Origin of the sequence: Proteus columbae, assembly GCF_002777965.1 — a bacterium.
In the GTDB taxonomy this organism is placed as follows: domain Bacteria; phylum Pseudomonadota; class Gammaproteobacteria; order Enterobacterales; family Enterobacteriaceae; genus Proteus; species Proteus columbae.
Genome location: NZ_NGVR01000007.1, coordinates 57,672 through 115,342, shown reverse-complemented (window position 1 = coordinate 115,342; position 57,671 = coordinate 57,672). Strand labels below are relative to the sequence as shown.

At 38.4% G+C, this 57,671-nt stretch carries 52 protein-coding genes (1 of these 52 only partly in view); 14 read left to right on the top strand and 38 right to left on the bottom strand.

What is annotated here, in order from left to right; genetic code table 11:
* Together CBE70_RS02235 and pepQ are read right to left on the bottom strand one after the other, a co-directional pair.
* On the bottom strand, positions 1-253 hold the 5' portion of the coding sequence (locus CBE70_RS02235) for an IMPACT family protein (protein WP_100158033.1). The gene continues 368 nt to the left of window position 1, outside the view; the window shows 253 of its 621 coding nt (coding positions 1-253); the start codon lies at positions 251-253; the stop codon falls past the left edge of the window.
* Positions 253-1,587, bottom strand: a complete 1,335-nt coding sequence (gene pepQ / locus CBE70_RS02230) for a Xaa-Pro dipeptidase (RefSeq protein ID WP_100158032.1) — start codon at positions 1,585-1,587, stop codon at positions 253-255. The genes CBE70_RS02235 and pepQ overlap by 1 nt, the downstream gene beginning before the upstream one ends.
* Positions 1,588-1,854: 267 nt before the next feature.
* Between pepQ and fadB the strand changes: the two genes are divergently transcribed.
* Together fadB and fadA are read left to right on the top strand one after the other, a co-directional pair.
* Positions 1,855-4,035 (top strand): fatty acid oxidation complex subunit alpha FadB, encoded by a 2,181-nt coding sequence (gene fadB / locus CBE70_RS02225; protein ID WP_100158031.1) that lies wholly within the window; start codon positions 1,855-1,857, stop codon positions 4,033-4,035.
* An 11-nt stretch (positions 4,036-4,046) separates the two neighbouring features.
* The gene (fadA, locus tag CBE70_RS02220; RefSeq protein WP_100158030.1) at positions 4,047-5,210 is read left to right on the top strand and encodes an acetyl-CoA C-acyltransferase FadA; all 1,164 of its coding nucleotides are present in this window, start codon (positions 4,047-4,049) and stop codon (positions 5,208-5,210) included.
* A gap of 149 nt (positions 5,211-5,359) precedes the next feature.
* On the opposite strand, the gene fre is transcribed toward fadA, so the two are convergent.
* The 3 genes from fre to pepE all read right to left on the bottom strand — a co-directional run bounded on the left by fre (position 5,360) and on the right by pepE (position 8,392).
* Positions 5,360-6,061, bottom strand: a complete 702-nt coding sequence (gene fre, locus CBE70_RS02215) for an NAD(P)H-flavin reductase (protein WP_100158029.1) — start codon at positions 6,059-6,061, stop codon at positions 5,360-5,362.
* A 15-nt stretch (positions 6,062-6,076) separates the two neighbouring features.
* On the bottom strand, positions 6,077-7,546 hold the full coding sequence (gene ubiD / locus CBE70_RS02210) for a 4-hydroxy-3-polyprenylbenzoate decarboxylase (RefSeq protein ID WP_036914642.1): 1,470 nt from the start codon (positions 7,544-7,546) through the stop codon (positions 6,077-6,079).
* Positions 7,547-7,666: 120 nt separating this feature from the next.
* Positions 7,667-8,392: a dipeptidase PepE gene (pepE, locus tag CBE70_RS02205; RefSeq protein WP_100158028.1), complete on the bottom strand. Its 726-nt coding sequence runs from the start codon at positions 8,390-8,392 to the stop codon at positions 7,667-7,669.
* Positions 8,393-8,681: 289 nt separating this feature from the next.
* Between pepE and rfaH the strand changes: the two genes are divergently transcribed.
* Positions 8,682-9,182: a transcription/translation regulatory transformer protein RfaH gene (gene rfaH / locus CBE70_RS02200; RefSeq protein ID WP_100158027.1), complete on the top strand. Its 501-nt coding sequence runs from the start codon at positions 8,682-8,684 to the stop codon at positions 9,180-9,182.
* Between the two features lie 62 nt (positions 9,183-9,244).
* Here the strand turns inward: rfaH and tatC are convergent, their stop codons facing one another.
* The 9 genes from tatC to CBE70_RS02155 form a co-directional block, all read right to left on the bottom strand.
* On the bottom strand, positions 9,245-10,033 hold the full coding sequence (tatC, locus tag CBE70_RS02195) for a Sec-independent protein translocase subunit TatC (RefSeq protein ID WP_100158026.1): 789 nt from the start codon (positions 10,031-10,033) through the stop codon (positions 9,245-9,247).
* 3 nt (positions 10,034-10,036) lie between these two features.
* On the bottom strand, positions 10,037-10,552 hold the full coding sequence (gene tatB / locus CBE70_RS02190; protein WP_100158025.1) for a Sec-independent protein translocase protein TatB: 516 nt from the start codon (positions 10,550-10,552) through the stop codon (positions 10,037-10,039).
* A gap of 3 nt (positions 10,553-10,555) precedes the next feature.
* Positions 10,556-10,825 carry a twin-arginine translocase TatA/TatE family subunit gene (gene tatA / locus CBE70_RS02185; protein ID WP_006535549.1) on the bottom strand — a complete coding sequence of 90 codons (270 nt, stop codon included), beginning with the start codon at positions 10,823-10,825 and terminating at the stop codon, positions 10,556-10,558.
* A 125-nt stretch (positions 10,826-10,950) separates the two neighbouring features.
* Complete coding sequence (ubiB, locus tag CBE70_RS02180) at positions 10,951-12,588, bottom strand: ubiquinone biosynthesis regulatory protein kinase UbiB (RefSeq protein WP_100158024.1); 1,638 nt, start codon at positions 12,586-12,588, stop codon at positions 10,951-10,953.
* A complete protein-coding gene (locus CBE70_RS02175) occupies positions 12,588-13,229 on the bottom strand; it encodes a ubiquinone biosynthesis accessory factor UbiJ (RefSeq protein ID WP_100158023.1) in 642 nt (213 codons plus the stop codon). Before CBE70_RS02175 ends, ubiB begins: the two co-directional genes overlap by 1 nt.
* A 1-nt stretch (position 13,230) precedes the next feature.
* Positions 13,231-13,986, bottom strand: coding sequence for a bifunctional demethylmenaquinone methyltransferase/2-methoxy-6-polyprenyl-1,4-benzoquinol methylase UbiE (ubiE, locus tag CBE70_RS02170; protein ID WP_075672293.1), 756 nt, complete (start codon positions 13,984-13,986; stop codon positions 13,231-13,233).
* Positions 13,987-14,069: 83 nt separating this feature from the next.
* Positions 14,070-15,410, bottom strand: a complete 1,341-nt coding sequence (rmuC, locus tag CBE70_RS02165; RefSeq protein ID WP_100158022.1) for a DNA recombination protein RmuC — start codon at positions 15,408-15,410, stop codon at positions 14,070-14,072.
* A 102-nt stretch (positions 15,411-15,512) separates the two neighbouring features.
* Complete coding sequence (locus CBE70_RS02160; protein ID WP_100158021.1) at positions 15,513-16,043, bottom strand: DedA family protein; 531 nt, start codon at positions 16,041-16,043, stop codon at positions 15,513-15,515.
* 71 nt (positions 16,044-16,114) lie between these two features.
* Complete coding sequence (locus CBE70_RS02155) at positions 16,115-16,897, bottom strand: tyrosine-protein phosphatase (protein WP_100158020.1); 783 nt, start codon at positions 16,895-16,897, stop codon at positions 16,115-16,117.
* 337 nt (positions 16,898-17,234) lie between these two features.
* On the opposite strand from CBE70_RS02155, the gene CBE70_RS02150 reads away from it, so the two are divergent.
* Positions 17,235-17,486, top strand: coding sequence for a helix-turn-helix domain-containing protein (locus CBE70_RS02150; RefSeq protein ID WP_100158019.1), 252 nt, complete (start codon positions 17,235-17,237; stop codon positions 17,484-17,486).
* Between the two features lie 3 nt (positions 17,487-17,489).
* The gene (locus CBE70_RS02145) at positions 17,490-18,809 is read left to right on the top strand and encodes a type II toxin-antitoxin system HipA family toxin (protein ID WP_100158038.1); all 1,320 of its coding nucleotides are present in this window, start codon (positions 17,490-17,492) and stop codon (positions 18,807-18,809) included.
* A gap of 182 nt (positions 18,810-18,991) precedes the next feature.
* Here CBE70_RS02145 and udp read toward each other — a convergent pair whose 3' ends face one another.
* Entirely contained in the window at positions 18,992-19,750 is a 759-nt protein-coding gene (gene udp, locus CBE70_RS02140) for a uridine phosphorylase (protein ID WP_023583501.1), read from the bottom strand.
* A gap of 632 nt (positions 19,751-20,382) precedes the next feature.
* Here udp and CBE70_RS02135 point away from each other — a divergent pair.
* The gene (locus tag CBE70_RS02135; RefSeq protein ID WP_100158018.1) at positions 20,383-20,775 is read left to right on the top strand and encodes a YidB family protein; all 393 of its coding nucleotides are present in this window, start codon (positions 20,383-20,385) and stop codon (positions 20,773-20,775) included.
* Positions 20,776-20,854: 79 nt separating this feature from the next.
* Here the strand turns inward: CBE70_RS02135 and CBE70_RS02130 are convergent, their stop codons facing one another.
* Together CBE70_RS02130 and metE are read right to left on the bottom strand one after the other, a co-directional pair.
* Positions 20,855-21,682, bottom strand: a complete 828-nt coding sequence (locus CBE70_RS02130) for a hypothetical protein (RefSeq protein WP_100158017.1) — start codon at positions 21,680-21,682, stop codon at positions 20,855-20,857.
* Positions 21,683-21,862: 180 nt separating this feature from the next.
* Positions 21,863-24,136 (bottom strand): 5-methyltetrahydropteroyltriglutamate--homocysteine S-methyltransferase, encoded by a 2,274-nt coding sequence (gene metE, locus CBE70_RS02125; RefSeq protein ID WP_100158016.1) that lies wholly within the window; start codon positions 24,134-24,136, stop codon positions 21,863-21,865.
* Between the two features lie 106 nt (positions 24,137-24,242).
* Between metE and metR the strand changes: the two genes are divergently transcribed.
* A complete protein-coding gene (gene metR / locus CBE70_RS02120) occupies positions 24,243-25,196 on the top strand; it encodes an HTH-type transcriptional regulator MetR (RefSeq protein ID WP_100158015.1) in 954 nt (317 codons plus the stop codon).
* Here metR and CBE70_RS02115 read toward each other — a convergent pair.
* The 6 genes from CBE70_RS02115 to CBE70_RS02090 all read right to left on the bottom strand — a co-directional run bounded on the left by CBE70_RS02115 (position 25,111) and on the right by CBE70_RS02090 (position 32,893).
* Positions 25,111-25,983 carry a carboxylate/amino acid/amine transporter gene (locus CBE70_RS02115; RefSeq protein ID WP_100158014.1) on the bottom strand — a complete coding sequence of 291 codons (873 nt, stop codon included), beginning with the start codon at positions 25,981-25,983 and terminating at the stop codon, positions 25,111-25,113. The genes metR and CBE70_RS02115 overlap by 86 nt on opposite strands.
* A gap of 2 nt (positions 25,984-25,985) precedes the next feature.
* Positions 25,986-27,635: a Na+/H+ antiporter gene (locus CBE70_RS02110; RefSeq protein ID WP_100158013.1), complete on the bottom strand. Its 1,650-nt coding sequence runs from the start codon at positions 27,633-27,635 to the stop codon at positions 25,986-25,988.
* A gap of 400 nt (positions 27,636-28,035) precedes the next feature.
* A complete protein-coding gene (locus tag CBE70_RS02105; RefSeq protein ID WP_100158012.1) occupies positions 28,036-28,539 on the bottom strand; it encodes a GNAT family N-acetyltransferase in 504 nt (167 codons plus the stop codon).
* Positions 28,540-28,666: 127 nt separating this feature from the next.
* On the bottom strand, positions 28,667-30,013 hold the full coding sequence (locus tag CBE70_RS02100) for an NCS2 family permease (protein WP_100158011.1): 1,347 nt from the start codon (positions 30,011-30,013) through the stop codon (positions 28,667-28,669).
* 745 nt (positions 30,014-30,758) lie between these two features.
* Positions 30,759-31,946: an MFS transporter gene (locus tag CBE70_RS02095; RefSeq protein ID WP_100158010.1), complete on the bottom strand. Its 1,188-nt coding sequence runs from the start codon at positions 31,944-31,946 to the stop codon at positions 30,759-30,761.
* Between the two features lie 200 nt (positions 31,947-32,146).
* Positions 32,147-32,893, bottom strand: a complete 747-nt coding sequence (locus tag CBE70_RS02090; RefSeq protein WP_100158009.1) for a sulfite exporter TauE/SafE family protein — start codon at positions 32,891-32,893, stop codon at positions 32,147-32,149.
* 184 nt (positions 32,894-33,077) lie between these two features.
* Here CBE70_RS02090 and CBE70_RS02085 point away from each other — a divergent pair, with 184 nt between their 5' ends.
* Positions 33,078-33,656 (top strand): helix-turn-helix domain-containing protein, encoded by a 579-nt coding sequence (locus CBE70_RS02085; protein ID WP_069368071.1) that lies wholly within the window; start codon positions 33,078-33,080, stop codon positions 33,654-33,656.
* Between the two features lie 93 nt (positions 33,657-33,749).
* On the opposite strand, the gene ilvN is transcribed toward CBE70_RS02085, so the two are convergent.
* Positions 33,750-34,034: an acetolactate synthase small subunit gene (ilvN, locus tag CBE70_RS02080; protein ID WP_069368073.1), complete on the bottom strand. Its 285-nt coding sequence runs from the start codon at positions 34,032-34,034 to the stop codon at positions 33,750-33,752.
* 3 nt (positions 34,035-34,037) lie between these two features.
* Positions 34,038-35,735 carry an acetolactate synthase large subunit gene (gene ilvB / locus CBE70_RS02075; protein ID WP_100158008.1) on the bottom strand — a complete coding sequence of 566 codons (1,698 nt, stop codon included), beginning with the start codon at positions 35,733-35,735 and terminating at the stop codon, positions 34,038-34,040.
* Between the two features lie 91 nt (positions 35,736-35,826).
* Here ilvB and CBE70_RS18725 point away from each other — a divergent pair, with 91 nt between their 5' ends.
* A complete protein-coding gene (locus CBE70_RS18725; protein ID WP_432652518.1) occupies positions 35,827-35,994 on the top strand; it encodes a hypothetical protein in 168 nt (55 codons plus the stop codon).
* A 190-nt stretch (positions 35,995-36,184) separates the two neighbouring features.
* Here CBE70_RS18725 and CBE70_RS02065 read toward each other — a convergent pair whose 3' ends face one another.
* The 9 genes from CBE70_RS02065 to rbsK form a co-directional block, all read right to left on the bottom strand.
* Positions 36,185-37,696, bottom strand: a complete 1,512-nt coding sequence (locus CBE70_RS02065) for a YfcC family protein (protein ID WP_100158007.1) — start codon at positions 37,694-37,696, stop codon at positions 36,185-36,187.
* A 104-nt stretch (positions 37,697-37,800) separates the two neighbouring features.
* Complete coding sequence (gene arcC / locus CBE70_RS02060; RefSeq protein ID WP_100158006.1) at positions 37,801-38,748, bottom strand: carbamate kinase; 948 nt, start codon at positions 38,746-38,748, stop codon at positions 37,801-37,803.
* Between the two features lie 15 nt (positions 38,749-38,763).
* Complete coding sequence (gene argF / locus CBE70_RS02055) at positions 38,764-39,756, bottom strand: ornithine carbamoyltransferase (RefSeq protein ID WP_100158005.1); 993 nt, start codon at positions 39,754-39,756, stop codon at positions 38,764-38,766.
* Between the two features lie 136 nt (positions 39,757-39,892).
* The gene (gene speFL, locus CBE70_RS18600) at positions 39,893-39,994 is read right to left on the bottom strand and encodes a leader peptide SpeFL (RefSeq protein ID WP_106426928.1); all 102 of its coding nucleotides are present in this window, start codon (positions 39,992-39,994) and stop codon (positions 39,893-39,895) included.
* A 303-nt stretch (positions 39,995-40,297) separates the two neighbouring features.
* Positions 40,298-41,086: a sulfite exporter TauE/SafE family protein gene (locus CBE70_RS02050; RefSeq protein ID WP_100158004.1), complete on the bottom strand. Its 789-nt coding sequence runs from the start codon at positions 41,084-41,086 to the stop codon at positions 40,298-40,300.
* Positions 41,086-41,937, bottom strand: coding sequence for a MurR/RpiR family transcriptional regulator (locus CBE70_RS02045; protein WP_100158003.1), 852 nt, complete (start codon positions 41,935-41,937; stop codon positions 41,086-41,088). Before CBE70_RS02045 ends, CBE70_RS02050 begins: the two co-directional genes overlap by 1 nt.
* A 24-nt stretch (positions 41,938-41,961) precedes the next feature.
* Positions 41,962-43,326, bottom strand: a complete 1,365-nt coding sequence (locus tag CBE70_RS02040; protein WP_100158002.1) for a PTS transporter subunit EIIC — start codon at positions 43,324-43,326, stop codon at positions 41,962-41,964.
* Between the two features lie 42 nt (positions 43,327-43,368).
* A complete protein-coding gene (murQ, locus tag CBE70_RS02035; protein WP_100158001.1) occupies positions 43,369-44,280 on the bottom strand; it encodes an N-acetylmuramic acid 6-phosphate etherase in 912 nt (303 codons plus the stop codon).
* Positions 44,281-44,516: 236 nt separating this feature from the next.
* Positions 44,517-45,437: a ribokinase gene (rbsK, locus tag CBE70_RS02030; protein WP_100158000.1), complete on the bottom strand. Its 921-nt coding sequence runs from the start codon at positions 45,435-45,437 to the stop codon at positions 44,517-44,519.
* A gap of 179 nt (positions 45,438-45,616) precedes the next feature.
* Here rbsK and deoC point away from each other — a divergent pair, with 179 nt between their 5' ends.
* The 4 genes from deoC to prfH all read left to right on the top strand — a co-directional run bounded on the left by deoC (position 45,617) and on the right by prfH (position 49,179).
* A complete protein-coding gene (deoC, locus tag CBE70_RS02025) occupies positions 45,617-46,285 on the top strand; it encodes a deoxyribose-phosphate aldolase (RefSeq protein ID WP_072069516.1) in 669 nt (222 codons plus the stop codon).
* 55 nt (positions 46,286-46,340) lie between these two features.
* Positions 46,341-47,117 (top strand): DeoR family transcriptional regulator, encoded by a 777-nt coding sequence (locus tag CBE70_RS02020; protein WP_100157999.1) that lies wholly within the window; start codon positions 46,341-46,343, stop codon positions 47,115-47,117.
* Positions 47,118-47,431: 314 nt separating this feature from the next.
* Positions 47,432-48,568, top strand: coding sequence for an RNA ligase RtcB family protein (locus CBE70_RS02015; protein WP_100157998.1), 1,137 nt, complete (start codon positions 47,432-47,434; stop codon positions 48,566-48,568).
* On the top strand, positions 48,568-49,179 hold the full coding sequence (gene prfH, locus CBE70_RS02010; RefSeq protein ID WP_100157997.1) for a peptide chain release factor H: 612 nt from the start codon (positions 48,568-48,570) through the stop codon (positions 49,177-49,179). Before CBE70_RS02015 ends, prfH begins: the two co-directional genes overlap by 1 nt.
* A gap of 208 nt (positions 49,180-49,387) precedes the next feature.
* Here prfH and CBE70_RS02005 read toward each other — a convergent pair whose 3' ends face one another.
* From CBE70_RS02005 to dpaL, 4 genes are all read right to left on the bottom strand, one after another.
* Positions 49,388-50,662: an MFS transporter gene (locus tag CBE70_RS02005; protein ID WP_100157996.1), complete on the bottom strand. Its 1,275-nt coding sequence runs from the start codon at positions 50,660-50,662 to the stop codon at positions 49,388-49,390.
* Between the two features lie 95 nt (positions 50,663-50,757).
* Positions 50,758-52,344, bottom strand: a complete 1,587-nt coding sequence (locus CBE70_RS02000) for an N-acyl-D-amino-acid deacylase family protein (protein ID WP_100157995.1) — start codon at positions 52,342-52,344, stop codon at positions 50,758-50,760.
* 72 nt (positions 52,345-52,416) lie between these two features.
* Positions 52,417-53,601: a YgeY family selenium metabolism-linked hydrolase gene (locus tag CBE70_RS01995; protein ID WP_100157994.1), complete on the bottom strand. Its 1,185-nt coding sequence runs from the start codon at positions 53,599-53,601 to the stop codon at positions 52,417-52,419.
* Positions 53,602-53,631: 30 nt separating this feature from the next.
* Positions 53,632-54,849 carry a diaminopropionate ammonia-lyase gene (dpaL, locus tag CBE70_RS01990; protein ID WP_100157993.1) on the bottom strand — a complete coding sequence of 406 codons (1,218 nt, stop codon included), beginning with the start codon at positions 54,847-54,849 and terminating at the stop codon, positions 53,632-53,634.
* Positions 54,850-55,213: 364 nt separating this feature from the next.
* On the opposite strand from dpaL, the gene CBE70_RS01985 reads away from it, so the two are divergent.
* On the top strand, positions 55,214-57,013 hold the full coding sequence (locus CBE70_RS01985) for a sigma-54 interaction domain-containing protein (RefSeq protein WP_100157992.1): 1,800 nt from the start codon (positions 55,214-55,216) through the stop codon (positions 57,011-57,013).
* Positions 57,014-57,671: the final 658 nt, after the last annotated feature.

Genomic DNA, 57,671 nt, shown 5'->3' with positions numbered 1-57,671 from the left:
CAAGAATAGGTTTTCCCGCAGTACCTGTTGGCTCACCATCATCAGAAAAACCTAGCTGTTGTGAGTCATCGGGTCTTCCTGCAACAAAAGCCCAACAGTGGTGCCGGGCATCAGGAAATTGCTCTTTGATAGACTGGATATACGCTTTTGCTGCATCAATACCTTCAGTGTGAGCAATAAATGTAATAAAACGACTCTTCTTTATTTCTTCACTGAATTCTACGGTTTCAGCGGGGATCAAATACGCTTTCATCAGGCTAAATGTAAGTCTCTGGTCATATTTTCAATTTTGTTATCGTGGATAATAATATTATCTTCAATACGAATACCACCAAATGGTTTGAAATGCTCAATAAGCTTCCAATTGAAATGAGTACTGTATTTTCCTTCTTTCCAAGGCTCTAACAGAGAGTCGATAAAGTAAAATCCAGGTTCAATTGTTAATACCATGCCCGGCTCAACAATACGTGTGCAACGTAAGAATGGATACATTGCAGGAGCCGCTAAATGGGTTCCTTTATCATCTTGCATAAATCCTGCTGCATCATGAACTTGCAGACCTAAAGCATGCCCTAAGCCATGAGGTAAAAATGGTGTAGTTAATCCAGCACTCACCATCTCTTCTTCACTCATACCTTTAACAATACCGTATTTATTAAGTAGCCCAGCAATACGTCGATGCATTTGAACATGGTATTCAGTATAACGCACGCCAGCTTTCATCGTTGCAATCAGCGCTTGTTGTGCATCATTCATATCTTTAACTAACGAAGTAAATTCATGATTTTCTTTTGCGCTATAAGTACGAGTGATATCTGCTGCGTAACCATTATACTCTGCACCCGCATCAATAAGGAAACTACGATATTCATCCGGTGATTCATGATCTAATTTTGTGTAATGCAAAACAGCGGCGTGTTCATTTAAAGCGATAATATTACCGTAAGGAACATCGGTATCACGATGACCTGTAGCCATTAAATACGCCATATTAATATCAAATTCACTTAATCCAGCTTGGAAAGCTTCACGAGCGGCAATATGTCCGTTGACGGCCATTTTTTGCGCTTCACGCATACAAGCTAATTCATAACCTGTTTTATAAGCTCGATAGTAATGGTAATAATTAAGAAGAGATTGATTGTTGATATTATCAATACTCACACCTAATGATTCTGCTCGCTGTGTATTTGGACCAATATAAGCGGTATTTTTATTAATATAAGGTGCTAACTCTTTTTGAATATCATCAACATTTTTGAGATGAATTAACTCAATTTCATGAGTCCAATAGCTATTTGGTAAAGCTTCAACACTGTGCCAATAGTCAACTGGGGAATAGAACCATAATTTAGGTTTATTAACGCCATCAGCTAATAACCAACAATGTGGCACATCTGTTACAGGCACCCATGCTTTAAAATGAGCATTCACTTTAAAAGGGTAATCACTGTCATCAAGGAAAACACGGATAGGTTCACCAGAATGAATTAATACAGAATCAAGATGGTGTCTGGATAAAGCATCACGAGTACGATTTTGTAGAGTTTTGATATGTTCTTGGTACAGAGAGAGCAATTTTTCCATTATTAATTACCTTATCTTATTCATTGTTAATGATTCAGCTTAACACGCCAACTCTTTGAGTGGCTAACCCCATAACAAAAATAGATTATTACCGATTTATCTCCCCTCTTTTTATCAAACTGAGCAACAACATAGAATTCAATAAGTTGAATAATTTCACTGTGATCACCCTTGCAGTTTTTTAATCAAATATTTGCATTTATTTAACATAGTATTCACACTCTCATTATCTGGTCATACCAGTCTATACATTTAGGGAGAATACAAATGCTCTATCAAAGCGAAAATATTCAAGCCGATTGGGTGAAACAAGGTATTGTTGAACTCATTTTTAACGCCAAAGGTTCTATTAATAAATTAGATACCAAAACGGTTGCAATGCTAAGTGAAGCTTTAACAGTATTAGAAGCAACGCCAAGCCTGAAGGGTGTTATCTTGCGTTCCGAAAAACCGGCCTTTATTGTCGGTGCTGATATTACCGAGTTTTTATCCCTTTTTGATGCCCCTGAAGAAGAATTGACTCAGTGGCTACATTTCTCTAATCAGATTTTTAGCCGACTTGAAGACTTACCTGTTCCTACCGTTTCCGCTATCAATGGCTATGCACTTGGCGGTGGCTGCGAGTGCGTACTTGCTACTGATTTTCGTATTGCTTCTCCTGATTTACGTATCGGTTTACCAGAAACAAAACTTGGGATTATGCCGGGTTTTGGCGGTTCAGTACGTCTTCCTCGTTTGATAGGTGTCGATAACGCATTAGAAATTATTACTGCCGGTAAAGATGTTGATGCTAACACAGCACTTCAAAATGGATTAATCCAAGCAATTGTTCCTCTAGAGAATTTAAAAGAAAGTGCTATTTCGCTAATCGAGCAAGCAATTGAAGGCAAAATTAATTGGAAAGCGGCACGTCATCCAAAAACAGCGCCATTAAGACTGACAGAGCTTGAACATAAAATGTCTTTCAGTGTGGCTAAAGGTATGGTGATGAAAGTAGCAGGCCCTCACTACCCAGCACCTATCACCGCAGTAAAAACTATTGAAAAGGCAGCCTTTCTAAATAGAGATGAAGCGCTGGCTCTCGAAACTGAAAACTTTGTTAAGCTCACACGCACTGATGTTGCAAAAGCCTTAGTCGGTATTTTCCTTAATGATCAGTATGTCAAAAATATCACGAAAAAACGCCATGCCGAATTACCTAAACAGGCTGCTGTATTAGGTGCAGGGATCATGGGAGGTGGGATCTCCTACCAATCTGCCTTAAAAGGTATTCCTGTTGTAATGAAGGATATTAACCAAAAATCCCTTGAACTGGGTATGAATGAAGCGTTAAACCTGCTACAAAAACGCCAAGAAAAAGGTCGAATGAGTGCCGTAGATATGGCGAAAACTCTCGCCGCTATTCAACCGACATTGAATTACGCTTCTGTCAGTGATGCGGATGTTATTGTTGAAGCGGTTGTTGAAAATCCAAAAGTAAAAGCAACTGTACTTGCAGAAACAGAAGCACTATTAGCAGATAACGCAATCCTGGCTTCTAACACTTCAACCATCCCTATTTCATTACTTGCAAAGTCTTTAAAGCGCCCTGAGAATTTCTGTGGGATGCACTTCTTTAACCCAGTTCATCGAATGCCACTGGTTGAAATCATTAAAGGCGAAAAAACCAGTGAAGAGACAATTAATCGTATAGTCAGTTACGCCAGTAAAATGGGAAAAACACCGATTATCGTTAATGATTGTCCCGGCTTCTTTGTAAACCGAGTCCTCTTTCCTTATTTTGCGGGATTCTCTCTATTACTAAGAGATGGTGCTGATTTTATTGCTGTTGATAAAGTGATGGAAAAGGTATTTGGCTGGCCTATGGGACCGGCATACCTACTTGATGTTGTGGGTATTGATACGGCAAATCATGCTCAAGCCGTAATGGCTCAGGGTTTCCCTGACAGAATGGGGACGATTGAGCGAGATGCTATTGCTCTTTTATATGAGCAACAGCGATATGGTCAGAAAAATAATCATGGTTTCTATAATTACTCAGTTGATAAACGGGGTAAAAAACAGAAATCTGTTGATGGTCAAATTCAAACGCTTATTCAGCAAAATGCTGGCAAAACACAAGAGTTTAGCCAAGATGCAATTATTGCTCGCATGATGATCCCTATGATCAATGAAGTTATCCGTTGTTTAGATGAAGGTATTATTGCTTCACCAGCAGAAGCGGATATTGCGTTAGTTTATGGTTTAGGCTTCCCTCCTTTCCGAGGTGGTGTATTCCGTTACCTTGATACCATCGGATTAGCACAATTTGTTGCCGATGCACAGCAATACGCATCATTAGGGCCTCTTTATCAAATCCCTGAAAGTTTAAAACAGAAAGCGCAACGCAACGAAACCTATTATCCAAAGCCCGCAAAAGTAGATGTTAACATCAGAGAACTCGCTTAAGGAGATATGAAATGGAAAAGGTTGTCATAATTGATGGTATTCGTACTCCAATGGGACGCTCGAAAGGTGGCGCATTTCGCCATGTCAGAGCAGAAAATCTCTCTGCACAATTGATGCAAGCACTACTAACACGTAATCCGAATATTAATCCCAATGATATTGGTGATGTGATTTGGGGCTGTGTACAACAAACTTTAGAGCAAGGTTTTAATATTGCTCGTAATGCGGCGTTATTGGCTGAACTTCCACACAAGGTTCCGGCAGTTACAGTTAACCGGTTATGTGGTTCATCAATGCAAGCATTACATGATGGTGCACGCCAAATTATGCTGGGTGATAGCCAAGTAGCATTAATCGGCGGTGTTGAACATATGGGTCACGTACCGATGACTTATAATGCAGATTTTAATCCATCACTTAACCTTTCTGTTGCTAAAGCCTCATTTTCAATGGGGTTAACAGCAGAAATGCTCGCAAAATCATTCCAAATTTCACGAGAAGAGCAAGATAAATTTGCTTATCGCTCGCATCATTTAGCGGCGATTGCGACACAGCAAGGCTATTTTGATAATGAGATAGTGGCTATCAACGGTCATGATGCAATGGGTAATTTTATCAATGTAAAAAATGATGAAGTTATTCGTTATAACCCTAACCTTGAAGAGTTAGCACAGCTTAAACCAGTGTTTGATCCTGCGACAGGCTCTGTAACAGCAGGCAATTCATCCGCAGTTTCTGATGGTGCATCTGCCATGTTTATCACCAGTGAACGTTATGCCAAAGAGCACAATTTAAAGCCTCGTGCCATTATTCGTGCCATGGCAGTGACCGGATGTGATCCCGCAATTATGGGTTATGGCCCTGTTCCTGCAACAGAAATCGCGTTGAAAAAAGCAGGATTAACACTAGGTGATATTGATATTTTTGAGCTAAATGAAGCATTTGCCGCACAGTCATTAGCCTGCATGAAGAAAATGAATTTACTCGACAGTATCGATGACAAGATTAATTTAAATGGTGGAGCAATTGCCTTAGGGCATCCTTTAGGTTGTTCAGGCTCTCGAATAACAACTTCATTATTAAATATTATGGAGCGTAAAGATGCGCAATTTGGTTTGGCCACAATGTGTATTGGATTAGGACAAGGTATTGCAACGATTATAGAACGTGTTTAATACATCATTTTGTATATCCACGTTCTGATCGTAAGGAACGTATTCTTTTCGATTGCATGGTTAGAAACCATTTTCCCGCCGTCAGGGGCGGGTTTTTTTATGGTTTTAAAAACGAAAATAATAACAAATAACGAGGTAATAGCGTTTTATCAGATAAATTCAAAAGCATCGCTAAATAAGCGTGTTTTATCTGCATTGCGTTCACTACAAAAACGATCTCTGGCAATTTTAGCCATCTCAAAACGCCCTGCGATGTAAATATCATATTCTGATAAATCACCGAAATCTTCGCTTATCGCTGTTAATACTGTACCTTTGCGTCCACGCCAAGTCTCATCAGGTTGCTCGACCACAGGAACAACCGTTAAAGATGGATGCAATTCTGTTAATTCTTGTAATTCATTAAGATCATAGAGGTGAACGCTCTCTCTTCCACCCCAATAAATCGTAATAGATCGCTGTGGGTTTTCAGCTAATGCAGCCAATAAAATTGAGTGGGTATAAGAAAATCCTGTACCGCCAGCAATTAATAATAAAGGACGTTGACTCTCTTTTTTAAACCATGCATTTCCATGAGGAATATCAATGGTAAGTTGCTGTTTTTCTAATATCACATCAAGCACTGCCATCGCATAAAGATTGAGTTCAGACGCACCAATATGAAGTTCAATAAAGTCTTTGTTTTCAGGTATAGACGCAATAGAAAAAGGACGTTTATCACGTTCATCCATAACAGCTAAAAGATATTGCCCAGCCTGAAAATCAAATTCGCCATCAGGTAGTAACCTTACCCGATAAACCGTATTTGTCATCGGCTCAACAAGTGAGACTTTACAATTCAATATTGCCATGTTGTTCCTCTGTTATTATTTAAGAATATCGAGCTGTTCCCAAATAGTATCGACTCGTTGCTTAACTTCATCAGACATCACAATAGGTCTACCCCATTCTCTATCTGTCTCACCCGGCCATTTATTAGTCGCATCAAGACCCATTTTTGATCCTAATCCTGAAACAGGTGAAGCGAAGTCGAGATAATCAATAGGCGTATTCTCCATCATAATGGTATCTCTTGCAGGATCCATTCTGGTCGTAATTGCCCAAATCACATCTTTCCAATCTCTTGCATTGACATCATCATCGCAAACAATCACAAATTTGGTGTACATAAATTGCCGTAAGTAAGACCAAACTCCCATCATTACGCGTTTAGCATGACCCGCATACTGTTTCTTCATTGTTACAACGGCTAAACGATAAGAACATCCTTCAGGAGGCAGATAAAAATCTACAATTTCAGGAAACTGTTTTTGTAATATAGGAACAAGCACTTCATTCAATGCAACACCTAATACTGCGGGTTCATCAGGTGGACGGCCTGTATATGTAGAATGATAAATTGCATCTTTACGGCGCGTTAAATGCGTAATGGTAAACACAGGAAAAGAGTCAATCTCATTATAATATCCTGTGTGATCACCATATGGCCCTTCTGGGGCTAACTCGCCCGGTTCAATGTAACCTTCAAGGATAATTTCAGCACTTGCAGGTACTTCAAGATCATTTGAAAGGCATTTTACAACTTCTGATTTATTACCCCGTAATAAACCAGCGAATGCATATTCAGATAATGTATCTGGTACAGGTGTTACAGCACCTAAAATAGTGGCAGGATCTGCCCCTAATGCTACAGAAACAGGGAATCGTTCACCGGGATGTTTTTGACACCATTCTTGAAAATCTAATGCACCACCACGATGCGATAACCAGCGCATAATCACTTTATTTTTACCCAGCACTTGCTGGCGATAAATACCCAGATTTTGGCGCTCTTTCAATGGGCCACGAGTCACCGTTAATCCCCAAGTAATCAAAGGTGCCGCATCTTCAGGCCAACAATGCATAACAGGGATCTTAGTTAAATCAACATCATCACCTGTTAAAACCACCTCCTGACAAGGGGCTTTACTCAAGCGTTTGGTTGGCATATTTAAAACTTGCTTAAACTTAGGTAGCTTATCGAAGAGATCACGAAAACCTTTCGGAGGATCAGGCTCTTTTAGAAAAGCTAATAACTTTCCAACTTCGTGCAGGGCTTTAACATCATCTTGCCCCATTCCCATTGCCACACGCTCTGGTGTACCAAATAAGTTACAAAGCACGGGCATATCATACCCTTTAGGATTTTCAAACAACAGCGCTGGCCCACCGGCACGTAAAGTTCTGTCCGCTATTTCGGTCATTTCAAGGTAGGGATCTATTTCATAGGTGATACGTTTTAATTCACCTTTTTCTTCTAATAATGAAAGGAAATCTCTTAAATCGCGGTATTTCATCATAATCTTACGAGCCAGTGAGTGAAAGAAAAGAGGGCCAATGCCCTCTTTGAGACGCTATAAGCTAAACGCATAACTCACTAAAATGCAATGCTTTTTATTTAGTAGCGTTCACTATACTTATAAACAGCGGAATGGAACCCACTCTGAAAGTAATTTAGTATCAAACTGTTCAGGGAATGTTTTTCCATGTTGGAAGATTTTAAAACCTTCATTTTTAGCGCTGTAATAACGTAATTCTTCACCTTGAATATATAAGTAACTCCCTTCACGGATAGCCACAACAATCTCTTCAGGGTTAATTGCACAAAACTCTGCAATACGCTCATCGCGAGTTTCACCCATATGACCACTGATAGAAGCATCAATGTAATGTGGGTTAATTTGAACAGGGAATAAGCCTAATGAAGGCATAATAACAGAGGAGCGTACAGGCATATCATTAGTAGTACGAATTGTTGGTGTTGCAACATTACAACCTGCACTCCAACCAATATACGGAATATTGCGTTCACGTACTGCGCGTTGAATTGGAACAACCAATCCTTTTTCATGCAGCATTTGGTTTAATAACCAAGTATTACCACCACTGACTAAAATACATTCTGCATTATTGATTGCATCAACTTCTGAATCAAAATGTTCAATACAAGTAACTTCAATACCTAACACTTCTGATAAATCACGAGCACGTTGATCATGATCGGAACGAATAACGGCATAAGCAATTAATACAGCAGAACGAATACCGCGTTTTTTAATCATGCTATCGATATTATCTTTTGCATAACTTAACCAACGTGGATCCCCGGCAATTTTTCCGTTACTTAATAAAAAAACTTCCATTACAGAACCTCTTTATAATTATGAACAAAATTCTAAGATAATTATCTTGAGAGCTTTTTCTTATTTTTGCCATCACTTTTTTATTAACTTGTTACCTCTATCCGAGATCTAAGTGAAAGTAACAAAAACAAGCCCTTTTATTGCGTATAAACACAGCTTTTCTGTTCTTTTTTCAGTATAAAACCACGTTAATCTGTTTTTTATTTAATCCCTGATAGATAACTGTTACCTTAATTATAAATTTGCTATCATCGCTTAAATTAAATTTAACTAACCCATTGTCTCTATTATGAAAAACTGGCACTTACTGTATTGTAAACGCGGGCAAATCCCTCGTGCTATCGAACACTTAGAACGTCAGCAAGTGGGCTGTTTTACACCTATGGTAACCATAGAAAAAGTATTAAGAGGAAAGCGCACTACCGTAACAGAACCACTTTTCCCTAATTACCTTTTTATAGAGTTTGATCCTGAAGTGATCCATACCACAACCATTAGCTCAACGCGTGGAGTAAACTCATTCGTTCGCTTTGGGCAATATCCTGTCACTGTTCCTCAAGATGTGATTGATACACTGCAAATACCTCAGCTTTCATCTCTCACTTATAGCGAAGAAAATGTACCTCATAGTGGCGATAGCGTGTTAATAACAGAGGGTATTTTTCAAGGGATCAAAGCGATATATCAAGAGCCTGATGGTGAAGCTCGTTCAATTTTGCTTTTAAATATATTAAATAGCGAAGTGAAAAAATCAGTCGGAAATAAAGAGTTTAAAAAAGAGTTGCTCTAAAAAAAGTTAACCCAGCTATTGCTGGGCTAATATCATATGATTTTAGAAAATCGTTTCTAAAATTATTTTTGCTGTTCTGCTTCAGCTTCCGCCTCTGCTTCCTCAGCTTCTTCTTCTGGTGTTTTTCTTCGACCATTACCGACATAAAAACGCGATACCATGACACCGATTTCAAACAGTAAGTACATAGGTATTGCGAGTAAGGTTTGAGAGAAAACATCTGGTGGTGTCAATACCATACCAACGACAAAGGCACCCACAAGAATATAAGGACGTTTTTTCTTTAACGCTTCTGGTGTTGTTACACCACTCCAGCACAGTAAAATAATCGCAATCGGTACTTCAAAAGCGGCACCAAACGCCATAAAGAGCGTCATCACGAAACTTAGGTATTTACTGATATCCGGAATAAAGTTAACCCCTTCAGGGGTCGTATTAACAAAGAAGCCAAATGCGAGAGGGAACACAACAAAATAAGCAAACGCCATACCGAGGTAGAATAATACCGTACTTGAAACAAGTAACGGTAGCATCAAGCGGCGTTCGTGTTTATACAATGCTGGTGCGATAAAAGCCCATACCTGATAAAGAATAACAGGCACAGAAGCAAAAACGGATACCATGACTGTCAATTTAATCGGAGTCAAAAAAGTAGAGGCAACATCCGTCGCACTCATATTTGACCCTTTTGGCAACTTATCGAGTAATGGAGCCGAGACTAATTGATAGATATCGTTAGAAAAATAAACCAGCGCTAAAAAAACCACTAGAACTGAAACTAAGCTATACATCAAACGCTTACGAAGTTCTATTAAATGGCTGATCAGCGGTTGGGTATCATTTACTGCCATGTTTTAATGCTCACCATTGACCTGATCAGTTGTTTTTTTCTCTATTGTTACTGGCTGAGTAACAGGAACTTCTGTCTTTGTAATACTTTCTGCCACAGGTTTATGGCGATTAGCATCATCATTAACTTCATCAGCTTCAGCAAGTGCGGCTAAATCAGAAGGTGAAGGTTCCGTAGAGTCGGTTTTTACAGACTGCTCTTTCGTGGAGTCTGGCGTTGTAGGTGCTTGATAAGTTTGTTTTAAAGACTGTGCAGCCTCTTTTAACTCATCCATAGACGCTTTCAGCTCTGGCGATAACGTTTGCAAATTCGCTTTCTCTTCAACTTTTTTCAAGCTCTCTTGGAGTTCTTGAAGTTTTAGTTCTTGAGTCAGTTCATTTTGCACATTCGCAGCCAAAGAGCGTAATGCCCTTACCCAGCCAGCAATTGTTTTTACTGCTACGGGCAAACGTTCTGGCCCCAGAAAAACAAGACCAATCACCATGACCAATAGCAGCTGACTAAAACCAATGTCAAACACGGTTTACACCTGCTCTTTGTTTTTGCTCTCAGTTGTAGACTTCTCTTCTGTTGAAGTCTTCTGCGCTAAATTTTTAGTATCAAAATCTGCGTCGTTGTTTGTTTTTTCAGCGTTGTTGGTGTCTTTATCTGCTGCTTCGTCACCAATCGCTTTTTTAAAGCCTTTTACTGATGCACCTAAATCTGAGCCTAATGTACGCAGTTTATTTGTACCAAATAATAAGACAACGATGACAGCGATGATAAGTAATTGCCAAATGCTAATACCGCCCATTTTATGTTCCTCAACTATTTTCGGGGTTATACTTAATAACAGTGCCCATTATATACAACGAATTCAATTTTCGGGAATCTCGAATTCATCGTTTAACTTGCTCAAAGACAAACTTTGATGTGTTTTTATTGTGCATTTCCAGATCTAAACCAACCCAAAATCCATGCAAGAAGACCTAAACTGATAAAAACACTGAATAATGTTTTAAAACCAGAAACAAAAAACAGGCTTCCGCATAAAAACAGTGTTGTACCTATACCCAATAAAAATAGAGACTGTCTCTGTTTGACTCTTTGCGAACTTATTTGTTCCGTCAATTTGTCTAGCGTTAACTTCATATTTTTATGTTGCTTCAGACTATCATAAACCAGCTCTGGTATCTCTGGCATTTTTTCAATCCAGTAAGGCGCTTTGCTCTTTATACCATTCACTAATGCCGTGATACCAATTTGGCTATGTAACCAATCTTCTAAGAAAGGTTTTGCCGTTTTCCATAAATCCAATTGTGGATATAATTGGCGTCCAAGCCCTTCAACATAAAGCAATGTTTTTTGAAGTAAAACTAACTGCGGTTGTACTTCCATATTGAAACGACGTGCTGTATTGAAAAGATTAAGTAACACATGCCCAAATGAGATCTCAGAAAGTGGTTTTTCAAAAATCGGTTCACACACAGTGCGGATCGCAAATTCAAAATCTTCCACATTGGTATCTGCTGGCACCCAGCCTGAATCAACATGTAATTCTGCCACTTTTCGATAATCGCGGTTAAAGAAAGCTAAGAAGTTTTCAGCTAGATAGCGTTTATCTTCTTTATTTAATGAGCCAACGATACCGCAATCAATCCCAATATAATATGGATTCTCAGGGTGATCATAGCTAATAAACACATTACCAGGATGCATATCAGCATGGAAAAAACTGTCTCTAAATACCTGAGTGAAAAAGACTTTTACACCACGCTCTGCAAGAAGCTTCATATTCGTCTTTTGTGCATTCAACGCTTCAATATCAGAAACGGGAATACCATAAATACGCTCCATAACCATCACGTTTTCATGGCAATAATCTGAATACACTTCAGGAATATACAACATAGAGCTATTTTCAAAATTACGACGTAGCTGAATAGCATTCGCAGCTTCACGCAGTAAATTTAGCTCATCAAGTAATGTTTTTTCGTATTCGCGGATCACTTCTTTTGGTCGTAAACGACGACCATCAGGTAAAAACGGTAATAGATTTGCCAAGCGATACATCAAACGGATATCCGCTTTGATCACTGGTTGAATATCGGGACGAATAACCTTTAGTACCACTTCTTTGCCGTTTTCTTTTAATCTTGCAGTGTGAACCTGCGCAATAGAAGCGGAAGCCAGTGGAGTTTCATCAAAATCATCAAACCATTGGTCGATAGGGCAACCAAATGAGTTTTCAATATATTGTCGTGCTTTCTTACCATCAAAAGGAGCAACTTTGTCTTGCAATAAAGCAAGCTGATCAGCGATTTGAGGAGGGAAAAGATCACGTCGAGTTGATAACATTTGACCTAATTTAATCCAAACAGGGCCTAATGTTTGCAATGCGAGTCGTAAGCGTTCACCTAATGGTTTTTCTGGATGTTTATTTTTGATCCAAAATAGTGCTCGGCATCCTAATCTTGCAGGCAAAGTAATTCGGTGTTTAGGAATTAACTCATCAAGCCCATAAGATAAAAATACCTGAATAATATGATAGAGGCGCTTTAACTCACTAAGGAGCATTATTTTTTCTCCAATGTGCCTAACCGTTTTTCCAGCTCGGCGGTTTGCTGTGCAAGTTCTTCTATTTCATCATAAAAATGGACTGTTTCTAATGCACTAGGTGCGGTTTTCCACTCTTCAATTAATGCGTCACGTAAATAATCTTTTTGGTGACTTAAGAGTGAAGAAAATAACTGAACACCCTTTCCTGCAACAACAGTTAAACTTTGCGCCGCAATATCACCAATATAAGGTGCTAAATATTGCGCAGGATCCCACTGTGCCATATCTAATAATGCAGACCAATTTTGAACAACCTGCATATCACCATCAATAGTGATATCACCACGGTTGATGAGTTCTGACATTTTTTGACGATCACGAAGCTTAATCAGAGTTAATAGTTTTGTTTTTATCAAACAATCAGTTTCATCATCCCAATGGCTTAATACATCAACTTGTTGTTCGCTAAAGACTAAGTAGATGGAACGAGGAAACTCATTGATAGAAAGCGCCAACACTTTGCCCGCAAGGCGATTGCGGGCAGGTTTAAGCACATTTTCCTGATATAAAACGTGATTAAGTGCTGTCTCCATGGATGCTGTTAGCAACGGATACAGTACTTGAGAAGCAATATCATGAGAAAAAGTGGCTTTTTCCATCTCAGAATTTAAATCCTTTGTGTAATGCAACTATACCTCCGGTCATATTGGTATAGGTAACTTGATCAAATCCCGCTTCTTCCATCATACCTTTTAGTGTTTCTTGGTCTGGATGCATGCGAATTGACTCCGTTAAATAACGGTAACTTTCAGCATCATTCACAATCACTTGGCCAATTTTCGGTAGGATATGGAAAGAGTAAGCATCATAAATCTTGCTTAAAGGATCAAGAACAGGTTTAGAGAATTCCAGTACCAGCAGACGTCCACCTGGCTTTAATACACGGAACATTGAACGTAGCGCTTTTGCTTTATCGGTCACATTACGTAAGCCAAAAGAGATTGTAATGCAATCAAAATGGTTATCAGGGAAAGGTAACTCTTCAGCATTTGCTTGCACATAGTTAACATTACCCACAATACCGTGATCGCGTAGCTTTTCACGTCCCATTTTCAACATTGAGTCATTGATATCAGCTAAAACAACTTCCCCATTTTCGCCCACAAGACGAGAGAATTTAGCTGTTAAATCACCCGTACCACCAGCAAGATCAAGAACACGTTGGTTACGTCTTACGCCACTTGCTTCAATGGTATAACGTTTCCAAATACGGTGAACACCGAAAGACATCAAGTCATTCATTAAATCATACTTAGACGCGACAGAGTGAAAAACCCTTGCAACCATGGTTTGTTTATCATCTTTGTCAACGGTTTGGAAACCAAAATCTGTTGTTTCCTTAGTTTGTTGAGTCATATTATTTGCCCGCTAATTAATCAAAATTTAGTAAATTCAGTACTGGTCGTTTTTAGAAGTCTTTATCTCTTTATTTTATCAAATCAATCAGATGCTGATTTTTCAATGAGATCATTATCAATCGTTTTTTTTATCTCAACCCCTAAGGATTTAAAGCCTTCCGCTTGACTGATAAGATTTCCACGACCTTCAGAGAGTTTTTTCATCGCTAATAGATAGCCAGATTGCGCTTTTTGAATACTATTTCCTAGCCCTTGCATATCATCAACGAAAAGTCTTAATTTGTCATACATTTTAGCCGCTCTGTCTGCAATTTCTTGCGCATTTTGGCTTTGATATTCATAACGCCACAATGCGGCTATTGTACGCAAAGCAACAAGTAAAGTAGATGGCCCAACTAACATAATATTGTTTTTCAATGCTTCTTCTAGCAAGTCAGGAGAGTGACCAATTGCAACAAGATAAGCGGGCTCAATAGGTATAAACATTAAAACATAGTCTAAAGACGTTACACCCGGTAGTTTATGATAATCTTTTACACTCAATCCTTTAATATGCGCTTTAATTGAGTTCACATGCGCATAAAGCGCCTGTTTACGCTCATTATCATTATCACTACTAAAATACTTTTCATATGCCACCAGCGACATTTTAGCGTCGATAATAACATCTCTACCATGAGGTAGATGCACAATCACATCAGGTTGATAGCGACTACCATTTTCATGTCGAATACTTACCTGTGTTTCAAACTCATGACCTTCACGTAATCCTGAAGTCTCTAATATACGTGCTAATACCGTTTCGCCCCAATTACCTTGAACTTTATTATCCCCTTTTAGGGCATTCGTTAAGTTAACGGCTTCTTGTGCCATTTTTACATTCAATTGTTGGAGTTGGCGAATTTCATGAACTAAAGTATGTCGCTCTCTGGCTTCTTGCCCAAAACCATCTTGAACTTGTCGCCGAAAGCTTTCGAGCTGTTCACGAAATGGTGACAGTAAATGTGTTAATCCTTGGCGATTTAACTCTTCGGCTTTACGTCCACTCTGTTCAAAAATACGATTAGCTAAGTTCTCAAACTGTGTTGCAAGCCGTTGCTCGCTATTAATTAATAATCGCTGTTTTTCTTCTGCAGATATTCGGCTTTCTTCCCAACGAGTTGTCACTTCTCTTAATTCCGCTTCTTGAGAAGTAATAATTTCTCTCTGAGCACGTAACTCTTGCTCTAGTTGTTCTATATGTTGTTGTAAAGAGGGGATAATCACCGCTTTTTCTTGGGCGATAGCAAGCTGTGTATGATTTTCACGTAGCATAGCTTCTTTATCAGATAAACGTTGTTGGATAGACCACCAAACCAGCGCGCCACCAACAAGCACTCCACCTAATAAACCAATGATCCCGTATAACAACTGAATATCCACTAAAGTGACCTTTTTACTTTCCAGCGGGCTACGTTAAAACGCATAGGTAATATTGTCTAGCAACAATTTACATCATGACTTGATTTGCGATAAAGGACGCAGTTATCCCATCCATTTCGCAAGCCATTGCAAACCAAAAGCACCGGGCGCCAAAATACCAAATGCCCAAATCATGGCTGATGTTAAATTAGCAATTTGAAAATAACGTTGTGGCATCGCACAAATACCCGCAACTAATGGGACAATTGCACGAAAAGGCCCAAAAAATCGCCCAATAAACACCCCCCAAATTCCCCAACGATTAAAGAATTGATGACCTCTAACTAATGTTTGTGGTGAACGTGAAATGGGCCACAAGTTTCTCACACCTTCTTTATAGTGAAATCCGACCCAGTACGATACCCAATCACCAAAGAAAGCACCTAATGCAGCAGCAAGCCAAATCGGCCAGAAAAACAGACCACTCTCACCAATTAAGGCACCTAATCCCAATAAAATAACCGTGGCAGGAATAAGCAAAGAGATAAATGCGAGTGACTCACCAAAAGCAAGAAAAAACACGATCGGAATAGCCCAAATTTCGTGCTCTTTTACAAAAAGAGTGATGGTATGAATAATGTCTTGTACTGTCAAAATAGAGACCTTAAATTCGGTTAACCTAAGTAAAATAAAAAGTTTTGATTAACCGAATATAAATCACTTTATTATTCGAGAAAATAATTTTGTAAAGTATCTCGGCTAGAAGCATCCAAACCGATATCCTTCTCTAGCCAAGTATCCACATTACCGTAATGCTGATTAATACTGGCCAATGCCGTTTGCAAAAACTCTTCTCGTACTGAATAAACATAGGCAAATTTATCAACAATGTTATCACTCATTGTTTTGGCATGTTCTTCTAAAAGATAAGCGCGATACGGCGCTAATGTTTCATTGGTAAGCAGGTAATCTTCCATCACCACATCTAAAGATGCACCAAGCGCAAATAACACTAAAGCAGAGCCAACACCTGTTCTGTCTTTACCAACAGCACAATGTTGTACAACTCCCCCTTTCTCGGGTTGCTTTAATAATGTTGCCAGTTGTTTATATGCAGGATTATTAATAGGAAGTAATTCATACAACTGGAACATAAATGCCTTTGCATCAAACTGTTCGAGGATCTCAGGCGTTAGCTTTTCCAAATTAGCAGAAACTTCTTTCGATAATGGGTTTGCAGGTGCATGGTAATATTGCGCACCATCCCAAACTCTATCAGGTTTATCAACAATTTCACCGGTGTCACGATAGTCGATAATTTGAAAAAGATTTTTATCAATAAGAAGGGATTGATCAGTATCCGTCAGCCTATCCAGTGATCCAGAGCGAAATAACATGCCCGGCTTGATAATACCGCCGTTACTCAATTTTTTGCCCCCTAAATCACGGAAGTTAATTCCACCGGTTAAAGGCAACACTGAAGGGTGTGTCTGCAAAATATCAGTCATAACGCCTCTTTTCATTTTTGTATTGTTCAGCCTCTAACGACCTTAACAGAAATAAGGTTCTATTGTCATTCCATATTAACTTAATGAATTAGTGCATAAAAAAACTTCTTAATACCTTATTATTTTGGGGCTTGTTTGTATTTAAAATCTCATATTTATCCCCTGTAGGGGTTATATTGATTTTATCCCCTGTAGAGGTTATATTGATTTTATCCCCTGTAGGGGTTATATTGATTTTATCCCTTGTAGGGGTTATATTGATTTTATCCCCTACAGGGGTTAAATTATTTACATTTCCCTATTAGGGAGAGTGAAGATGATTATCATTGGGGGATAAATGAAGATAACCACACCCACTATGTTGTCCGCTGCCATGCGAGATCAACGTAAGCAAAGTAAACTTACTCAGGCACAAACGGCAGAACAAGTCGGTATCAAACAGACGACAGTCTCTGATTTTGAGAACAAGCCCGAATCAACGAAGCTCGAAACGTTATTCAAAATACTCGCTTCTTTGGATCTCGAACTTCATGTGGTGAAACGTGGTTCAACACTAAATGAAGGTAAAACTTGGAGCAAGGAGTGGTAAGTGATGAAAACTCAGATGCTATCTGTTGCAATGAATGGCGACTTGGTGGGAACACTGTACAAAAATCCTGATGGTGGGATGTCATTCCAATATGCAGAAGAATGGTTAGCAGAATCTGGCTCACGTGCAATCTCATTATCACTACCGTTGCAACATGGACACATAACTGGAAGTGCTGTTTACAACTTTTTTAGTAATCTCCTGCCTGATTCTGAAGTAATTATTAATCGGATGCAGGCTCGCTTTCAAGTAAAGACTGACCATCCTTTTGATTTGCTCGCCGCAGTGGGTCGTGATTGCGTAGGAGCCATTCAGCTATATTCTCCTGATGTTGAAATCCCTTCAGTGATGGCGATACATGCAGAACCTCTGGATGAAAAACAAATTGAAGAACTGCTAGACGGTTACCAAACCTCGCCCCTTGGAATGAAAGAAGATGTGGATTTTCGGATCTCCCTTGCTGGAGCTCAAGAAAAAACAGCGCTGCTTTGGTATAAGGGTTTGTGGCAACGCCCACAAGGCAGTACACCAACAAGCCATATCTTCAAATTGCCAATAGGGCTGATTGAGCACCATAATATTGATCTGCGTGAAAGCTGTGAAAACGAGTGGCTATGCTTGTGTATTGCTAGGGAATTTGGATTTCCAGTCGCCAACGCTGAGTTGGCAATGTTCGGTCAGAAAAAAATACTGATTGTTGAGCGCTTCGATCGGAAGTGGTCTTCGATTGGTAACTGGCTACTACGCCTTCCCCAAGAAGATTGCTGTCAAGCACTGGGGGTTGCACCTGCATTAAAATATGAAGCGCACGGTGGACCGGGTATTGAAGCTATCATGCAGTTGCTTTTAGGCTCACGTATAGCACTTGAAGATAGAGAAATATTCTTTAAATCACAAATTTTGTTCTGGATGCTTGCTGCAATAGATGGGCATGGAAAGAACTTTTCCCTCTTCATTGAATCTGGGACATCTTTTCGTTTAACACCATTATATGATGTCATGTCTGCTTTCCCTATTTTTGCAACACGAGGAATTGACGTCCAAAAAGCCAAAATGGCGATGGCACTACAAGGGAAAAACAAGCAATATAATTTTTCGAAGATACAACCCCGCCATTTTATCAGTACCGCGACACAGGTCGGATTTTCAGAAAAAGTAGCAACTCAACTCATTCTTGATATGGCAGAGAAGACAGATGCTGTTATTGCTACTGTATTAACTCAGCTACCCACAGATTTTCCTGAACATATAAGTAATGCCATTTTTGGTGGTTTATCCAAGCAAGCCAATAAGATAAAAAGATGGATTAGCACTCAAGAATAGCACAAACTACCAAGAGCAAGAGCTTAGTTTAAACATTTTCGAGATGCTTTTTCTGCTACATATTGATTCACAATAATGATTTCAAATCTCGATTGTATTTGGATATAAAAAACCCCAATAATTAGTTACTTAATTATTGGGGTCATATCAATTAAGAGCGTTTAGCATTCAAGTTAAAAAACTTATTTCATTAAAATACGAGCGGCTTCGATAACGATACCTAGTGCATTATTTTCAGTTTTCTTCAGTAATTCCGCGTCTGGAATTTCTTGTTGAGTACGGTTTACGATAACACCGGCAACCATACCTGCACGTAAACCTTGGCTTGCACACATTGTCAATAATGTTGCAGATTCCATTTCATAGTTCATTACGCCCATTTCTTGCCACTCTTTCATAGAGCCTTTGAAACGGCGAACAACACGACCTGTATAGGTGTCGTAACGTTCTTGTCCTGGATAGAATGTATCTGAAGATGCAGTAACACCTACGTGTACAGTTGAGCCATTGTCTTTAGCGGCTTTGTACAGTGCGTTCATACATTCAAAATCAGAAACAGCTGGGAATTCCATTGGTGCGAAATGTAAGCTTGCGCCATCTAAACGAACCGCAGCCGTAGTCACAAGAATATCACCAACATTGATATGTTCTTGAATTGCACCAGTTGTACCAATACGTAAGAAAGTACGGATACCTAACTGTGCTAATTCTTCAACTGCGATAGAGGTAGATGGACCACCGATACCTGTTGAACAAACAATGACAGCTTTGCCATCAATTTCGCCACGCCATGACGTGTATTCACGTAAAGAAGCCAGATGAACTGGGTTATCCATTAATTTTGCAATTTTTTCAACACGCTTAGGATCACCTGGAACAATTGCTAAAGTGGCACCCTGTAGGTCATTTTTGGTTAAACCTAAGTGAAATACATCAGACATATCGGACTCCTCAATGGGACAAAACCAATGATCATTAAATTAAAAGTTACTGTATCAGTTTTTCAGACCTTTTTAGTGACCAATATCACTTACAAGAAACCATACGAAGTAACAATTTCATAAAATTGTGATTATCATCACGAAAAATGGCATTTGAAATACATTATCCACGAATACATTATCAATATTCGCCTACATCAATCATTAACTAAAATAAACATTCCTCTCATCAGTATAGACGAGGTAAATACCTTAATGCACATATACTCAATACAAATAAATATCCTAGCGAATATCTACTCTAAATAATTAGAGGTGTAGCTAGGCGACAAGTAAATGAGTTGCTAGGAACATACATAAGTATGTGACTAATGCGAATAAACGCAGTCAACAACGCTACAGCTTAAAATTCAACGAGTAAATACTCTAAATAATTCAAGTCACAGCTAGGCGACAAGTGAATGAGTCACTAGGAACATACACAAGTATGTGACTAGTGTGAATAAACGCAGTCAACAACGCTGTGGCTTGAAGTATGACGAGTAGCTTGAAGTATAACGAACATAGTGAGTACACTACCCGCCCTTAAAATAAACATCTAATGTGACAAACAGATCGTCACAGGAGTGAACATGAGCTTATTTAACCAAATTGCGAGCCTACTAGGTGGCGAAAAAATCAACCAATATAAAACTGTTCTTGATTGGATTGGATCTCAAGGCGGCATTGAAGGCTTAGTAAAACAATTTGATACAGCAGGTTTAAGTGAACTTATTCAATCTTGGATAAGTACAAATACAAATTTACCTATCAGTGCTGAACAAATCGTAACGGTTTTTTCATCACCTGTTATTAATGAACTTGCGTCAAAAATTAATTTAAGTGCGACAGAAGCCTCTGAAATGGCAGCGCAATATTTACCTAAATTAATTGATAAAGTTACCCCGGATGGCGTTGTACCTAAAGACTTAGATTTAGTCAGTGCGGGTATGGATATTTTAAAAGCGAAAATTTTCGGTGGCTAAATAAACAGACTGCTTTAATGCGTTTTCCCTTATAATTTCATAAGAGGAAACGCATCACGTTCTTAATAATCAAAATTGATTACAGTAAACCTTCCTCAATCAACGCTTCATGAAAACGTTGTTTCTCTTCAGGTGTTGCCTGAATACGTTCTAAAGGTACATCCAAAGCATAAGGGATATTTTGTTGTGGTGAATAAACGGCTAATACGTAGGTATTTCCATTTTGCTCCATCACAATAGGAGGTGTTTTCTTATTCCCTGAATAAGCAATACGAATATCTTTACCCTCTAAATTAAGATGATAAGTGGCAATAAATTGCTTATTACTCACAACCATTTTTGCTGGAATGGCTATTAATTTTAAAGGTTGAGTTCCCACTGATAATAATGCTTTTCTCACTTTACTCGTCAGTATTTGACGATAAATAAAAAAGATCACACAAAAACCAAATAATCCGACAAAAATAATCGTGCTAATTAAACGAAGCCAAATATTATCTATCGCCACATCAACAGTCATTTTACTTAGATCATTTGCATCAGCGACGGGTTCAACTAACACATCTTTGGGGCCTAAATCTAAAAAAGTAAAATTGCGCGAAACTTCATTGCCTTTATAACGTAGATCAACACTACAGTTAGTAAGAACAAAGAGTTGAGAACGACAAGAGCCATTCACTGTAGCATCAACAGGTACTGCATTCTCACTGATTTTATAATCATAAAGAATATTGGGAATTTGATAAGCACTAAATACCGTCATTGCTAACATGAAAATAACTAAGAATAAGGTGCGAAATAATCCACCGTCTCCTCTTAGTGGAACTAATTTCAAAGGTCTAGTTGGAAAAGCATCTAATACTTTATCCGAAAGTTTAATGCTAGTTTGCACAATAATTATATCCATAAAATTAGAGAATTTTGCAGTATAGCAACTCTAATGAATATCAATAATAAGATTTACTCTAGGTTTTAATGAATACCTTTTTTAAAAATGTTATATAAATTTAGCCTGCTATTTTGACTATACAACTTATCTAAAGTAGCAGATCAAAAATAACAGGCTAAAAAACTATTAATTATTTTATTACACGCTCTGACGTAAATATTTAGCAGCCTCAACCATATTCGCTAATGCTGCGCGTGTTTCAGTCCAACCTCGTGTTTTTAATCCACAATCTGGATTCACCCATAAACGCTCTGCGGGAATTCGAGATTGCGCTTTTCTTAATAAACCGACGATCCATTCCACATTTGGCACATTAGGTGAGTGAATATCATAAACACCTGGTCCAATTTCATTTGGATAATCAAAGTGCTCAAAGGCTTCTAGCAATTCCATATCTGAACGTGATGTTTCGATTGTAATCACATCAGCATCCAGCGCTGCAATTGAATCCATGATGTCATTAAATTCGCAATAACACATGTGGGTATGAATTTGTGTCTCATCATCGGCAATGGCGGCACTTAATTTAAAGGCATCGACTGCCCAATCAAGGTAAGCCTGCCACTCATTACGGCGCAGTGGTAAACCTTCACGTAACGCAGGCTCATCGATTTGAATAATACCAATACCTGCTTTTTGTAAATCATCCACTTCATCACGCAGCGCTAACGCGATCTGTTTTGCAATCATTTCACGCGTCACATCTTCACGAGGGAAAGACCAACATAAAATTGTCACAGGGCCTGTTAACATACCTTTGACTGGTTTTTCCGTTAATGACTGTGCGTAAGTTGCCCAATCCACGGTAATAGGTGCTGGGCGACTAATATCACCGATAATCACAGGTGGTTTTACACAACGAGAACCATAGCTTTGTACCCAGCCATTTTGCGTAAACACATAACCATCAAAATGCTCACCAAAATACTCCACCATGTCGTTACGTTCTGCTTCGCCATGAACTAATACATCAAGACCAAGATTTTCTTGTTCGGATATTGCTTGCTTAATATGTTCGCTGATATTTGTGCGATAAGCCGCCGTATCGATGCGCCCTTTCTTAAAATCTAAACGGACAGTTCGAATTTCTGTTGTTTGTGGGAATGAACCAATTGTAGTGGTTGGCCATAATGGCAAATTAAATCGAGTTCGTTGTACTTCTGCGCGTTGGGTATAAGGTGAATTTCTTTCACTATCCTGTGCTTCAATTGCCTGTAAACGAGCTTCAACTGTTGCATTATGTACACGAGTTGAGTACTGACGTTGACGAATTGGCGCACTATACTGTGCCAGTTGTTCATCATATTCACCTTCTGGTGCATTCAATGCCTTAGCCAACAAAGCGACTTCTTCACATTTTTGAACAGCAAAAGCAAACCAGCTTTTTACTTCATCATCAAGTTTCGTCTCTGCATTTAAATCAATTGGGCTATGTAGTAATGAACATGAAGTTCCGATCCACAATGGACGTTTCCCTTTTAGTGCAATCACTTGCTGATAACGCGCACTTAAATCTGCTTTCCACACATTTCGACCATTAATCGCACCTAATGACAGAACCCAATCTTTAGGTAATGCTTGGTGTAAATGCTGCAAATCATCTTGTCCTGCAGAAATATCAACATGAAGCCCATTAACAGGTAAGTTTTTAATAATATCAAGATGATGAGAAATACCATCAAAATAGGTCGTCAGCAGTAATTTAACTTCTCCCGCTAATGCTTGATAAGCTGTTTGATACGCATTTTGCCATTCAACAGGTAGATCCAGTACCAATGCAGGCTCATCAATTTGCACCCACTCAATACCTTTCTCTTTTAATGCGGAAATAACTTGTTGATAGATAGGTAAAATATCTTTTAGAAGCGTTAATCTATCAAATTCAGGCCCTTTTACTTTACCTAGCCACAAGTAAGTCACTGGACCGAGTAAAACAGGTTTTATTTTATGACCTAACGCTAATGCTTCATCGACTTCTTCTAGTAGCGCTTTCCATGCAAAGGTAAACGACTGACCTTGTTGAAATTCAGGTACGATATAGTGATAGTTAGTATTAAACCATTTCGTCATTTCAGATGCAGCCGCAGGTTTACCTGTTGGCGCTCTACCACGAGCGACTCTAAATAGAGTATCAAGATCGAGTGAGCCATCTTCATTACGGTGACGAGGTGGTACGTTACCTAACAGCAAGCTTGTACCTAACACTTGGTCATACCAAGCAAAATCACCAACAGGTAATAATTCAACACCTGCATTTGCTTGTTGTTGCCAATGGCGAGCACGTAATTCTTTACCAATTTCAATAAGTTCCGCTTGAGAAATCTTACCAGCCCAATAATTTTCTTGCGCCTTTTTTAGCTCTCTATCTAAGCCAATGCGAGGGAAACCGAGTGTGTGATTGCGAATTGTCATAATTAAAATCCTATTTTTAGCCGTCTAGATGTTTACACATCCATAATCTACAGGTAGTGTATAAATCACAAGCGCAAATTTTTCATCAACCACTTGAAGGTTTCTCATGATAGAAATAAAACATTTAAAAACGATCTTAGCCTTGAAGCACACTGGCTCTCTTGCTAACGCAGCAAATCAATTGCATCAAACGCAATCGGCTCTTTCACATCAATTTAGTGAATTAGAACATCGCCTTGGTTATCGAATTTTTGTACGTAAAAGCCAGCCACTGCGCTTTACTTCACAAGGGGAAGTGCTCGTTAAATTAGCAGAAGAAGTATTGCCTATCGTTCGTAGGGCCATTGAAGCGTGTAATGAGCCGGGTAGTGTGAATTTGAATATAGCGATTGAATGCCATAGTTGTATTCAATGGTTAACCCCTGCATTACAGCAATATCGCCAAACATGGCCTGAAGTGACTGTTGATTTTCATTCAGGTGTTACCTTTGATCCACAGCCAGCATTATTACAACGTGAATTAGATGTCGTGTTAACATCCGATATCTTGGATGATCCTCGTTTACACTACACGCCGTTATTTGACTATGAAGTGAAATTAGTTTTATCGCCAGATCACCCTCTTGCTAATCGCTTACATATTCAGCCACAAGATTTAATTGCAGAAACCTTATTTATTTATCCCGTACAAAGAGAGCGCTTTGATGTATGGCGTCATTTCTTACAACCTGCGGGGATCACACCACATTTTAAACATGTCGATAATACATTGTTATTAATTCAAATGGTTGCAGCCGGCATGGGAATTGCTGCATTACCTCATTGGGCTGTTGAGAATTTTGAAAAACAAGGATTAGTCGTTACAAAAACATTAGGCGAGGGATTATGGAGCCGGTTATATGCCGCTAACCGTAGTGGAGAGCAACATCAACCGGCAATTCGAGAGTTTATTCGCTTATCGTGCCAGCACGCTGTTAACAATCTTCCTTTTGTAAAGCAGGTCGGCGTATCCAGCGTCGATGGATCCAAAGTGATGCAACAATCAGGCTCGCGCCTATGATGAAACTTGGCCAATTTGGATGTTGCTGCCAAATAGAAAAATTCACTAATAATCCTGCTGGAACCATCATGTTATTCATAATAGCCAAGGTTCCAGCATCAACTTGTGTGGCACCATAGTTCCACATGAAATACCCTATTCCAGAAGCGCCAATTCCTAACCAGAGTAAAACACCCCACTGTAGTGATGTTGCTGGCATTTTCTGCCAATCAGCAAAACACAATGCGCCAATCAGTGAAACGACAACGGCACCAAGATAAAACCAAGAAAATGCATGATGTTGTGGAATAGGATGCACTTCCATTAATCGTTTATAACCGACCTGACCAATCGCAAAGAAAATATTAGCCAGCTGTACTAATAACAGGCCATACCAAAAATCATCACTTAAATGGTCATAGCGAATAATCGCGGCCCCTAACACTGCTAATAATGAGCTAAAGACATAACCCCAACGTAATCTTTGACGTTCTAATAAATCATAAATTAACGTGACATAAAGCGGTGTTAATACTGTAAACAGTAAGAATTCTGCGACAGTTAAATAGTTATAAGCATGGAAGACAAACAGATACATAATGCCAAGTTGGCACGCACCCACACTCATATAGAGCAAAATCACCTTACCGCGAATTCCTTTCCAACGTAAAAACGGCAAAAAAACCAAAGCCGCTAAAGAAACACGGATCAAAACAGAGAGCCAGCTATCAACCTGACCCGCGAGATACTCGCCGATCAGGCTAAAAGAGGCTGCCCATAACAATGTTGTAATAACAAGCAGCCACATAATTAACTATCTTTCTCTACTAATAACGCTTCCATTAAATCCAACTCATGTAGCAATAATTGGAGTGTTTCATTACTGATTTTTCGCGTTGCTCTTAAATGGTAAAGCTCACCACGTTCGGCACGTAATGCCGTTAAACGAAAACGTCTTTCGAGATCTTCTTCTAACGCGTTATGAACCATTTCATCTTGAGTCGCAGTACGGCGTCTTAAATAACCCGTTACACGAGAAGCAACTTCATTAATTTCTTCCGCATCCAACTGCTCTTCGGTACTTGCAGCCAAGCGCTCTTCCATTTTATTCAGACTGACAATTGCCACTTCTGCCATCACTTTACGCGCATAGCGAACTTCGTTTTTATCTGCTTCTTTGTCAGTTGCCTTCACGCCTTTTAGTAGGAAAGGAAGTGAAATAATACCCACTAAAATTGACAGTAAAATAACACCAGCAGCAATAAAGATAATTTGATAACGCCCAGGGAAAGTACTGCCATCGGTTAAAAAGAGTGGAATAGAAAGCGCACCTGCAAGCGTAATAGCACCACGAACACCTGCAAAAGACGATAACCACAACTCACGCGTTGTATAATTAGCGAAATCAAGTGGATGCTTTTTCATAAAGATCCGGCTGATCTTCTTCATTAGCCATAACCACGTAAAGCGCAGGATCAGCAGTGCAAAGTAGATAACAAAAACGGCTGCAAACAGCATCCAGACTTCAACTTCAGGGTCAAGATCGGCTTGAATAACAGAGCTTGTCCAGATAATAGGAAGCTGTAAGCCAAGCATGATAAAAACAAGGCCGTTAAAGACAAATTCAAGCATTGACCACACGCTATCAGCACGTAAACGCATCGCAAGAGGCGCATTTCTGATAACACCTGATTTACTGATAGTCATACCAGCAGCAACAGCCGCTAAAATGCCTGAAAAACCAATATGCTCTGCAATAAGGTAAGAGGCAAAAGGCAGCAACAACATAAAGACGATTTGTGTAGCCGGATCGTCTCCGCTCCAACGACTCATCAATCGTAAAGATTTACTGTAAACTAAGGTGACACCGATACCTGCTAGTAATCCACCAACGGCAACTTTGAAGAATTCAAGGGTTGCACCACCAACAGTAAACACCATTGTTCCCATTGCCACAGCAACCGCAAATTTCAAGGCAACCAGACCTGAAGCATCATTCATTAATGCTTCACCCTCTAAGATGCCCATTATTCGCTTAGGTATTCGCCCTTTACCGACAATGGAAGAGAGTGCAACCGCATCCGTTGGCGAAAGTACTGCTGCCAATGCAAATGCCGAAATAAGAGGGATACTTGGCATCATCCAATAAATAAGATAACCAATACCAACAACGGTCACCATGACTAAAACAAGCACAAGAATAAAAATCTCACGCCCATTTTGGATAAATTCTCGTGTCGGTGTTTTCCAACCATCAACAAAAAGTAAAGGCGGGATCAATAGAACGAGGAATAATTCAGGATCAAAAGTGACATGTAAACCAAACTGAGGCCATGCCAATAAAGCCCCTATCACAATCTGTATTAATGGTAACGGAACACGAAAGGGAATTAACTTTGTAATAACTCCCGAAACTGAAACCACCAGTATTAAAATCAAAATAGTAAAGAAAATTTCCATGTTACCCTTACATGCCTATTTTTATCCTGAAAATCTGCCATCTTTCCCTTATAAAAGGAAAACCTACCGAACGATAAAGAAACATATTATGTAAAATTCGCGCATCATATCTTTCTTTATCTATACATCTATGCTTATTTTAAACAGATCCCACACAGACTCTGTGAGAATATTTAAAAATTAAGACTAATCGTATCTAACACCGCACATTGTACGCAATTTATTGCTCTCTATTTATTAACGGCATTAATTATAGAAAACATACGTTTTTATTTCTCTTTTTCAGTCTAAGCAATGTAATAGACCGTATAAAAACGTAAAACGTTAAGTAATTAAATAAAAAATAATAGATAAATGACAATTGCGATTAATTTTGAGAGCTAACTCGTAATGCTAATGATTATTCAATTGTTCTTAACATCGACATCATGACAACATCACAATATTTACCCTCTCTAAAAGCAGCCTTACGGCGTACTCCTTCAACTTCAAAGCCTAATTTCTTATACAAATGCAAGCCTCTTTCGTTGTATGAATACACTTCTAATTCTAATCGCGTGGCTGCTAACCAATTGAAAGCATAGTCAATAGCGGTATTGATAAGTAATTTACCGACACCTTTTCCGGAGTATTCAGCGCCAACACCAATACCAAAACTCACAATGTGGCGACGACGAGGATGATTATCGATTATTAGTGCTAAATGTCCCGCAATTTGATCATCAATGGTTGCCACAAAATTAGGGATATTTTGTTCTGAAAATTCAAGTAGTCTTTTTTTCCACATCGTGACTGAAGGATAAGGAAATTGGCAAGTGCAAATATATAAATCTGGGTGTGTATATAGCTGTTGAATTGCTGATGCGTCGTCAGGTTCACCGTGGCGTATTTTTATTTCTTGCATATCTTCTACCAACTATTTAATAACTAGGCTTAATTTCGACAATAGCGAATAAAAGTAGATAAATAAATAGCAAAAAGGCGGAATACAAATATATTCCGCCTTTTGTCTTTAAAACCGATTATTTAAATTAAATTGCCCACTCACCCGCATAAAATGCCACTAGAGCAATAGTAATTAATACTGTGCCAATATTGAGTTTACGCCATTCACCTGCAAATACACGACCTATCACCAAACAGCCGAAACCTAACATAATACCTGTGACGATATTACAGGTTAAAACAATAAATACAGCACACACCATGCCTGACATTGCATCAACAAAATCACTGAAATCTAACTTAGTGACGTTGCCTAGCATCAATAAACCCACATACATTAACGCGGGCGCCGTTGCATAAGCAGGAACTAAATAAGAGAGAGGCGATAAGAAAAGGATCAGTAAAAATAAAATACCGACCACGGTTGCAGTTAATCCTGTTTTACCACCAGCGGCTGTTCCTGCGGCTGATTCAACATAAACTGCGGCAGGGGCTGCACCAATAACACCCGCAAAAATACTACTGACAGAGTCAGAAGTCAGCGCTTTTCCACCATTAATAATTTGCCCGCGTTTATCTAATAAGTTTGCTTGACCCGCAACAGCGCGAATAGTCCCTGTGGCATCAAAAATGGCAGTCATCACTAATGCAAGAACACTTGGTAATACTAAAGGCTGTAAGGCACCTTTAATATCCATCGCAAACAATAAAGAGAGTCCTTCTTCACCTAATTGAGGCATTTTAAAGATGCCTTGATATTTCACATTAGGATCAAAAATAAGGCCAATAATCGAAATAGCTACAATCACTAATAGCACGCCACCCGGTACTTTACGTTTTTCTAATCCGAAAATAGCGGCCAATCCTGCCAGTGACATCAGAACAGAAAATGATGTAAATTTCCCCATTGCAACAGGTAAACCATCAAATGGGTTTTTAACCACTAACCCAACACTGTTTGCTGCAATTAAAAGCAGAAAAAGTCCAATCCCTATTCCTGCACCATGTGCGATACCAATTGGAATATTTTTTAAGATCCAAGTACGAATGCCAGTTAATGAGAAAACGGTGAATAAACACCCCATTAAAAACACGGCACCTAATGCAACGGGTACAGAGATGTTTTGTCCCAAGACCAAGCTAAAAGCGGTAAATGCTGTTAATGAAATAGCACAACCAATTGCCATAGGAAGATTTGCCCACAATCCCATTAGAAGAGAGCCTAATCCTGCGACTAAACAGGTTGCAATAAAGACCGCTGTATGTGGAAAACCAGCTTGTCCTAACATGCTAGGAACAACAATAACGGAATACACCATAGCCAGAAATGTCGTCAAACCAGCGATCATTTCTTTGCGAACAGTTGTGCCGCGTGCTGTAAGTTTAAAATAGCTATCCAGTTTACCTGTGCTTGCTGATTGATTAGCAGACATTACATTCCTCTGACATAAAAACAGTTCACTCTCCAAAAAACGAAAACGATTACGTATCAATTAGAATAACCTCTTGTCGATAAAAAATCTTAAGAGGGAGTCAAAAGCAAACGTTTGGTTTTTCGTGTGGATTGAGTGAGAGAATTTGACGCAAACGATTATCTGGTGCTTTTAGGGTAAGAATCAAGCGAAAAAATACATTTTTAATAAAAATGTCATAAAAAGATAATTTAAAGTTAGAAAAAAAGAAAAAGAGGAAAGCAGCTACCCACTTTCCTCATCATTCTACTTTTGTACAATCATCCAATATCATGTTTATCTCACAGTAGAAAAATAGTTTAATCAATTGTTTTTATTGAATTTATATTACACGATATGATAACTAGGTATATCTATCTATTATTAGTAACTTTAATAAGTTGCTTAGATAAATAATACCTCCCGTTCCCAATGTGTGGCGATTAATGATTTGCAGTATTCATTATTTTTATCTGAAGATAATGTCATCTTCTACTTCTAACGTTAGATGAGTAAACGCAGTTTTAGCAAACAATTTTCCATTTTGCATAAGCATTTCTAGATTATTCTTAATAAATTTCAAAACAATTACAATTACGAAAGATAATTATAATCATTTATAAAAAACAATAAGATAAAATTTTAATATTTAGAAATAGAAAAAAGAAAGGCTTCCTCTATCGCATTCCTTTCACCTTAAATGGAATACGATAGAGAAGAAATAATATTAAGATGAGCTACTATTGAGCGCTTCAACACCTAGGTTCCAACGTTCCATCGTTGAAACTAAGAATAGACCTGTCATTGCAACCAATAAAAATGGTAGTGAAGATGAAGAAAATTCTGACATCGCGCCAGCCAGCAAAGGCCCAGCTAAATTACCAATTCCCCATAACATCGCAGCCGACGCATTAGCGACCATTAGATCATTGCCTGAGAAATATTGCCCTATTTGTACCAACGCAATGGTGTATATCGCACCGGCTGTTGCACCCAATACCAGTAATAAAGGCCAGATCAAAAATGTATGAGACATAGTGATAGGTAATAGTAAGCTTGCCAGTAAAGTCACTACACCACAGATTCGATATAACCGTGTTCTGTTCATATGATCAGCAAGCCAGCCAAATGGCATTTGCATAATGGCATCACCGGCTAAAATAGCGCTTATCATCATTGCGGCAATAGCTTCAGTGTGCCCCATACTTAGGCCATAAATAGGAAACATAGAAAGCACGGTGCCATCAAAAAAAGCAAAGAAAACAATACCACCACAGATTGCTGGCGCTACTTTAACAAAGCGGATAATAGAAAAATTAGGCTCTTGCGTATCTTTCGGTAATTTATCGCCTGTTTTCTGATCCATCATTAAAAACAGGATAATAGAGATAATATGAATAAAGACACTAATTAAAATAGGCGTCTTATCTGCGACGCCATAAAGCGCAATAATTGAAGGCCCTAATAACTGGCTAATAGTAAATACCGTAGTATATACCGCTAAAATCCGCCCACGTTTATTATCTGGTGAAAGCTCATTAATCCACGTTTCTCCTAAACAAATCATCACACCACTGGCAATACCCGTAATTAATCGTAACGGAAATAGCAACTCCAGAGGCAAGCTTCCCATTAAGGGTAATAAACTTATTGCAGAAACAATGGTTGCTAATAGCATGGCAAAGCGTTTACCAATCCATTGCACAATACGCCGAGCAAAGGGTGAAATAATTAACATTCCAATAGCGGGTGCAGCGGAAATAAGTCCAATGATAGATTCACTAATTCCCACTAAATTAAGGCGCAGTGCAACCATAGGAATAGTTAATCCGATAACAATCCCGATAACGCCAATACTTACCGTGATAGTTGTTATCGCAAAAACTTCAGATTGGCGATAATTTTGATGTGACATGTTATTTTGTTTCTGCGAATAACAGAAACCTCTGTGATAAAAGGAAGGTGGTTAAATAAAATATTGTTTTATTATAGGGGATAAGAAATAGATAAACATGCTTAAAAAGTAATATTAATCAGAGAAAGATCTCTGTTTGAATCACAAAGATCTTTGCCTTTCACAATATTCTCATTTCACCGTCATTTATCCTACAACGCTTAAGAAAAATAACGATAAATAAGCACAGTACCTGATGCCAATACAATGGTATAAATCACACTCATAAATCGTGCTTTTGACATCCGTAATGTTAAATTTCGCCCTAGCCATACACCAGCAAACATAGCAGGCAAGAAAATAACGGCTAACTTAAGAATATCCAATTGCCAATAAATACCAGCAAATAAGAAAATCACCACTCGCGTTAGTGTGCTAAAGCCAATTAATGTCGTTTGTGTAATACGAAACTTGTTTTTATCTGCAATTCTGCCTGATAAATAGATCGCATATAAAAAACCGCCACTGCCAAACAACGCGCTAAACACACCACCAATTAACCCGAAAGGATAAACCAAGCGTTGAGAAAATTGGCTTTCTTGTTTTTTCCAAAACAAGGCATAAATTGCATAACAAACAGCAAAGATACCCAAAAGAAGAGAAAGCAAATCGGGTCGTGTGGTTAATAAAATCGTCGCACCAACAAGACTACCAATAATAATAAGCGGAATAATATAGCGTATCTCTTTAAAATCAGCCTGTTTGCCATCTCTTAAAACATTCACTATGGCGGCACTTAAATCGATTAATGCCAATAAAGGCACTATCATTGAAAGAGGCAAATAAAGTGCTAATACAGGGCCTGCGATTAACGCAGAACCAAACCCAGCCATACCGAAAATAACATAAGCAAAGAATAAGGTAAGTAAGCAAATAAAAAGATCAGACCAACTGAGCAAGTCCATCATAATAAACCTTGAATAATTATCATTTAATGAAGAATATTAGCGTAATTATTAAAAATCGAACAGCTACCGTAAGACTATTCACAAAATACAGCAGAAACCGGATCTCATTTTTCCGAATACGGTTAATTAGTGTTATTATCTAATCGGAATGACACTTTTAAACTAACGATATTTTGAATTGGCAATGAACCCACAACCTCCTAAAAAAACGAATGAATACCTTGGTAATAAAGTCAAACAATTAAGACAGTCTCGAAACTTGTCACTTAATGAGTTATCAAGAAAATCGGGAATATCCAAGGCTGCATTGTCAAAATTAGAATCGGGTGATTCTAATCCTAGAATCGATACCTTAGAGGCTATCGCGATAGCGCTTGGCTTTCCGTTAGGGGATTTATTTAGTTTCACACGAGAAGAATATCCTCGCTTAGAACGACATAAACCTATTGTGGGTGATTATGCCCAAGAATTTAAATTCCGTATTGGCATCGGCAATATTACGGAGATTTGGCATATTGAGATGAAGCATGGCGCGATCATCAATAGTCCAGCTCACGCAGATGGAACTCAAGAACACATCATGGTCTATTCTGGTAAATTGATGATGCGTTTTGACAATGATGAAACGGTCTTACTCGAAACAGGTGATTTTTACGCCTTTCATGGTAATGCCCCTCACTCTTATATTTGTGTTGAAGGACATTTACGCGCATCCGTCATTATGTCTAGTCCAAACCAACAGCATTATCATCATCGCCCTTAACATTTTTATTCCCAATAAAAATAAGGCTTTATTCCTATTAATTAAAAATAAAGTAATTAAGAATAAAGCCACTGATGAAATAAAAATGATAAATTAATTTAGATAACTTTCCATTTGTTCAAAAACACGTAAATCGTCACTGAATCTCACTTCTTTTACGTCTTCAAGCTTTTCTACCTGACTCACCATCTGCATTAGGCGATCATCTTTTTGCACTAATAGCCAAATACGGCTTTTATCGCTATTTTTCATCGGTAAACACAAAATACCATCGACGTTAAATGCACGGCGAGCAAATAGCCCACAAATATGGGTCATAACACCGGGATGATTGCGAACAATCAATTCCAGCGCGATAGGTTGTGATTGTTGTGACATAAATTAAGCTCCTATCATCTCAATATTTGCCGCCCCTGGCGGTACCATTGGAAATACTTTTTCATGAATATCAATCATGACATGAATTAAACACGGACCTGGTTTTTCAATTGCTGCTTTTAATGCACTTGCAGGATCCGTTTCCTGATTTAAGTCACAGGTATCTAAACCAAAGCCTTGTGCAATACGAATAAAATCTGTTTGATAAGGATAAGCCGCAGCATAAATACGCTCTTCAAAAAACAGCGTTTGTTGTTGGTGAACCAACCCCAATGCCTGATTATTTATCAAAATAATTTTGATATCTAATTGGTGCTCAGCCGCCGTAGCAAATTCTTGAATATTCATCATAATGCTACCATCCCCCGAGAAGCAGAGGATTTTCTTACTTGGCTCAGCTAATGCAGCACCAATCGCTGCTGGTAAACCAAATCCCATCGTACCTAAACCGCCAGATGTTAACCATTGTCGAGGCCGATTTAACGGATACGCTTGTGCAACCCACATCTGATGTTGCCCAACGTCGGTTGTAATAATGGCATCATCATCAACACAGTTTGCTGCCGCTAATACGATGCCATAACCACTGAGGATATTTTCAGAATTTTTCATCTCCAATGGATATTCTTGTTTCAGTGTCGTAACACGAGCTATCCATTCATTACGCTTGTTTGTATTAATCAATGGTAATAACAGTGATAACACTGATTTCGCATCAGCGTGGATCGCGATATCTGGGCGTTTGATCTTACTAATTTCAGCGCGATCGATATCAACATGAATAATTTTGGCATTAGGGCAAAACTTCTCTGCTTTACCAATGGCACGATCGTCAAATCGCGCTCCTAATACAATCAACAGATCCGCTTCTTCTAAAATAAAATTGGTGCTACGAGTCGCATGCATACCCAACATCCCCAAATACAGTGGATGCGAAGGCGGCATTAATCCTAATCCCATTAAGGTCATGGTTGTGGGCAGATTATTTTTTTCTGCTAATTCAATCGCTTCTTTACATGCTTCAGAGCTAATGATCCCTCCACCTAAATACAAAACAGGGTTTTTAGCTTGATTAATCATTTGTGCCGCTTGTATTACTAAATCAGTATTAAATGCGGGAACCGGATCTTTTTGCGGAATAGGCGGTAACGTTTCTAATGTAATTGTGGCTTGCTGAATATCTTTTGGTACGTCAACCCAAACAGGACCCGGTCTTCCTGACATCGCTAAACGAAACGCATCACAAATAATTTCAGGTAACTCAGCAATATCACGAACTAAATAGTTATGTTTCGTGATTGGAATAGACATGCCATAAGTATCAACTTCTTGGAAAGCATCGGTTCCAATCATCGCTGAAGATACCTGACCTGTAATACAAACTAAAGGAATGGAGTCGAGCTTAGCATCGGCAATGGCTGTCACTAAGTTTGTTGCACCCGGCCCGCTCGAAGCGATACAAACAGCAGGTTTACCATTTGCACGGGCAATACCTTGTGCAATAAAACCAGCACCTTGTTCATGGCGAGTTAAGATATGTCGAATAGATTTACTTTGGCTTAAAGCATCATATAACGGAAGCGCTGCACCACCGGGGATCCCTGCGACTGTCGTAATGCCTTGACGTTCCAGTAAATAAACGATTAATTGCGCACCAGTAAACGTTCTACTTGTTGTGGCGTTTTCTTGTTGATCACCCATTTTTATCTGTCCTTTGTTCTAAGCCGGACTTGATGGGCAGGTAGAAAAGAAAAACCCCGCCCGGTTAGTGCGCCGGCGGGGTTTCGAAACTGTGTTGATTCGGACCCGTTACGGCGCTTTGCCGACGACCACCACCACACGCACGACAACCACAGCCGCGATGTGCGCTGTTAGTCGTAGGCTTTGTAGTAGAGTAGTGATGATCATGGGTTACCTATCAATTAATTTAATGATGTGTTTACGTGTTATCTATATTTAAAAAAACATAACTTCTACAAATTAACAACCTTTTTTTTCGGTTTATTTTTTATCACCGCTAAAAACGAGAGCTAGATCACTTCTAGTGAAAATCAAAAAATAACCCTGATTGCAGCATAAAAATCTAGATTAATCTTACATTACAGAATAACCAAAAATTCGTTTCTCAACGTAAACACATCGACTCAATTTTATAAAAAAGCAACTTGAACCAGTAATAGTGTTGCCGAAAGTACAAACATAAATATCACCATCGGCATAATAAATTTAAGCCATTTGTTATAGGAGATATCTAGCATTTGCAATGTCGCTAACACCAGTCCTGTAGGCGCTAAGAACAGCATAATATATTGACCCCAGTTATATGCTGATACCACCATATAACGAGGAACACCAACTGCATCGGCTAATGGAGCCATAATAGGCATCGCTAAAACCGCAAGACCTGAAGAGGAAGGAACAATAAAACCTAAACAAATAAAGACAACGAGTTGTGCTAATAAGAATAGGCTCGGTGGCATTCCTGCAACCATATGAGACATAAATTCAAGGATGGTGTCAGCAATTTTACCTTGTTCCATCACAAGGTTAACACCTCGTGCTAAACCAATAATTAATGAAACACCGACTAATTCAGATGCCCCGTGAATAAATCCATCAATGGCTGTTTTTTCTTTTAATCCAGAGAGGAAAATTATGATGATTGCGATAGCAAGGAAAAGAGCTGCCATTTGTGGAAACCACCAGCCCATTTCCATAACACCCCAAACCATAATAGGAAAAGCAGCAACAAATAAGCAGAGGATCACTTTACGACGCCACGAAAACTCTAATATCTCATTAGGATCGTAATTACTTAAAAAGCGCTGTTTAAAACTTTCGGTATTTTCATAGTTGTATGAGAAAGTCGGATCTTTTTTGATCTTCTTACAATACCAATATAAATAAACCAAAACACCCGCCGTACCAATCACCAACCCAATAGTACGAAAGCCGATCCCTTCAATAAAACTGATCCCCGAAGCATTTGATGCAATAACAACGGAGAAAGGATTTACAGTTGAGAACCCAGCCCCCATTGAAGAGGCAAGAAAAATAGCGCCGACACACACAATAGCGTCATAACCCAAGATTAAGAATATGGGTACTAATATGGGATAGAAGGCAACGGCTTCTTCTTCAATCCCACAGCTTGTCCCGCCTATGGACAATATAATCGTGACACCAAACACCACTAAAAACTCTTTACCTTTGGTTCGATTTGCTAGTGCTGTTAAACCTGCATTGAATGCACCGGTTTTATTAACAACCCCAATAAGTCCCCCCAAGACAAGAATGAAAACAATAACATCCGCCCCCTCGATTGTCCCTTTCACCATACTTTCGGTAATATCCATTATCCCTTTAGGTTGCTGTGCTACACGTTCATAGGTTCCGGGTATCGCTATCGGTTTTTTAATTGTCCCATCTGTAAATTTATTAATCTCAATAGAGACATTTAAATCATTTAATGTTGCCTGAGTTGCAGGTAACACTTCATGAGAACCATCTATTTTAGCAACCACTAATGATGGCTCTGCTGAGTTATAACTTAATCGCTGATATTCGCCAGCTGGAATTATCCATGTTAAGCCAACCACAATTACTGTAATGGCAAATAAAATAGTAAATGCGGTCGGAAACGCAAACTTTTTAAGTTTCATAAGCGTCCTCGACTTAAATAAGAGGCTACTCTGCCAGTAGAAATAATATCTATCTGGCAGAGTCTATTATTAGAATTAAATTTAGAATAATGATAAGTATGATATTAATCAGAAATAATTGTTGTACCTGTTTTTCCTTCTAAAGCAGATAATGCATTCTCTAAAGATGTAATAATAGCTTGTACACCTTTATCACTCTCTTTTAGAAAATTAAGGCAAGCCTCCACTTTAGGCAACATACTTCCTTTAGCAAATTGCCCTTGAGAAATATATTCCTGAGCTTGAGAAAGTGTTAATTTATCTAAATTCATTTGATCTGGTTTATTAAAATTAATAGCAACTTTATCAACTGCCGTTAATATTAATAAAATGTCTGCTTTTAATTCTACGGCTAATTTTGAGCTAGAGTTATCTTTATCAATAACCGCATCAATACCCTCTAATAAATCCCCTTTTCGAATAACAGGAATACCACCGCCACCAACAGTAATCACCACAATATTGCGTTCAACCAACTGTTTAATAATCGGTGATTCTACAATTTCTAACGGTTTAGGTGATGGGATCACTCGACGATATCCACGCCCAGCATCTTCCATAAAGTGAAAACCGTGCTCTTTTTGAATAACCTCAGCTTGCTGTTGAGTATAAAAAGCGCCAATCGGTTTTGTCGGTGATAAAAAAGCAGGATCATTTTTATCAACAACCACTTGGGTCACAATAGTTGCACAACCGTGATTTTTATTCAGATTTCTCGCACACAATTCGTCATTAATAGCCTGTTGTAAATGATAACCGATATAACCTTGGCTCATGGCACCACATTCAGCAAATGGCATATAAGGCGTGCCAATGTTTTGTTGTGATGCATAATCCATAGCTAAATTGATCATCCCAACTTGTGGGCCATTTCCATGGCCAATAATGACTTGATAGCCCTTCTCAACCAAATCCACAATGGGCTTTGCGGTTTTTCGTACAATCTGCTTTTGCTCTAGAGGCGTGCTGCCCAATGCATTCCCCCCTAAAGCAATAAATACCTTCTTAGGCATTGTTAACTCCTTGCTTTAGCTTAAAGTCGCGAACATAACGGCTTTAATGGTGTGCATACGATTTTCAGCTTGATCAAAAACTTTTGACTGACGAGACTCAAAAACGCCATCTGCCACTTCCATTTCACTCAGGCCAAACTTCTGGTAAATATCTTCACCAATGAGCGTTAAACGGTCATGGAATGAAGGTAAACAGTGCAAGAAAATCGCATGAGGATTTGCCATTTTCATCATAGATTCATTGACTTGATAAGCTTTCAGTAAGCGAATGCGTTCATCCCAAACACTATCTGGCTCTCCCATTGAAACCCAAATATCGGTATAGAGAACATCAGCGTCTTTTGCCCCTTTCTCGATATCTTCTGTTAATGTGATAGAGCCTTCATTTTCAGCAGCGATTGCACGACACTCCTTCACAAGTTGCTCTTCTGGCATTAAAGATGCCGGGCCACATGCTGTAAAATGTAAGCCTAATTTGGCACAAACCACCATTAAAGAGTTAGCAACGTTATTACGCGCATCACCAAAGAAAGTCAGCTTAAGCCCTTTTAAATGACCAAAATTTTCTTCAACTGTTAGCATATCCGCCAACATCTGAGTGGGATGAAATTTATCGGTAAGACCATTCCATACTGGTACTCCTGATTTCGCCGCCAACTCTTCAACTAATGACTGATCAAAACCACGATATTCAATACCATCATAGAAACGCCCTAACACGCGCGCTGTATCTTCAATAGACTCTTTTTTCCCCATTTGTGATGAGCCTGGATCAAGATAAGTTACCCCCATTCCTAAATCATAACCCGCAACTTCAAAGGCGCAGCGTGTACGTGTTGAGGTTTTTTCAAATAATAAAACGATATTTTTACCTTCCAAAGAGCGGTGAGGAATACCTGCCATTTTTAATGATTTAAAATGTTTAGAAAGCTTTAATAAATATTGAATTTCAGCAGATGAAAAATCGAGTAATTTTAAAAAACTTCTACCTTTAATATTAATAGACATAATAATCCTATCTCCTAATTATTTTGATAATAATAGAGTTAAAAAATGATTCATTATTTATGAAAAATAGACGTTTCCCCAATAACACACGTTATTAGGAAATATGCTTTATATTTTCAGCACGTAAAAAGAGGGCTTACCCGTTAAAAACGGAGAAATGGAAACACTGACGTTGTTTATACATCATAATGTGGGTAATACGTCTAATATGAGGTGTTTTCCTATTATTATTTTCCATAATACTAGTACCTTCACTTATAGGTATTAAATCAGGGTTACAGTGAAACATATAGGAATTAACTTTAATGTGATTATCATCTCAATTATCTATTTATGATAAAAACCATATATCAGTAAAAATAAATCATCAATAATACATTCCATTAACACACAAATAAAAAATGGATAATCGTTTTTATATTAAGAATGACTTCAATTAAATTAACAAGATAATCAAAAAAATAGCCAATAAAAATTTATTTTTATTTAGCTACTATTTAGATTTTACTTTTACAATTAACATTAATGATACATTTCAATACTAGAATAATTTAGCCAGCATCATTACGGCACTACAAATAATTAAAATCAAAGTCGCATACTGAAACATCCTGTCAGGCATTCTGATCAACAGCCACTTAGACAGCGGAATAGAGATTAGCGAGCCTAAGAATAACAAAAGTGCCAAATGAATATCTGTATGCCCATCTTGCATATAGGCTAGTGCTGAAGATCCCGATAACAATGTTGTGGTAAATATAGAAGTACCAATAGCTTGCTTAATAGAAAGGTTCGCATAACGTAGCAATAACGGTAATACAACCACACCACCACCCACCCCTGTTGCCCCTAAAACAACACCGGCTGCAATCGCAGGAAGTAATAGTGCTTTTATATTTAAAGGAGCTAACGCTGTATTTTCAACCACAACGGGAGGTAATGAGAAAAACATTCTCTGTACAAAGAGAAATAGAGAAAAAACAATGGCACTGACAACAAGTGCATTAATTCCCCATTCGACTTGTTGCTGATACTGCGTTAACGACCCTAAATAATTAACCAAAACACTGGCTAAAAAGGTACTTGGTAGCATTATTCCTAATACAATCATCGCTCTTTTAAAGGGAATGTTTCCAAGGCGAAAATGCATATAAGACGAAGTGACTTTCATCAACATAGATAATAAATTGGCTGTTGCCACTGCCATTAACGCATTCATACCAAAGAAATAGGTCAATACAGGTAGAACAATAACACCACCGCCCACACCCGTCGTACTTATAATTAAACCAATAGCCGCACCCACCGCTAATGTGGTGATAAGTAACATTATTGATTTCCTTGCATAACAGCTTCTCGCCCTTTTAATAATGCTTTTTCTGCTGACTCACTCGCTAATGTCATATATTTAAAAAACAACACATCAAAAGCCACCATTTGTAAAACTTGTGGCGTAATCACGCCTAATTGAGAGTGCTGTTCATCATAAAAATAAGGCAATGTATAATCAGATAATCGAGTTGCTTCATCTTGTCCAAAACGAGTTAATGCCACAGTTAAACAACCTTCATTTTTTGCTGATTTCAGCATCCGATTAATATCCGTCGTATTTCCTCTAGCGGTAACAGCAATAGCAATATCATCAGCAGATAAATTAGCGGAATAAGCCAATTGAGCATGAAGATCTGGGCTAAATAACGTGTTTTTATTTACACGAATTAATTTATGAAAAATGTCACTCGCTACAACAGACGATGCCCCAATACCAAACAACACAATGCGTTTTGCTGATACCATTTTTTCAGCTAATACATCTATGGTATTGGGATCTAACAACGCTAATGAATCCAAAATAGCACTGGTAAACAGATGCCCTGTTTTAGAAATAATTAATTCTGTCGAGTCTGTTTTCGCAAGATTGCCATAGAGAATATCGCCACTGCTTTTTTGTTGCTTTTCTTCTGAAAGGTAATCAATTTTAAATTCAGGATAACCGCGATACCCAATTTGACGAGAGAAACGGATAACAGAAGCACTACTTACACCTGCTTTAAGTGCCAGATCAGCCGCATTCATACTGGCGATATTCTCACTATTCTCTAATAGATAATGAGCAATACGTTGTTCTGTGCCTTTGCCTTGTATTAGTAGACTTTCAAGCTTTTTGGTCAGTGTCGACATTCTGTTATCCTTTTTATTTCTGACTTATTTCTCTGGATCGGTAAATCCCATTAGCATACTGGCAATAAAACCGACAATCCATGCACCTAATACCGCGATCAGGAACTTAATAATTTGCCCATCGCCCACTAACGGAATTAATGATAACCCAGCCGTACCAAATGGAATAATGATCCCAACTTGGAAATATGCCATTAATGCACCACCTGCGGCACCACCAATACATCCAGCAACAAATGGTTTTCCTAATGGAAGGGAAACACCAAATAATAAAGGCTCACCGACACCAAAAATACCAACAGGTAATGCGCCCATTAATGTTTTCTTTAAACGTTGGTTTTTAGTACGTAGATAAACCCAAAAACAAGAACCTACTTGCCCCATTCCGCCCATCGCTAAAATAGGAAATAGATAATTTAAACCAAAAGTATTTAAAATTTCGGTATGAATAGGAATTAACCCTTGATGTAATCCCGTTAAGAGTAAAAATAAGAAACTCCCCCCTAACGCTGCACCCGTTACCACCGCACCACCACCCTGATTTAAAAGTGATAATGATACGCCTTGTGCTAATAGCTGATTAAGATAATGACCGATAGGTTGGAATATAATAATCGCCACAAGAGAAGAGACTAAAATAGTCACAAACGGCGTTAAGATAAGATCGAGGCTCTCTTTAACGATACTACGAAACCATAATTCTAATTTTGAAGAGAACACTACCACCATTAATACGGCAAAGATCCCGCCACTGTTCGGCTGTAATTTTTCACCAAATAAGGTGATATCAGCGAGCCCAGGCATGGCTAATAAACCCGCCATTACGGCACCAATTGACGTTGACGCTCCCAATTCTTTAGCTGTATTTATTCCAATCATAATAGAGAGATACGCAAATACCGTACTACCAATTAATTTGAATAATTTAAATAGCTCTGGGAATTGCTCAACTAAGCCCGGTGCAACTAAGCGGATAATATTAATTAACCCCATAATCAAACCGCAGCCAATTAAAGCAGGAATTGTCGGAACAAAAATAGCCGCTAATGTATTTAGCATACGACGAATTGAAAAGCCTTTTTTCACTGGTGTTGGCGCAGGCTCGTCTTTACTACTTGCTGAACTGTTTTGCATACGCTTATTCATGATGGAATAAACTTTTGCCGCGGTTCCCATTCCTACAATCACTTGATGCTGTTCGCCATTAAATACAACACCTTTAACACCTTCGACTTGTTTTAACGCGTCTGCATCAAATAGCGAACTGTCTTTTAAAATCAGTCGAATACGAGTCATACAATGTGTTAGGGTTGCCACATTTTGAAACCCACCAGCGTGTTTTTCTATTTCTATTGCTAACGTGTCGAGATGTTCTATTTTATTAGCCATATGCGTGCCTGCTAAAGTTCAGAGTGTTTACTCATATTGTTATTAGTTAAATAGGGCTAGTTGCTGTTGTAGCGAACGATAAGGATATTGCTGTGTAATTTGCTCAACTTTCTCCACACTAAGGTGAAGCTCATACATTAAAATGGCTTTTCTGGGATGATAATTAACCATTTGTAACAGTGTTCTGGCTCTGTCATGTGAAATTCCACACACTTCGCTGACAATACCTTCAGCACGACGTTGCAATTTCTCATTACTCGCAATCACATCCACCATAAGATTTTTATGCACTTTTCCAAGCTTAGTCATTACGCTAGTACTTAACATACCCAAAATCATTTTTTGAGCCGTGCCACTTTTCATTCTTGTGGAACCTGTTAACACCTCTGCGCCCACATCTGGCGCAATAGATAAGTCAGCAATTTCACTCATCATACTTTTGCCACGCGTAGTAATAGATACAGTCAATGCTTTTAGCTTTTTGCCATATTGCAAAGCCGCGACTGTGAAAGGAGTACGACCGCTTGCTGCAATGCCAATAACCACATCTTTTTCACTGACATGACGACGTTGTAGCTCTTCAATTGCCGCCTCTTGGCTATCTTCAATATTTTCAACCGCTTTTAGCATTGCATCATGACCGCCTGCAATAATTGCCTGCACTAATGTCGGAGATACACCAAAAGTAGGTGGGCATTCCGCACTGTCTAGTACAGCTAATCGACCACTTGTTCCTGCTCCAACATAAAAAATACGCCCACCTTTTTGCAAACGCTCAGTAATTTTTTCTACTACTTTAGCAATAGCGGGTAATTCTTTTTTAACTGCATTTGCAACAGTCATATCTGCACTATTGATAAGCGTAACCAACTCTAAAGCGCTTAATTCAGAAAACTGTGTTGTTTCTTGATTGCTTTCATTTTTAAGACATTCGCTTAATGCATCTTCTTTCATCATAACAACCTTAATGAAACCAAATTTCATTAAAAACTACATCACATGAAATTGCATTTCAATGATGATTATCACCACTTTGTGAAATCAGTCACATTAAGTTAAGCCTTTTTTCTTTGAAAGAAATTCAATAGTGACTATAAAAATAGAATAAGCAATTGATTTTAAATAAATTCCACTTACTCTCTAAATAAGAAAGCAAGTGGAATAAAAAGATGTGATGGTGCAGAAGTGTACTATTTTGCTTGCGCTAAAAACTGTCCAAACTCTTCAATGCTTGGATAAGAAGATTGTGTGCCTTTTCCTGCAACACTTAAGCCAGAAAACATCACGGCTTTATTTAACGCTTCTTCAATATTATTGGTGTGAACATAATAATGGGAGAAACAACCAATAAAGGCATCCCCCGCCCCACTAGTATCAATTGCATCAACTTCAATGGCGGGAATATATTTTTCAATTTCACCATTCATCCATAATGCGCCTTTTTCACCTAATGTAACGATGACATTCTTAAAGCCTTTTTGTAGTAAAGAACAAGCAGCTTCGCGAATTTCGTCCATTGTGGTGATTGGCATACTGGTCAAAATTTCAAGTTCTGTTTCATTCGGAACAAAAAAATCACAACGAGCAGCAATATCAAGATCTAATGCTTTTGAAGCGGGTGCTGGGTTAAATAACACAGGGATATGGTGTTTGTTACCGAACTCAATGGCGTGATACACCGTTTCAAGAGGAATTTCTAATTGCAATACGATTATTTTGCATTTTTTCAGGCTATCTGCCGCTCTATCAATATCCTCTGGCGATAAATGCTGATTAGCACCTTTAACAATTAAAATGCTATTTGATGATTGAGAAGTCACAAAAATAGGCGCAACACCACTTGTTGTACCGGGCACTTTTTCAACATAGCGTGTGTTAATACCATAAGATTCTAAATTCATGATGGTGTTATCCGCGAAAATATCATCGCCAACCTTTGTTAACATCATTACTTTTGAATTTAATTTAGCAGCAGCAACCGCTTGATTTGCCCCTTTACCACCGCAACCAATCTTAAATGCCGGCGCCTCAAGGGTTTCACCCTCTTTTGGCATCCTATCTATATAGGTGATCAAATCCACCATATTTGAACCAATCACTGCGATATCCATAGCGCCTCTTACTCTTATGTAAAATTTATAAATGTGAAAATAGTGACATTTTGATAGATGCATAACAGTATCATGTTATTTAAATATCATTTGTGATTGTTATCTCGTTAAAACAGCACTAATATGTTGCCAAACTAACATGAGTGATAAATAACAATCTTCTTATTAAGGAATATACTATGCGTCCATTAGCTAATTATATCGATCATACCCTTCTTGCAGCAGATACAACTGAAGCACAAATCAAGAAATTGTGTGCTGAAGCAGCTGAACACGGTTTCTTCTCTGTTTGTATTAACACTTCTTACATCCCTTTAGCAAGAACTTGCCTTGAAGGAAGTGATGTAAAAGTATGTTGTGTTATCGACTTCCCATTTGGTGCTGGTTTAACAGCAACAAAAGCATTTGAAGCGGCTGAAGCTATTCGTCAAGGTGCACAAGAAGTCGATATGGTTATCAATATCGGTATGTTAAAAAGCGGTCGTTTAGACTTTGTAAAACAAGATATTGAAGCAGTAAAAGCTGCTTGTGGTAATACAACTCTGAAAGTTATTTTAGAAACTTGCTTATTAACTGACGACGAAGTACGTTTAGTTTGTGAAATGTGTCGTGAGATCCGCGTTGATTTTGTGAAAACATCAACAGGATACAGTACAATGGGCGCAACAGAACATCATGTTGCTTTAATGCGCAAAACAGTTGGTGATGAAGTTGGTGTGAAAGCATCGGGTGGTGTTCGCGATCGCCAAACAGCATTAAACATGATCAAAGCAGGTGCAACACGTATCGGCGCTAGCGCAAGTGTCGCTATTGCAACAGATTCAGATGCACCTGAATCAAACTACTAATTATTTAGCGTATATTTTCTTGGAGTACGCTATTCGATAACACAAGGATCCTTCGGTGATAGAGACCAAACAGCACGAACGTTTGCGCCGCCTCAGTGAATGTATAAAACGCTCAGGTCGCATACATCTTAAAGACGCCGCGAGGATCCTTGAAGTTTCTGAAATGACAATTAGGCGCGACCTTAGTTCTGATGCCGAAAACCCTTTTCCAATGTCATTATTAGGTGGCTACATTGTTGCTTTAGCCCAACCTCATTCTGGGTTAATCTCAACATCCTCTGATATTATTACGCCAGATCAAACAGAAGAACTTCATATTCCTAATCTTGCTGCTGGCATGGTCTCTGACGGCGATGTTCTTTTTTTCGATAATGGACAGTTTATTCCCACACTGATTGAGCTTATTCCCGATAATCTGCATTTCACGGGAATTTGTTATTCTCATCGAGTATTTTTGGCATTAAGCCAGAAAAAAAACGCCACCGTATTACTCTGCGGAGGTGAATATCGTCCTAAAAGTGATTCATTCTACAATCCTACCCAGCCTTCTTATCTTGATAGCATTAATCCCAAAAAAGCCTTTATTTCAGCCGAAGGCGTTCATCTCGATTTTGGCGTTACCTGTTATAACATCGACGATCTTTATATGAAAAAGAAAGCGATGGATAAATCTATTCGCAAGATCTTACTCACCAAATATCATTATTTTGATGAAACAGCGACAGGTAATATGGGTGATTTAGCGCAATTTGATGTTATTATCACAGATAGAAAATTAACGGATGATTACGAAGATTATTGCCGAAAAAGCTCTGTAAAAGTGATTTATTAATTATAAAATAGAGTATTAACTTAAAACAGTAAATAAAATAAAGTTAGCCTTAAATTAAAGAAAATCTATTCATTCTTTTTTTTTAAAAATAAAGAAAAATTACACCACTTTTTAATTGCCAATGCAAAAAAAAGTGGTTATTATGCCCGCGATTTATTATTTTCCACCCATTTTACTTAACTGCAAGGAGGTATCCCATGACAACAACAAATATGAATACTCTTTGCGGACAATCTCAGAAGTAATTTCTTCCCTTCTTTTTGCTGTCCGCCAATCAATTTATTTTTTATCCTTTACATTATATGGATTGGTATATGGACAAGTGTGTTCATTATTTATCTGATAGCGTTTGTTATATCGCATCGGATAATACTTGGATTGAAAGCAAAGCAATCCAACAATTAGAAACAACAGCTCAACTTCCTGATATGGCTTATGTCGCAGGTATGCCTGATTTACATCCAGGTCGTGGTTATCCTATTGGTGCAGCTTTTTTTTCTGTTAATCGTTTTTACCCTGCTTTAGTCGGAAATGATATTGGCTGCGGTATGACACTCTTTCAAACTGAATTTAAAAACAGCAAACTCAACTTAGATAAAGCAGAGAAGCAATTGAGCGAAATGAGTGATATTGCACCTTCAGAATGGTTAGAAACTCATCTACCGACTGAAATGCAAAACCATCCTTTCGCTGGCTCTTTAGGCTCTATTGGTGGGGGTAATCACTTTGCTGAATTCCAACAAATTGACCAAGTGATTAATGAAACGCTTTTCGCTGAAAGTGGTATCAATAAAAAACAGTTATTGCTATTAGTTCACAGCGGATCAAGAGGTTTAGGACAATCTATCTTACGTGCTCATACAGAACAGTTTGGTCATAAAGGACTTGTTGCTAACACCGAAGATGCAAATGAATATTTGCAAGCTCACAATAATGCTCTTGATTACGCAAAGATTAATCGTCGCCTTATTGGTGAAAGAATGATGCGTCAAATTCGCACTCAAGGTGAAGTTATTTCTGATGTAAATCATAACATTGTAGAGCCTTGTGAATTACATGGTCAACAAGGTTGGTTACATCGTAAAGGTGCAACACCAGCACATCACGATATGGTGGTTATTCCGGGTTCACGCGGTGATTACAGCTATATTGTTAAGCCAATTGTATCTGAATTAAGCCTTCATTCCTTGCCTCATGGTGCAGGTAGAAAATGGATGCGTACAGAGTGTAAAGGCCGATTATCACACCGTTTTACACCTTTACAACTTTCACGAACAGCATTAGGTAGCCGTATTATTTGTGCCAATAAACAACTGATTTATGAAGAAGCACCGCAATCGTATAAATCAATTGAAACTGTGATTGAAAGTATGGTGAGTATTGGATTAATCGAAGTCATCGCGCGTTTAAAACCGGTGATCACCTATAAAACAAGTGGAGAGATGGCGTAATGTTATTACAATTCACCTCCGCACAAGGCCCTGAAGAATGCTGTTTAGCAGTTGAAAAAGCCTTAAATTATTTTTTGAAATCAACCGCAAAGCAGCAAGTGAACATCACAGTTCTTGAAAAAGAGCCTTCACGTCATGGCTTAAAATCAGCGTTAGTGTCTCTTGAAGGTGCTGATGCACAAGCTATCTCACAACAGTGGGCAGGCTCTGTGCAATGGCAATGTGCAAGCACATTACGGCCACGACATAAACGTAAAAACTGGTTTATTGGTGTTGCTTGTTTTGAACAACCTGATGAAATTAACGACAAAGAAATTACGTTTGAAACCATGCGCTCAAATGGCCCCGGTGGTCAGCATGTTAACAAAACAGAATCTGCGGTCAGAGCAACACATATCGCCACCGGCATTAGCGTAAAAGTGCAATCAGAACGTAGCCAGCATGCTAATAAAAAGCTCGCTAAGCAACTTATTGCATGGCATTTAGAGGCTTATATGATGAAACAACACGCTTCATTAAATAGCCAGCGCCATATTGCCCATCATCGAGTTATTCGCGGTGATGCCACACTCTGTTTTAGCGGTAACGACTTTGTGCTTATAAGCAAATAATGTTATTAATCTAACAAAAACGAAGCCACGATTTTTAATCGTGGCTTTTTTAAGACAAAAGTACCCTGCAATAAGATTTTTTAAATTAAAAAATCAATAAAGCGCATAGTGAGTTTTAATAAATAAATCTTACAGTTAATACATTTGTTTTATTTAATTAATCTTATTTCTTTTAATAACATCACACTTATTTAAATATAAATATTAATTAAATTTCTGCTGGTGTATTTCGCATTTTAACAGTGAACGTCACAACAGCAGAGGCAACTAATGCAATTATCATAAACATAAATGCGCTGTCATAACTACCACCACTCGCTTTAATTAAGAAGCCCATAACAGGTGCAGAAACAACACCCGCCATTTGACCACCGAAGTTAACAATCCCTGAAGCACGACCCATAATTTTATTTGGGATAGTATCCATCAAAATACCCCAAAACATTGCCATTGCGAAGAACATAAATAATGCTGAAATACATTGATATACAACAGCCATATCAGCACTTTCAACAGTATATGTCATATATAAGAAGCCAGCTGCAATCACTGCTGTAACCATATATAACCATTTACGCTGTGATTTACATTTATCAGAAACATAACCACCTAATAATGTACCACCAGCACCAAATAAGAATGGAATAGCCGCCATTACCCCTGTTTTAGCCAAAGAGAATTCACGAACAGTAATTAAATAACTTGGCAACCATGTTGAAAATCCCCAAAAGGTAATATCAAACAGAAACCAAATTGCTGCCATTTGCCACAGCACTGGCATCTTTAAAACATCTTTAAAAGGTACAGCTTCAACGGGTTTATCCGTTAATGTACCATCCGCGGCTAACTCATCGAGATCTTGTTGAGTAATACTTGGGTGATCTTTTGGATTATCACGAGTAAAGAAATAAATACCTGCTGCAATTAATAAACCAGGAATACCTAAAACAATAAACACCATATGCCAGCCAAAAGCACCGATAATACTCGCAGCCACAATTACAGCTAATGCTGGCCCTAAGGTATTTACTGTTGATTGAATTGCTGTTGCACGACCACGCTCTTTAGATGGGAAATAAGTTGAGATCATTTTCCAAGAAGCGGATGGAAAACAACCTTCACCAATACCAAATAAGAATCGCACCGCTAACATTAACGGTAATGTAAACACCATACCCGTTAAGCTGGTGAAAACTGACCACCATGCAATTCCGATTGCCATAATTTTACGTGCGCCAAAGCGGTCAGCTAAAAAACCACCCGGTATTTGGAATGCCGCATAACCGACAAAGAACGCACTGATTATTAAGCCTTGTTGTGTGGTATCAAGATTCAGATCACGTCCAATAAAAGGTAATGAAACACTCATTACCATTCTATCTAAGAATGAAAGTAACCATGCCAACCAAATTAAGGATAAAACGGTGTAACGAGCTTTCCATGTTTTCTTCTGTTGAAGGTTTGGAATAATATTTGAACTCATTTTCCTGTTCCTCAGGTAAGGGGAAGCCATCACGGTTGAAGAACAACCGTGATAAACAGAGATAAGGTTTAACGTTTAAGAGCGCTATTGTGCTGTTATGCTCTTAAAACATGGCCACTGCAGGCGTAACTTTCGACCCCATTAATTAATGCGATACGACCATTGACCATCACCAAATCGATCCCTTCTGGATATTGGTTCGGTTCAACAAACGTGCCTTTATCAATAATGGTTTCAGGGTCGAACATCACAATATCTGCGGCATATCCCTCTTTAATTAAACCTCTGTCGGTTAATCGAAGAACTTCAGCCGGCTTACCTGTCATTTTGCGAATAGCTTGTTCCCAAGTGAGGCATTTTTCTTCTCTGACGTATTTCCCTAAAACACGAGGGAATGCACCAAATACACGAGGATGAGGTTTACCTGCTCCCATTAATCCGTCAGTACAGACGTTTTGTTCAGGGCGACATAAGAATTTGATAACGTGTTCTTCTGTACCGTAAAAATCCACCATTCCTACCGCATTTTCTTCTTCATATAACAAATCGAAGGTTGCGTTATACGGATCTTTACCTCTCAATTTGCCTAGTTCTACAAGACTAAGTCCAACGGCATCTTGGTTTTTTTCTGTTTTAGAACTAGTGACATAAATATTTTCTAACCCTGCGAAATCAATAAAGTTATCCCAACCCGGAATGCCTTTTTCGATATCTTCAATCATCTTTTTACGCAGTTCAGGAGAAGCTAAGCGTTCTAATAATTTCTCTGTACCTCCTGCATGAACCCAAGGCGGTAAAATCACCCCAAGCATGGTACTGCCTGCCACATACGGATATTGGTCAAAGGAGATACGAATGCCTTCTTTTTGTGCTTGCTCTAACATACCAAGCATTTCGTCGATTAATCCCCAGTTTTTCTTACCGCAAACCTTCATATGGGAAATATGTAACCAAACACCCGATGCTTTGGCGATATCAATAAGTTCTTGAGTCGATTGAATAATATCGTCAGCTTCACTACGCTGGTGAACAACAAAAATACCATTATGTTTTGCTGTAACCTTACAAAGTTCGATCATTTCAGCGGTATCACCAAAGGCACAAGGCATATAAATCAATCCTGTTGATAAACCAAACGCCCCTGCTTTTAACTCACGTTCTAAGATCTCACACATCTTGGCGACATCTTCACGAGTAGAAGGATTACCTTCTAATCCCATCGCTTCCATTCGAATGTTGCCATGAGGAACAAGGTAAGCAAGATTCGTTGCAGAGCCTCTCGCTTCCAACATACCTAAGTAACCTTCGGTATTTTTAAAATGCCAATCAATGCTGTCAGAATCACCATCTAAACCCGCGATATTTTTGCGCCATGCTGAAATATATTGTTCTGGTAATGGTGCTAACGCGACACCATCTTGCCCTAACAATTCAGTGGTGATCCCTTGGCGGATTTTGGCAGATAACGCGGGATTAAGCAGAGCAGAAAGATCAGAGTGAGTGTGAGTATCAATAAAGCCGGGGCAGACTATCTTTCCTGTTGCATCAATAATTTGATCATTCGTTTTAGCATCAAACTGGCCGATTTTTATTATTTTTCCTTCATTAACCACAACATCAGCTTGAAATGCACTTGCCCCTGTTCCATCAATAACAGTGGCGTTTTTAAATATTGTTTTCATTCTGTTATTTCTCCAAAGAGTATCTGGCTATTTCGCCAGATACTCCTCTAGTAAGGATTTATTTCGTAAGAATTAAAGGTGATAAAGGCTGTTCATAATGCTGTAATAGCCGCTCGCAGCACCTTTTAACTGTTCAACTTCGATATATTCATCAATGGTGTGCGCTAGGTTTTCGCGAGATGGACCAAAACCAATGGTTTTAATACCCGCTTCACCCGCATAGTGGCTACCGTTAGTACAGAAAGAGTATTGTGTGACGGTAGGTTTAAAGCCGGACTCGTGCAGCCCTTTTAAAACGCTTTGTACGTAGGGATCGCTTTCTTCTAATACCCAACCTGGGAAGAAACGTTCACCTTCAATAGTGGCGCCGGTATAACATTTTTCAGTGCCATAGGCGTAAGAGACTTTAGCTTTAAAATCAGCATCTTGAGAAGCAAGTTCATCAATGGCTTTTTGTAATGGTGCAAGCACTTCTTCTTTAGTTTCACCCACTAATAAACGGCGATCGTAAGTGGCACGACAATATTCAGGTACAACCGAAGCGCCCGGATAAGGTGATGATTTAATATCTGTTAATTCTAAGATCCCTTTTCCTAATACAGGATGAATCGATGGTGTTAAGGTTCTGATCTTCTCGATCAGTTTTGCCATTTTATAAACAGAGTTGATCCCTGCATCAGGGTTGGCGGAGTGCGCGGGTTTACCAAAAGTTTCCACAACAATTTCAGCACGACCACGTTGCCCAATTTTGAGGTTTAATTCAGAGGCTTCACCAATCACCACATAGTCTGGTTTATAGCGCTCAGAAACGAGTCTTGCGGCAACACCTTCAAAACACTCTTCATGCACAATACAAGAGACATAAATGCGACCAGCAAAATTGCGCTGATTATCTTGGCCATAAAAACCTATCGCTGAAATCATGGCTGCGACAGCACCCTTCATATCACTGGTGCCACGACCATAAATCTTGCCGTCTTTGATTTCTGCACCATAAGGCTTCTCTTTCCAGTCACGCTCGCTAACAGGTACAGTGTCGATATGACCATCAAAAACAAGGGTTTTTCCTGGGTGTTGACCTATAATTCCACCAATGATATTGCCGTATTTATCAATATGAATATCGTCAAAATCATAGTTTTTCATCATCTCTTCTATGACTTTAACAACGTTACCTTCTTCACCTGAATAGCTTTTTTGTTGGATTAATAATTGGCAATTCTTAATAACTTCATCAAATCGGTTTGCTGATAACATACTGTTCACTCCAAAAGACTTATTTGTTTTTTAAAATTGTTTGAAGCTAGGCAACTCGCCATCCCACACGATATCGCGATAACGCTCAGGATCGGTGTCACCTTCAGTGCTTATCACAAGCACTCTTGCATTTTCATCTAATCCCAGCTCTTCTTTCGCACTCTGATAAACAGGTGATTGCATCAAAATAGAGAGCAAGCCTGTTGTCACAGCACCAGATTCACCAGAAATGATGTGCGGATCACCGGGTAAAGGGTTCCCTAAAATCCGCATTCCCCTCGTCGCGACGGCATCAGGGCAAGAGAAAAATGCCGCTGAATAATCACGTAATAAATTCCAACCAATACTATTCGCTTCACCACAAGCAAGCCCAGCCATAACTGTTTGTAAATCCCCACCAACAGGAATAGCATCCGCTTTTCCTGATACCGCAGATTGATATAAACAGTCGGCAATACGAGCTTCGGCCACAATCACTTTCGGTGCTTGTTTGCCATAAGCGGCTGTTACCATGCCTTGCACCATACCCGCAAAAGAGCCCACGCCGGCTTGCACAAAAATATGCGTCGGGGGAACTTCATGTAATTGTGCGAGAGATTCCAGCATTAAAGTGCCATAGCCTTGCATGATCCAAAGTGGGATCTCTTCATAGCCATCCCATGCCGTGTCTTGAACCACAATCCAGCCATATTTTTCAGCCATTTCAGCCGTCATTCTCACAGCATCGTCATAGTTCATATCAACGATTTCAGCGACTGCACCTTCACGCAAAATGGCATCTAAGCGTTCTTGTGATGATCCTTTTGGCATATAGACCACAGCTTTTTGCTTTAACTGTCTTGCCATCCAAGCAACACCACGTCCATGATTCCCGTCAGTGGTTGTCGCAAAAGTTACGCCATTTAACTTTTTCCTGATCTCATCACTGATCATTACCTCATAAGGTAATTCACTTATGTCCATTTCAAGGAAATCAGCAATATGTCGTGCCATCGCATAAGCACCACCTAACGCTTTAAATGCTTTTAAACCAAAACGGAAAGACTCATCTTTGAGATATAACTCACCAATCCCTAAGATTTTGGCTAATTGGGGTAAATGAAATAACGGTGTAGGTGCGTATCCTGGAATAGTTCTGTGAAAATCTAACGCTTTGGCTAACTCTTCATAACGAAAAGGGGCAAGCTCAGCGGTTGGTTTTCGCGTAAATGAACTTTGGTTAATCAGGTACTGCAATTGCTCCTGCATGGAATTACCTCTTAATCACACTTTAAAATTCGCGATAACCCAATATCGCGATTAATCGGAATACATAGGGTTATCCCCTATATCGCAATATGTATGCCAACTCACTTAAAAAGCATTTAATAAAGATATAATTATTTGATTTTAAATATGTTTATTGTTTTAACGACTAAGAGATGAAATTAATGATGCACAAAAGCTGTGATCTAGGCGGTTTTATTTAAGTGATAAATTATCAATAATAAGAAACTGTGTGAGCCTTATACAAAAATCACATAATGCATTAATAAATAACGATTAAATTAATCATTAAAAATAGATAATGATAATTTATTATCAAAATTGATAATTTTAAGGTGAGAATGTGATGCACTCATTACTGAGTACCCTACAAGATGAAATCAGCAAATACACCGATTCAATAGCCGGCATCACAGGCACTGACGTTGAAATTATTGATAACAATTTAATTCGTATTGCGGGTACTGGGCGTTACCGTTATATGCTCAATCAGGATGTCTCTAATAATGGGCACATCTATCGTCATGTACTGCAAGTACAAAAGACCATTTTAATTGAAGATCCGAAAGAAAATAGCCTCTGCCAACTGTGTCAAAACCGCCTAACTTGCACTGAAGAGCTCGATCTTAATGCACCCATTTTTTTGAATAATCAAGTTATTGGCGTGATAGGGATCATTTGTTCAAATCGAGAACAAAAAATGTTTTTGATGAAACAAAAACAAGCCTTTATCTCTTTTATCGAACAATTTTCACAAATGATCTCAAGCCGTATTTTTGAATGTCTTGAAAGACTTCGAGAACAAGAGCGGTTTGGCACTTTTCGAAACTTAATAGATGTGATGGATAGAGGCGTTATTGCTATTGATAGCTTAGGCAAAATTTGGCACGCCAATTTGTCTGCTTTACGTTTTTTTGATTGTGAATTAATTGGGCAATCTCTTGATATCGATATGACTGGCGATATTCTTTACGGTGATGAAGAGGCATGGTTGATATTAAATCAACAACGCTATCATGTTCTATGCAAAAAAATCACCTTTTCCTCAGTGGATAATGACCAACTCACCATGGTTATTTTCCATGATGCCCGCAATTATATGACACAGGTAAATGCCCTATCCGTAGATGAAAACCCTCACTCCCCGTTAATTGGTAATTCTCAAAAAATGCTTCACTTAAAAAGCATGTTAAGTAAAGTTGCGGTGAGCCATGCCAGTGTTTTAATAACAGGAGAAAGTGGCTCAGGTAAAGAAGTCGTTGCTTACACTATCCACCAACAAAGCCTGCGCACAAAACAACCTTTTATTACTATTAACTGTGCAGCTATTCCTGAGCAACTATTAGAAAGTGAGCTTTTTGGTTATGTACGCGGTGCATTTAGTGGCGCTGATCCTAAAGGACGTATTGGTAAATTTGAATTGGCACATGGCGGAAGCCTATTTCTAGATGAAATTGGCGATATGCCTTTACATCTACAAGCCAAGCTTTTACGTGTGCTTCAAGAAAAAAGCATCACTCGTGTTGGCTCTAATAATATGATCAATATTGATGTAAGGATCATTGCTGCCACCAACAAAGATCTGCGCGAAATGGTAAATAAAGGGCAATTTCGTGAAGATCTCTTTTATCGCCTCAATGTTGTTCCGATCCATACGCCTGCATTACGTGATCACCGAGAAGATATTGCAGAACTTGCACAATTCTTTGCTGATGATCTGGCGTCAACCTACCAACGACCAGCAGCAAAGATCCCCAACGTTGTTATTAACTACTTATATTCCTATGACTGGCCGGGCAACATCAGGGAATTACGTAATGTGATTGAATATATGTATGTTATGCAAGGCGATACAGCAGATTTAAATTTAAGTCACCTTCCTCCTTATCTACTTGTATCTACAAATACAGACATAATAGAAAAAGAAATGACGCTTGAGATATATAATTACGAAAAGAGAAAATACGAAATAAATAGTCATAAAAAGAATAAAAAAGAGAATTTGAAAACTCAAATTCAACAATCAGAGTATCAGATGATCAAACAAGTTTTAGATACAACAGGTCATACATTAGAAGGTAAGAAAAAAGCGGCAAAAATATTGGGAATAAGTATTGCAACTTTATACAGAAGAATAAAAGAGTAACTATCACCCTGTGAGATTACTATTTTTTCGTTATCTACATACTTAAATATAAAAATAAGTCTTATTACGATTTATTTTTGTTATAATTTTTATAAAATTCTAGAATATTTAATCAGATTATTATCATAAAAATATGATTAATATAAATTTATGTCATTTAAATATTTTAAACTTCCAGGTATTTGTAACTAAATATATTTTCCATAAGGTAAATTTAAATATTCTTTTTTGTAACTTTAACAATCACAAACAAACAACTCATTGAAAATAAATAAGTTTAAACAAAATCCTTATTAACTTATTAATGATTAATACGTATTTTCATAAGAAATTTTGTAACATTGCACACAAGACAACCTCAAAAAAAGTGCATACAATTCATCCTGTTCAAAAGAACCACACTATATTATTCCTTTTTTATATTAAGCATTAAATAGTCTTACAGGATAACAATTTAAAGATTAAATATAAAAAAGCCATTTTAATAAAAATATATCTTGTTATTTAATTTATCTTTCTGAGTTACTTGTATATCTCTATATCTTTACTAGATTTATGGCTGGTAATAGTAAGTTAATCTCTAAATTAAATAGCATTAAATCAATTTTCAAAAAGAAAATATCTACTGTTTATTTATATCATTCTATAGAGGTCATAA

Excerpts from the sequence above, each read along its gene's own strand:
- pepQ (WP_100158032.1), bottom strand. The coding sequence starts at position 1,587 with ATGGAAAAATTGCTCTCTCTGTACCAAGAACATATCAAAACTCTACAA.
- fadB (WP_100158031.1), top strand. The coding sequence starts at position 1,855 with ATGCTCTATCAAAGCGAAAATATTCAAGCCGATTGGGTGAAACAAGGT.
- fadA (WP_100158030.1), top strand. The coding sequence starts at position 4,047 with ATGGAAAAGGTTGTCATAATTGATGGTATTCGTACTCCAATGGGACGC.
- fre (WP_100158029.1), bottom strand. The coding sequence starts at position 6,061 with ATGGCAATATTGAATTGTAAAGTCTCACTTGTTGAGCCGATGACAAAT.
- ubiD (WP_036914642.1), bottom strand. The coding sequence starts at position 7,546 with ATGAAATACCGCGATTTAAGAGATTTCCTTTCATTATTAGAAGAAAAA.
- pepE (WP_100158028.1), bottom strand. The coding sequence starts at position 8,392 with ATGGAAGTTTTTTTATTAAGTAACGGAAAAATTGCCGGGGATCCACGT.
- rfaH (WP_100158027.1), top strand. The coding sequence starts at position 8,682 with ATGAAAAACTGGCACTTACTGTATTGTAAACGCGGGCAAATCCCTCGT.
- tatC (WP_100158026.1), bottom strand. The coding sequence starts at position 10,033 with ATGGCAGTAAATGATACCCAACCGCTGATCAGCCATTTAATAGAACTT.
- tatA (WP_006535549.1), bottom strand. The coding sequence starts at position 10,825 with ATGGGCGGTATTAGCATTTGGCAATTACTTATCATCGCTGTCATCGTT.
- ubiB (WP_100158024.1), bottom strand. The coding sequence starts at position 12,588 with ATGCTCCTTAGTGAGTTAAAGCGCCTCTATCATATTATTCAGGTATTT.
- CBE70_RS02175 (WP_100158023.1), bottom strand. The coding sequence starts at position 13,229 with ATGGAAAAAGCCACTTTTTCTCATGATATTGCTTCTCAAGTACTGTAT.
- ubiE (WP_075672293.1), bottom strand. The coding sequence starts at position 13,986 with ATGACTCAACAAACTAAGGAAACAACAGATTTTGGTTTCCAAACCGTT.
- CBE70_RS02155 (WP_100158020.1), bottom strand. The coding sequence starts at position 16,897 with ATGACTGATATTTTGCAGACACACCCTTCAGTGTTGCCTTTAACCGGT.
- CBE70_RS02150 (WP_100158019.1), top strand. The coding sequence starts at position 17,235 with ATGAAGATAACCACACCCACTATGTTGTCCGCTGCCATGCGAGATCAA.
- CBE70_RS02145 (WP_100158038.1), top strand. The coding sequence starts at position 17,490 with ATGAAAACTCAGATGCTATCTGTTGCAATGAATGGCGACTTGGTGGGA.
- udp (WP_023583501.1), bottom strand. The coding sequence starts at position 19,750 with ATGTCTGATGTATTTCACTTAGGTTTAACCAAAAATGACCTACAGGGT.
- CBE70_RS02135 (WP_100158018.1), top strand. The coding sequence starts at position 20,383 with ATGAGCTTATTTAACCAAATTGCGAGCCTACTAGGTGGCGAAAAAATC.
- CBE70_RS02130 (WP_100158017.1), bottom strand. The coding sequence starts at position 21,682 with ATGGATATAATTATTGTGCAAACTAGCATTAAACTTTCGGATAAAGTA.
- metE (WP_100158016.1), bottom strand. The coding sequence starts at position 24,136 with ATGACAATTCGCAATCACACACTCGGTTTCCCTCGCATTGGCTTAGAT.
- metR (WP_100158015.1), top strand. The coding sequence starts at position 24,243 with ATGATAGAAATAAAACATTTAAAAACGATCTTAGCCTTGAAGCACACT.
- CBE70_RS02115 (WP_100158014.1), bottom strand. The coding sequence starts at position 25,983 with ATGTGGCTGCTTGTTATTACAACATTGTTATGGGCAGCCTCTTTTAGC.
- CBE70_RS02110 (WP_100158013.1), bottom strand. The coding sequence starts at position 27,635 with ATGGAAATTTTCTTTACTATTTTGATTTTAATACTGGTGGTTTCAGTT.
- CBE70_RS02105 (WP_100158012.1), bottom strand. The coding sequence starts at position 28,539 with ATGCAAGAAATAAAAATACGCCACGGTGAACCTGACGACGCATCAGCA.
- CBE70_RS02100 (WP_100158011.1), bottom strand. The coding sequence starts at position 30,013 with ATGTCTGCTAATCAATCAGCAAGCACAGGTAAACTGGATAGCTATTTT.
- CBE70_RS02095 (WP_100158010.1), bottom strand. The coding sequence starts at position 31,946 with ATGTCACATCAAAATTATCGCCAATCTGAAGTTTTTGCGATAACAACT.
- CBE70_RS02090 (WP_100158009.1), bottom strand. The coding sequence starts at position 32,893 with ATGATGGACTTGCTCAGTTGGTCTGATCTTTTTATTTGCTTACTTACC.
- CBE70_RS02085 (WP_069368071.1), top strand. The coding sequence starts at position 33,078 with ATGAACCCACAACCTCCTAAAAAAACGAATGAATACCTTGGTAATAAA.
- ilvN (WP_069368073.1), bottom strand. The coding sequence starts at position 34,034 with ATGTCACAACAATCACAACCTATCGCGCTGGAATTGATTGTTCGCAAT.
- ilvB (WP_100158008.1), bottom strand. The coding sequence starts at position 35,735 with ATGGGTGATCAACAAGAAAACGCCACAACAAGTAGAACGTTTACTGGT.
- CBE70_RS02065 (WP_100158007.1), bottom strand. The coding sequence starts at position 37,696 with ATGAAACTTAAAAAGTTTGCGTTTCCGACCGCATTTACTATTTTATTT.
- arcC (WP_100158006.1), bottom strand. The coding sequence starts at position 38,748 with ATGCCTAAGAAGGTATTTATTGCTTTAGGGGGGAATGCATTGGGCAGC.
- argF (WP_100158005.1), bottom strand. The coding sequence starts at position 39,756 with ATGTCTATTAATATTAAAGGTAGAAGTTTTTTAAAATTACTCGATTTT.
- speFL (WP_106426928.1), bottom strand. The coding sequence starts at position 39,994 with ATGGAAAATAATAATAGGAAAACACCTCATATTAGACGTATTACCCAC.
- CBE70_RS02050 (WP_100158004.1), bottom strand. The coding sequence starts at position 41,086 with ATGTTACTTATCACCACATTAGCGGTGGGTGCGGCTATTGGTTTAATT.
- CBE70_RS02045 (WP_100158003.1), bottom strand. The coding sequence starts at position 41,937 with ATGTCGACACTGACCAAAAAGCTTGAAAGTCTACTAATACAAGGCAAA.
- CBE70_RS02040 (WP_100158002.1), bottom strand. The coding sequence starts at position 43,326 with ATGGCTAATAAAATAGAACATCTCGACACGTTAGCAATAGAAATAGAA.
- murQ (WP_100158001.1), bottom strand. The coding sequence starts at position 44,280 with ATGAAAGAAGATGCATTAAGCGAATGTCTTAAAAATGAAAGCAATCAA.
- rbsK (WP_100158000.1), bottom strand. The coding sequence starts at position 45,437 with ATGGATATCGCAGTGATTGGTTCAAATATGGTGGATTTGATCACCTAT.
- deoC (WP_072069516.1), top strand. The coding sequence starts at position 45,617 with ATGCGTCCATTAGCTAATTATATCGATCATACCCTTCTTGCAGCAGAT.
- CBE70_RS02015 (WP_100157998.1), top strand. The coding sequence starts at position 47,432 with ATGGACAAGTGTGTTCATTATTTATCTGATAGCGTTTGTTATATCGCA.
- prfH (WP_100157997.1), top strand. The coding sequence starts at position 48,568 with ATGTTATTACAATTCACCTCCGCACAAGGCCCTGAAGAATGCTGTTTA.
- CBE70_RS02005 (WP_100157996.1), bottom strand. The coding sequence starts at position 50,662 with ATGAGTTCAAATATTATTCCAAACCTTCAACAGAAGAAAACATGGAAA.
- CBE70_RS02000 (WP_100157995.1), bottom strand. The coding sequence starts at position 52,344 with ATGAAAACAATATTTAAAAACGCCACTGTTATTGATGGAACAGGGGCA.
- CBE70_RS01995 (WP_100157994.1), bottom strand. The coding sequence starts at position 53,601 with ATGTTATCAGCAAACCGATTTGATGAAGTTATTAAGAATTGCCAATTA.
- dpaL (WP_100157993.1), bottom strand. The coding sequence starts at position 54,849 with ATGCAGGAGCAATTGCAGTACCTGATTAACCAAAGTTCATTTACGCGA.
- CBE70_RS01985 (WP_100157992.1), top strand. The coding sequence starts at position 55,214 with ATGCACTCATTACTGAGTACCCTACAAGATGAAATCAGCAAATACACC.